This window comes from Sphingomonas sp. CFBP 13603, assembly GCF_014892665.1.
Classification (GTDB): Bacteria; Pseudomonadota; Alphaproteobacteria; order Sphingomonadales; family Sphingomonadaceae; genus Sphingomonas.
Genome location: NZ_JADBIA010000007.1, coordinates 1 through 57671, shown reverse-complemented (window position 1 = coordinate 57671; position 57671 = coordinate 1). Strand labels below are relative to the sequence as shown.

Genomic DNA, 57671 nt, shown 5'->3' with positions numbered 1-57671 from the left:
CCGAAGCTGTTCGGCGCGATCGGGTTGTGGCTCGGGTGGCAGATGTTGCCCGCCGTGCTGCTCATCGCGAGCATGATCGGGCTTGGCGTCGTCCTCGCCGCGCACCTCAAGGGACGCAGCATGGCGGCGGACACCGCGCTTCCGTTCGGCGCGTTGCTGGCGATCGCGGCTTATCCCGCGTGGCTGTTCATGATAGGGCTGACGCCATGATATCGCTCGCTCTTATGCTCGCGCTGCAAGCCGCGGCGCCGTCGGCCGCGGCCAATCCGGGGGCGAATCCGGGTCCGGGTCCCCTCGGTGCGATCGGCACGCAGAAGCTCCCCGCCAAGGGGTGCGCCGCGTATCTCTGGAGCATGGATACCGGCCGGCAGCTCGTCGCGATGGCCACCGCCGACCCCGCGCAAATCCGTCTCGCGATCGACGGCAAGACCAATGACTACGCGATGACGACGCAGTCGCCCACGATAGGTTTCGGCTTTGGCGGCGTGACACAGTACCGCGGCGGCGACGTGACCGCGACGCTCGACATGGCCGTCGCGGTCCGCGCCGACATCTCGGCCGGCGCTACCGTGACGTCCGCGACGCTACGGATCGACCGCCCCGGGCGCGATACGATCGTCATGCCGGTCGGTGGCCTAATCGGCTGTGTCTGAGGTTAATTTTTGTGAAACCAAGCCGTCCTATGTGCGTTACGTGGACGAAGATGGGGGTGAATCGAGCACGATCGCTGCCTGTAAAGGGGATCGTGTGACAGCTTCTAACAGCCGGCATCATTGGCTCGCTCTGGCGTTGGTAGCGTCGACAACGGGATTCGCGGGCGTCGGTTCCGCGCAGTTGGTGAAGCCGGGCACCGCCCCGGCCAAGGGTCCCGATGCGCCCAAGCCAAGCGATCAGCGGCAGTCGAACGATCCGCGTTCCGATGCGCCGATCGTGCCGGACGCCGAGTTCGACAGCGCCTTGCCGCCGTTGAGCGGCGACCTGAACGCGCCATTGGAAGCGATGGCGCCGCTGCCTGCTCCCACGACCCAGGCACCCGCGACACCTGCCACCGCGACGACTCCCGCGACCACGCTGGCCGGCGACGTCCTGCCCCCCACCGGCCCTAGCGATCCGCAACTCGCGCAACCGCTGACGCCGCTGTTGAGCTTCGACACGACCCCGCTCCAGACCGCGGCGGATATCAAGGACAAGGACGCGCCCGACATCCGGTACGAGACCGCGACCAAGGGGCTCGACAAAGCGGGCGACGGGCTCGAAGGCGAATACAAGGCGCTGTCCGCGCTCGCCGAGGGCAAGGGCAAGGCGGCGAACGCCACGCAGGTCGCGGCGCGCGCGCGTGAGGACGAGGCGCTGGCGGTACGGCTGCTGAAGTCGCTCGGCTATTACGATGCGACCGCGATCTCGACGATCGAGACGATCCCCGACGCCGACAAGACCAAGCCCGCGCGGCTGAAGGCGACGGTCAGCGCGCAACCCGGCCGGCTGTATTCGCTGTCGTCGATCACCGTGAAGGCGGACGCGACGACGCCCCCCGATCTCGTCCGCACGCAATTGCCGCTGAAGGTAGGCGATCCGATCGAGGCCGCACGCATTCAGGGCGCGGAGGCGAACGTCAGCCTGACGCTGCCGCAGCAGGGCTATCCGTTCGTCAAGGTCGGCGAGCGCGACATCCTGCTCGACGATCAGACCCCGACCGGCGCGTACACGCTGCCCGTCGATACCGGCCCGCGCTCGTCGTTCGGGCAGCTTCGCACCGAGGGCGATCCGGTCTTCAATCTGGAGCATTTGAACCTGTTCCCGCGATTCAAGTCGGGCGAACTCTACGACAACCGGATGACCGACGACTTGCGCGATGCGCTGGTCGCGACGTCGCTGTTCTCGACGGTGTCGGTCGAGCCGGTCCGCACCGGGACGATCAACCCTGACGGCACCGAGCAGGTCGACCTGCTGGTCCGCCAGAGCGAGGGCAAGCCGCGCTCGCTCGGTGGCAATGTCGGGTTCTCGACCGGGCAGGGCTTCCGCGCGGAAGGCACGTGGCAGCACCGCAACTTGTTCCCGTACGAGGGCGCGCTGATCGGATCGGTGATCGCCGGTACGCAGGAGCAGGGCGTGTCGGGCACGTTCCGCCGCGCCAATGCAGGCCGCCGCGACCGCACGTTCAGCCTGACCGCGGGCGCGAACCATTCGAACTACGATGCCTATGACGCGTTCACGACCAGCGTCGGCGTCCGCTGGAGCTACGACTCGACGCCGATCTGGCAGAAGCCGCTGACCTATTATTACGGCGGCGAACTCGTCGGCACGAACGAGAGCGTCTATGATTTCGGGCAGGGCAGGAACGTCCGGCGCACCTACGGTATCGTCGCGCTGCCGGGCCAGGTGAAGTTCGATCGCTCGGACAGCCTGCTCAACCCGACCAAGGGCTATCGCCTGACGCTGAACCTCAGCCCCGAAACGTCGGTGCAGGGGTCGGTGAAGCCTTACATCCGGACGATGATCGAGGGGACGTTCTACTACCCCGTCTCCAGCAGCATCGTCATCGCCGGGCGTGCCAAGGCCGGCTCGATCCAGGGCGTCTCCCGTGATGACCTTGCGCCATCGCGGCGCTATTACGGCGGCGGCGGCGGATCGGTGCGCGGCTATGGATACCAGCGGCTCGGGCCGTTCGATCCCAACGGCGATCCGGTCGGCGGGCGCTCGCTCAACGAATTCGCGCTCGAGGCCCGCTACCGGTTCGGCGATTTCGGCATCGTGCCGTTCATCGATGCGGGCAACAGCTATGAGAGCAGCACGCCGAACCTGTCGTCGTTGCGCTACGGCGCGGGCATCGGCGGGCGCTTCTATACCAGCTTCGGCCCGATGCGTTTCGATGTCGCGACGCCGCTGAACCCACGCGAGGGCGACGGCAAGATCGCCCTCTACATTTCGATCGGGCAGGCATTCTGATGGCCGAAAACGGCACTCCGCACGTCGAGAAGACGCACGAAATGATCGTCGTGGAGCGGCGCCCGCTGTGGCAGCGCATCCTGAAATGGCTGGCGATCCTCGTCGTCGGCTTGGTCGCGCTCGTGCTGATCGTGCTGTTCGGAATCAACACCGATCCGGGCCGGCGCCTCGTCGCGGATCAGATCGGCGGCTACACCACCGCATCCGGCCTGAACATCAAGGTCGGCCGGATCGACGGCTCGATCTACGGCGCGATGACGCTCAGCGACGTGCGTGTGTCCGATCCCAAGGGCGTGTTCCTGACCAGCCCGAAGCTCGCCGTCGACTGGCGCCCGTTCGCGTTCGCCAAGAACCATGTCGATGTGCGTTCGCTGACCACGCCGCTGGTCACGTTGCAGCGCCGCCCGGTGCTCAACGCGACGCCGACGGATCCGAACGCGCCGCTACTTCCCGATCTCGACATCGACGTAAATCGTCTGGCGATCGATCGTTTCCTGATCGCCAAGCCGGTCACCGGCCAGACGCATATCGTCAAGATCAACGGTGCGGTCCACATCGCCGACAAGCGTGCGCAGCTGACCACCAACGCGACCGCGCTGACCGGCCCCGGCATCGCCGGTGGCGACCGCCTCGTGCTGAAGCTCGACGCGGTACCCGAGCAGAACAAGCTCGACGTCAACGTGAAGCTGACCGCACCGGTCGGCGGCGTCGTCTCGACGATGGGGTCGTTCAAGGCGCCGTTGACCGCGACCGTCGATGGCCGCGGCAGCTGGGCCTCGTGGCAGGGTCGCGCGGTCGCGACGCTCGGCGGCGGGCAACTCGCCAATCTCGGCCTGACCGCCAAGAACGGTCATATCGAAGTCCGCGGTTCGACGCGGCCCGGCCTGTATCTGGAAGGTCCGGTCGAGCGGCTGACGGCGCCGCAGCTCGACGTGGCGATCGATACCACGCTCAACGACCGCAAGGCCGACACGCGGATGACGCTGAAGTCGGACGCGCTCGCGGTCGACGCCGGTGGCTTGATCGATCTCGCGAACAGCCGGTTCGGCAATTTCGCGGTCAACGCGAAGCTGCTGACGCCCGGCGCGATCCTGCCGAACCTGCGCGGTCGTGATGTCACGGCACGCGTCGTGCTCGACGGTGCGTTCGCGACGCCGACGGTCGACTACAAGGTCCGCGCGGCTACGATCGCGTTTGGCGACATGGGCGTCGAGAACCTCTACGCCGAGGGTCTCGCACGCGTTAACTCGGACCGTATCCTCGTGCCGATCAAGGCGCGCGCGCGTCGCGTGACGGGGCTCAATGCCGCCGTCGGCGGTCTCGCTACCAACGTTGCGATCGACGGCGACTTTGCGATCTCGGGCGTCAATGTCCTTTCCGACAACCTCAAGATCCGCTCGGACAAGATCGACGCGACCGCGGTGGTCGTCGCGAACATGGCGACCGGCCGCTACACCGGCGCGCTCAAGGGGCGGATCAACAACTACCGCATCGATGGGATCGGCATCGTCAACCTGACGACCGACGCCAAGCTGGTGCCGGGACCCAAGGGCGGCTTCGGGATCACCGGCCGTGTCGTCGCGCAGACCTCGCAGATCTTCAACGAGGGCGCGCGCAGCTTCCTCGGCGGCAACGCGATCGTCCGCTCGGACATCGGCTACAGCCCTGAAGGCATCGTCACCTTCCGCAATCTCCGGATGAACGCGCCACAGTTCCGCGTGACGCGCGGCGAGGGCCGGTTCGATCCGGCCACCGGCGCGGTGTTGGTGAATGCCGATGCGTATTCGAGCGCCTATGGCCCATTGTCCGCCCGCGTGACGGGCAGCGCGACGGCTCTTGTCGTCGTCCTGCGTGCACCGCGTCCGGGTGTCGGCGTCGGCTTGGTCAACCTCAACGCGCGGATCGTCGGTCGTGGGGGCGCCTATGCCGTCACCGCGAGCGGCGGCACCAACTACGGGCCGTTCACCGCCGACGTGCTGGTCAAGCCGGGCACGCAACTCGCGGTCGACGTGCGCCGAGTGGTGTTCGCCGGGATCGTCGGCAGCGGCCGGATCGTGCAGACCGCGGCCGGCCCGTTCGCGGGCGCGCTCCAGTTCGCCGGGCAAGGCCTGTCGGGCAACGTGCGCCTCGCCAACCAGGGCGGGTATCAACGCGCCGACGTCGCAGCCCGTGCCAACGGCGCCAAGATTCCCGGCATGGTCGATTTCACCATCGGCCGCGCGATAGTCAACGCCACCGCGGTGCTGACGCCGACGCCACAGATCGTCGCCGACGCACAGGTCGCAGACATGCGCTACGGTGCGATCGTCCTCTCGGCGGCACGTGCGAAGGTGAACTATGTCGGCGGCAACGGCAACGCGCAGGCGCTGCTGACCGGCTCGAACGGCGTTCCCTTCCGCCTCGCCGTCAACGCCAAGCTCAGCCCCAACAATTACCTCGTCGCTGCACAGGGCCAGGCCAACGGCATCGACTTCCGCACCGTCAACCCGGCGCGCATCCAGGCGGTGAAGGGTGAATATCGCCTGTCGCCGACTCGGATCGACTTCGGTGGTGCAGGCGGCGGCTCGGCGCGTCTGGCTGGCAGCTACGGCCGCGGCACGAACGCGCAGGTCCGGCTCGATCGCCTTGACCTGTCGACGCTCTCCGCACTGGTCCCCAACCTCGGTATCGGCGGCAAGGCGACCGGCAGCCTCGACTTCTCGCAGGCGAATTCGGCCGCGCTGCCAACCGCCGACGCACGCGTGACCGTCACCAACTTCACCCGCTCGGGTCTCGCTGCCGTCTCCGATCCCGTCGACATCGTGTTCGCCGGGACGCTCGGCGGCGACGGCGCGACCGGTCGTGCGCTGGTGCGTCGCGGGACGTCGGTGATCGGCCGCATGGTCGCGAACCTGCGGCCGCTTCCGGCGGGCAATGGCTCGTGGAGCACGCGCCTGATGGCCGCGCCGCTTTCGGGCGGGATTCGCTATAACGGCCCTTCGGCAGTGCTGTTCAGCTTTGCCGCGATCCCGAACCAACAGCTGTCGGGGCCGATCGCGGTCGCCGCCGACTTCTCAGGACGCCTGTCCGCGCCGCAGCTGAACGGCGTCGTCCGCGCCGATAACCTGACCTACGACAACGAGACCTATGGCACGCGTCTGTCGCAGATGCGGATCGCCGGGCGGTTCTCGAACACCGATCTGCAACTGACGAAGCTGACCGCCAAGGCCGGCGACGGCACAGTGCAGGCACAGGGCACGATCGGGTTCGCGGCGGACAGCGGCTTCCCGATCGACATCCGCGCGACGCTGAACAATGCGCAGCTCGCCAAGAGCGATGCGATCAGCGCGACCACGACGGGCACGGTCCACCTCACCAACGGGCGCAACGGTGGCCTGATCCAGGGCGATCTCCAGATCCCCGAGGCACGCTACCAGATCATTCGCCAGGGCCAGGCCGAGGTTCCGGAACTGACCGGTGTCCGCCGCAAGAGCGACATCCGGACTCCGGTCTCGACCGATCGCTCGGACGTGCCGGCGATCGGCAAGTTCAAGCTCGACCTTCGCGTTCGTGCGCCGAACCAGCTGTTCGTCTCGGGCATGGGCCTCGAATCCGAATGGGAGATGGACATGCACATCGGCGGCACGTCCGCCGCGCCGATCGTCACCGGCGGCATGGACGTGGTCCGCGGCACCTACTCGTTCTCGGGCAAGCGGTTCGAGGTCAACAAGGGCCAAATCCGCTTCCGTGGCGGTGCGCTGACCGATCCGGATATCAACATCCAGGCGACCACCACGACCAGCGACATCACCGTCGTCATCAACGTCACCGGGACCGGCCAGAAGCCGCAGATCGCGTTCACGTCGACGCCGGTCCTGCCGCAGGACGAAGTGCTCAGCCGCCTGTTGTTCGGATCGAGCCCGGCCAATCTGTCCGCGACCGAGGCGATCCAGCTGGCCTCCGCACTGAACTCGCTGCGCGGGTCGGGCGGCGGCGGTCTGAACCCGCTCGGCAAGCTTCGCTCGGCGACCGGATTCGACCGGTTGCGCGTGCTCGGTGCCGATCAGGCGACCGGGCGTGGCACCAGCCTCGCGGCCGGCAAGTACATCACGAAGAACATCTATGTGGAGATCGTGACCGACGCGAAGGGCTTCACCTCGACGCAGCTCGAGATCGCGCTGACCAAGGCGCTCAGCCTGTTGTCGGCCGCGGGATCGAGCGGCGGGCAGAGCGCGAGCGTGAAATATACGAAGGACTATTGAGTAAAGATCACAACAGGATAGGTTCGGTTATGAAACCTACGGCGTAACGCCGGGGCGTGAGGATGCAGCATGACCGAACATGTCGACGTGATCGTAGTGGGCGCCGGCATTTCCGGGATCGGCACCGGCTACCACCTCCAGACGCGCTGCCCCGACCGGACCTACATGATCCTCGAGGGGCGGCAGTCGATGGGCGGGACGTGGGACCTGTTCCGTTATCCCGGCATCCGCTCCGACTCGGACATGCACACGCTGGGATTCGTCTTCCACCCCTGGACGGCGGCCAAATCGATCGCCGACGGCCCCTCGATCCGCGCCTATGTCGAGGAAACGGCGCAGGCTTACGGCATCGACTGCAAGATCCGCTACGGCCACCACGTGAAGTCGGCCGCGTGGTCCACCGAGGATGCCTGCTGGACCGTCGAAGCTACGGGCCCCGATGGTCCGGTGACGCTGACGTGCAACTTCCTCTCGATGTGCGCAGGCTATTACAATTACGCGAAGGCCTATTCGCCCGAGTTCGAGGGAGCGGACAGCTTTGCCGGGCAGATCGTCCACCCGCAATTCTGGCCCGAGGACCTCGACTATAGCGGCAAGCGAGTCGTCGTGATCGGCAGCGGCGCGACGGCGGTGACGCTGGTGCCGTCGATGGCGAAGACCGCGGCGCACGTGACGATGCTCCAGCGTTCGCCGACTTACATCGTCGCGCGGCCCGGCGAGGACGGCGTGGCGAACTGGCTGCGTGGCAAACTGCCGGCGAGGGCCGCATACGGCATTACGCGGTGGAAGAACGTGCTGATGGGGATGTTCTTCTACCGCCTCGCGCGGAAGAAGCCGGACAAGGTGAAGGAGCGGATGATCGGCATGGTCCGCGATCAGCTAGGCCCCGACTACGACGTCGCGACTCATTTCACTCCGCGCTACAACCCGTGGGACCAGCGTGTCTGCCTCGTGCCCGACGGAGACCTTTTCACCGCGATCAACGCCGGCACTGCCTCGATCGTCACCGACACGATCGCGCGGATCACGCCCGAGGGTATTCGGCTCGATTCGGGGAAGGACCTGCCCGCCGACGTGATCGTCACCGCGACGGGGCTCGAACTGCAACTGATGAGCGGCGTCGCGTTCAGCCTCGACGGCAAGCCGATCGAACTCGCCGGGCGACTCCAGTACAAGGGCATGATGTTCGACGGCGTGCCCAACCTGTCCTCGACTTTCGGCTACACCAACGCATCCTGGACGCTGAAGGCCGATTTGACGGCGATCTACATGTGCCGGTTGCTCAACACGATGAAGAAGCGCGGATTGCGTGAGGCTACGCCGCATAACGACGACCCGACGATGAAGAGCGAGTCGTTCCTCGACTTCACCTCCGGCTACGTACAGCGCGCCGCGGCTGCGCTGCCGACTCAAGGTGAGCGCAAGCCCTGGAAGTTGAACCAGAATTACGCGTTGGATATCCTGGCGCTCAAGTTCGGATCGATCGACGACGCCATGCGGTTCTCGAACCCCGTGCGTCTTGAAACTCGACATCCGGTGGGGGCAGGCTGACCTAGCCGCCAGCGTCTCAACATTATCGCGTAAGCGGTTCCGAGTCTGCGTCGACTGAAAATCTATTGTCGGCCGCAGCGCGACGACTTCCATAATCACGAGAGTGACGCGTCATCAAAATATTATGTTAAGACTTTTCATCTAACATAGATCAATAGGGAAGGAGAGGCCTAGTACATCGAGCCGTTTGTCGGGAATGACCGCTCTAAATTTCAGACACTACTGACGATCAGCAATGCCATCATCCCTGAAGTGTCGGCCCGACTACCGAAACCCGCTCTTATTCAGCGGATTAGCGATCTTCGGGCCGACGAAACACATTCACCAGGGGCGAATGCCGTCGTAGATGAACGAGATGATGAGCTTCAGCATTTTTATGCTCCCTTATTGACACCCTATTGGGCGCCTCCACTTCATATCGGTTAACAGGTCATTAAACAATATCGTTTGTAATCCGTTAACCATCTTCGCGCGTGCTCCTGGATTACGCATTTAAGGGTATGTTTATGCGTTGCGGATACCTCGGTACGCATGAGGGAAATATCGCACGCGCAGTTCGAGCATGGCACGGCACGAGGTGGTCGGGGACCGATCGACCCGGGTTCGCTTACGGCATCGTCGCGCGATGCTATTTCCCAATTGTCTCAAACGGGCTGGCGCTTTCTGATTCTCGCGGAGATCGCCAATTTCGGCGTTCTGCGACGTCATCTCGGCCGACCAAGAGTGGATTCGCTAATCGTCGATGTGGCTGCGCGCATCAGCGAAGCGCTGCCTGATGCCAGAGTCGTGATAGCAGGCCGCGATGTTGCCGAAGTCGCTTTCGAATGCGAGGCACGGCTGGCGTTGGACGTGTCGATCGCGGCTTTGGAGGTGGCGTTCGAACGGGCGTTCGATATCGACGGCGAATCGCATACGATTCAGATTCGCCTCGGTGGTGCCGCGGCGGCGGGGCATCGCGACGAAGTTCATCTGATCGAGGAGGCAGAATTCGCGCTGTCCGAGGCGCGGACCGAGCGTTCGCCGATCGCGCGGGACGCGACGGGCAATACTGCCGCGATCGATCGCGCCGAACTTGCGGAAGATCTGACGAAGGCGATCGAGAGAGAGGAACTGTTCCTCCAGTATCAGCCCAAGGTTCACCTTCGGCGCCAGGAGATTACCAGCGTCGAGGCGCTGGTTCGGTGGAACCATCCGACGCGCGGACTGGTGTTGCCCGGCGATTTTATTCCGCTGGCCGAGGAGTCGCGAGATATCGTCGCGCTGACGCTCTGGACCATTCGGCAGTCGATCAAGGATCAGAAGACGCTCGCCGACCATGGCCACGACCTGCGGATATTCATCAACATCGCAGGCGTCCTGCTGGCCGACACGTGCTTCGTCCGCCGCGCCTGCGCGTTGGTCGAGGCCAGCGGCGCGCGTCTTGGGTTCGAGATTACCGAGACATCGGTCATCCGCGATCCGGACAGTGCGATCGCCAATCTGAAGGTCTTCGCCGAGATCGGCATCGTCATCGCTATCGACGATTACGGCGCCGGGTTGTCATCGCTCGCGTATCTCAAGCAACTGCCGGCACGCGAGTTGAAGATCGACAAGCTGTTCGTGACGCAATTGACGAGCTCGAACCGCGACCCGCTGATCGTACGATCGACGATCGATCTCGCGCACGCACTCGAGATGGAAGTGGTCGCCGAGGGGGTGGAAACACAGGCGGCGATGGCGCTGCTGTCCGTGATGGGGTGCGATATGATCCAGGGCTTCCTCATCAGCCGCCCGATCAACCTCGATGCGCTCATCCACTTCATGGAAGACGGAAAGTATCAAGCCATGGCCGCGGATCTGCGGGCACCGTTCAGTCGGTTGGCGACCGTCTGGAAGCGTGGCTGACGATGGTTATCGGCCGGTTGTTCGCCACGCTCGCCATGCTGGCGTTTGCAGCGGGCGGGTATGCTGGCGCCGTCGACGCGCAATCTGCGGCCCAACCGACCGCCACCAGCAAGTATGAATCGGCGGTTGCCGACGCGAAAGCGGCGATGCTCATCGATCCCAATGCCGCGTTGACCAAGAGCATCGTGGCGGAACGCTATAGTGCTACGATCCCAGGAGCGACCAGGCGCGGGATAGCGGTTGCGACGGCCCGCTGGCTGCAAGGGGAAGCACGCCTTCGGACGAATGATTCGGATGGCGCCGACGTGCCAATCAGGCAGGCCGCCGCAACTGTAGGTCGGCTCGAGCCAAGGTCGAAACTTCAAGCCGATGTCCTGTTGTCGCTAGGCTGGCTGGACAGTAATCAGGGCAGGGTTGGCAACTCGCTTCTCGATTATCAACGGGCATTCGAAATCTACCGCGCGCTGCGCGACCCTCGTGGTCAGGCGAGAGCGTTGGTGTTCATAGCGTTGCTCTATACGCAGGCCATGGACCAGGAAACTGCGGTCAAATATTACGAGCAGGCGCTGGATATATACAAATCAGACGTAAACATGTCGGTCTCGATCTATAACAATCGAGGATTGTCGTTCGCTCAGGCGCATCAATATACCCAGGCCGGACAGCAGATGAGAATGGCTTTGGCGTTGGCAAAGCAACTCGACAGCCGGAACCTTCTCCAGCAGATCTACATCAACCTTGCGCGGGTCGAACTCGAAATCGGCAATCTGGAGCAGGCGGATCATGCGATTGCCGAGGCCCGCAAGGTTGCCGATCCCCAAGATGCCAGCCTGACGGTCCGATTGGTTGCGACTGCCGCACAATCCGCTCTGCAGCACCATGACTTGGCGCGTGCGCGATCGCTGCTGGACTCGGTGCTGCCCACCATCAACACGAAAACGACGGGCAGTTCTTTTAGAGATGTCCACCAGACGGCGTATGACGTGTTTCTCGCGACGGGTGACGTCAAGTCAGCGTTGCTCCATCTGCAGGCGCTCAAGCGGCTCGATGATGACGCAACGAAGCTCGCAACGACGACGCAGATTGCGTTGATGGGCGCTCGGTTCGATTTCGCTAACCAGAAGTTGAAGATCAGCCAGCTCAAGGCAACCGAACTTCAGCGCAGCATCGCCTTCGAGCGCGCGCGTGCGCAGACCGAGCGTTATGTCTTCATCGGCGCGGCTCTGGCGGTCGCCGTCGTCATCGGGCTCCTGGCGATCGGCCTTTTCACGATCCGCCGCAGTCGCGATCAGGTTCGCGCCGCAAACGACGATCTGGCGGTGACGAATGGAGCTCTTGGGAAGGCTCTCGCCGCCAAGACGGAGTTTCTCGCGACCACCAGCCACGAAATCCGGACGCCGTTGAACGGGATCCTAGGCATGACCCAAGTGATGCTCGCCGATCCGAAACTTGCGCCGGACATGCGTGACCGGATTGGCGTGGTCTACGGGGCGGGCGTGACGATGCGCGCGCTGGTCAACGACATCCTCGACGTCGCCAAGATGGAGACGGGCAACCTGACGATCGAAGCGGTGCCGTTCGACATCTGCGCGACCGTGACCGACGCGACGCGGATGTGGGAGGAGCAGGCGCGCGCCAAGGGCTTGTCGTTCGTGGTCGATCTCGGGGGCTGTCCGGCGATGATCGTGGGCGATGCCGTCCGGGTGCGCCAGATCGTCTTCAACCTCCTTTCCAATGCGCTCAAGTTCACCAAGTCAGGAAAGGTCGCTCTGAAGATCGACGTCGGCGATGACGACCAGTTGCGGGTTGCCGTGTCCGATTCGGGCATCGGCATCGCGGCGGAGAAGTACGAAGAGATATTCGAATCGTTTCGCCAGGCGGATGCCGGCACGACACGACAGTTCGGGGGAACCGGTCTCGGTCTTTCGATCTGCCGCAATCTCGCACGCGCGATGGGCGGCGACGTGTCCGTGACCAGCGTGATGGGGGAAGGCGCGACGTTTACGCTCGTCCTGCCATTGGTTCGCGCCGAGCCGACGGCCGAGGTCGCGGTGGCGGCCGATACCTGCCCGGCCACGCTCGTCGTCGACCATAATCCGATCACACGAAGCATGTTCAAGGCGTTGCTGGCGCCGCACGGAAGTCCGGTGGTCTTCGCGACATCGGTCGACGAGGCGGTCGCGCGTCTCGCTGCCGGTGGCGTGGCGCGCGTCCTGATCGATGATGCGACGGTGCGGGTCGGGGGATCGCCGCATGCAGGGTTGTCGAGAGTCGCTCAGGCCGCCGATGCTACGGGTGCTGAGACGACATTGCTCTGGCCGGTGGCAGCCGAGCCGGAACGCGACGAGCTGATGGCGACCGGCGTCACGCGTGTCGTCGCCAAGCCGGTCAGCGGCGGTGCGCTGATCGACGCGATGTTCGCAAGGTCAGTTTCAATAAACAACGTAATTCCCGACCTTGTGCCCCGTGCTGCATGACGCGTAGATGCAGCATCATGACGATCATCTTCTCCCTGCTCGTTGATTTGATACGGACGCGGTCGTGAACGTCCTGTTCATCGAGGATGACCGGATGAATCGGCGTGTTGTCAAAGACATGCTCGATGTCGCGGGCGCCACGATGGTCGAAGCGGAAAGCGCGGAGCGCGGCCTGGAGATCATCGACGAGCAGGAGTTCGCGATCATACTCGTCGATCTTCGCATGCCCGGCATGGATGGCATCACGGCAATCGAGCATATTCGCGCACGGGGCGATGCAAAGGGCCGGGTCCCTATCATCGTCGTGACGGCGGATATCGCGCCCGATTTGCGGACGCGCTGTTTGGCGGCGGGCGCGGACGACGTGATCTTCAAGCCCGTCGCGATGGATGCGCTGTTCGAGGCGATGGGTACGGTTCTCGCGCGCGACGTCGAGGGCGAAGGCATGATCGGCTAGGCTGTCGCGCCCGGTTTGCGCCCCAGGGCGTCGCCGAGCGATGCGGTCGCGCTGCCGCGCCGCGCCGGTTTCGGCTGAGACGGATCCGGCGACCAGCCCGTCAGGAAAGCGATCTGGAATTTCTCATGCGTCCGGCCGCGATCGTCCGCGGCCTCCGCAAAGGCGGCGATCGTCCGTGCGACGGTGCCCGGCGCCAAAGGCTGGCGCTGGGCGAGCACGTTGCTGGCCGCCATCCCGCGCAGATCGCCGAACAGCCGGCCAAGATCGCGATAGCCGACGTCGAGCGTCTCGACATCGGCAACGGGCAAGGCGAATCCTGCACGCATCAGAAGGTCGCCCGCCGATCGCACGTCGATCTGGGGATGGAGCCGTGCGGCGGGGCGATCGCTCTCGGCCACTCGCAGCGCGCTCCGGAGTGCGGGCAGGCTGCCTGCGCCGACGAACGCACCGAGGAACAAGCCGTCGGGACGCAGGACCCGGCGGATCAGGGACAGCGCGCCGGGAAGGTCGTTGACCTGATCGAGAACGCCGGCGCTCACCACCAGATCGAACGAGGCGTCCGTAAACGGCAGGCGATCTTCATCGGCCTGTACGCCGGCGGACCGCGCGGCAAATGCGAACCCAGCGTCGCAGCGGGCTATCCGCGCACCCGGCGCGGCGGCGAACGCGCCGTCGAAACAGCCGAGATCGAGGATGTCGGTGAAATCGCGCGTGACCGCATCGAGCCGTTCGGCAATGCCGTCCAACATCGTCGCGCGCAGGAAATCATGCTCGGCATAATGAGGCGCGGCACGATCGCGACGCAGGCGACGCACGGTGCGATCGAAGATTTCGGGAGCGGTTTCGGACACGGTCGCGCTTGTGACGCGGTCTCGCTTCCACGACAAGGTCCGTGTGGCAACCCAAGGGGGGAGAGGCGGCGTGAGGATACTCGAACCGTTTCGTCTCATCGCCGCGATCGCCCTGCCGCCACGGTGTCCGGGATGCGGTGTGCCCGTCGCCGAGGATCACCGGTTCTGCGCGCCATGCTGGACGAGCCTCCGGTTCCTGGGCCCACCCTGGTGCGCCGGGTGCAACAGGCCGTTCGCGTTCGATCGCGGGGAGGAGGCGCTGTGTGCGCTCTGCCTCGTTACCCCGCCGCGTCATGCCGGAGTCCGTGCCGCCGTCGCTTACGGCCCCGTCGCGCGCGATCTGGCGCTACGCCTGAAATACGGCGGCCGGATCGCGTTCGCCGAGACGATGGCGCGGCAGATGCGGCGATTGCTGCCGGCCGGGATCGACCTGCTGATACCCGTGCCGCTGCATCGCTGGCGGCTCTGGTCGCGCGGCTTCAACCAGGCGGCGCTGATTGCGGATGCCGTCGCCGAACTGTCGGGTGTCGCGCATGATCGCGAGGTCCTGGTCCGAAACCGACGCACCGTGCCGTTGCGCGGGCTTGGCGGGAAGCAGCGTAGCAAGGCGGTCGCAGGCGCGTTCGTCGCCTCGGACAAGGCGCGCGTACGCGGCAGGACGATCGCGCTGGTAGACGACGTCTACACCAGTGGCGCGACTGCCGATGCGTGTACGCGCGTGCTGCTCAACGCAGGCGCGCGGTCCGTCGTCATATTGTGCTGGGCACGCGTCCTTTCGTCCGCCGCCGACGATTGACAAGCGCGGACCGAGATCACATTTCCGCCTCATGGCTAAAGTCGAAATCTACACCAAGGCGTTCTGTCCGTATTGCACGCGCGCGCTGAAGCTCCTCGCATCGAAGGGGGTCGAGCCCGAGCAGTTCGACGTCACGATGGGGGGCCCGAAAAAGGCCGAGATGGTCGAGCGGTCGGGCGGCCGCATGACGATGCCGCAGGTCTTCATCGACGGTAAGCATATCGGCGGATCGGACGATCTGGCCGCGCTCGACGCGAAGGGCGGCCTCGACGCACTCCTCGCCTGATGGCGAAGATCGGCGTCCTCCAGATGACGAGCGGGATCGATCCCGCCGTCAACGCTGCGACGCTGGTCGAAGCGATCCGTGACGCGGGAAAGGCCGGCGCGGCGGTCCTGTTCACGCCTGAAATGTCCGGACTGATCGATCGCGATCGGTCTCGCGGAGCATCCTCCATCGTCGCCGAGGATTCGGATCCTGTGCTCGCTGCCGTGCGGGCCGCGGCCGCCGACGCCGGGATCTTGGTTCACCTGGGCTCGCTTGCCGTGCGGCGGCCCGACGGCAAGTTCGCCAATCGCGGGTTCGTGATCGATGCTGCGGGGGCGATCCGCGCGCGCTACGACAAGATCCATCTGTTCGACGTCGACCTCCCGACCGGCGAAAGCTGGCGCGAGTCCGCCGCGTACGCCGGTGGCGACGCGGCGATCGTCGTCGATACGCCGGCGGGACGCCTCGGTCCGTCGATCTGCTACGATGTGCGGTTCGCGGACCTTTATCGTGCGCTCAGCGATGCAGGCGCGACGATCCTCTCGGTTCCGGCTGCGTTCACACGCCCGACCGGGGCGGCGCATTGGCATATCCTGCTGCGCGCGCGGGCGATTGAGGCGGGCGCATACGTCGTCGCAGCCGCGCAGACGGGCATTCATGCGGACGGACGCGAGACCTATGGGCATTCGCTGGTCGTCGATCCGTGGGGCGACGTGATCCTCGACATGGGCGAGACGGCCGGGCTCGCCTTCGCCGAGATCGACCCCGCTCGCGTAGAGCAGGTCCGGTCTCGCATTCCGGTTATCGCCCATCGGCGTGCGATCCCCGCCGTTACGACCCTGTCGTGATCGTCTTCGACCTCAAATGCGGCGGCGGGCACGTGTTCGAGGCATGGTTCGGATCGAGCGACGCGTATGAAAGCCAGCGCAAGGCGGGGCAGGTGCAATGCCCGGTCTGCAACGATGGCGATGTCACCAAAGCGGTCATGGCGCCCGCGATTCCGGCGAAGAGCAACTCCAAGCCCTCTCCGCCGAGCCCGGAGACGTTGAAGGCCGCGATGAAGATGCTTGCGGCGCGACAGGCAAAAGCGCTCGAATCATCGGAATGGGTGGGCACCGCCTTCGCCGACCGCGCCCGCGCGATGCATCTCGGCGAGGAGAAGCAGGCGACGATCCACGGTCAGGCCAGTCTCGCCGAAGCGAAGGCACTGGTCGAAGAGGGCGTGCCGGTCGCGCCGCTGCCGCTACCCGTCGTTCCGCCCGAAAAGACCAACTGAGCCGCGTTAGGGCCCGAGTTCAGTCTGCGTATGGCGGAAGAGGTGGGATTCGAACCCACGGATGAGTTACCCCATCGCTGGTTTTCAAGACCAGTTCCTTAAACCACTCGGACACTCTTCCACGCCGTGACCCGGCGAGCCGGGAGGACGGCGTCTAAGCGGAGAGCGTCGCGATCGCAACCACCGCGATGTGTCGATCTGGCATGGGGGCGCAGGCGCGCGTGCGATTGCGCAGGAGGCGGAGCGTCGGCTAGGCGCGGTCCATGGACCTCGACGCGATCTCGCAGCATTTCTTCGGCACGACCGACATCGATACGCTCAGCCCCGAGGCGCTGGAGGCGGGACGCGAGCGCGTGTCTATCGCGTTCGGCACCGAGCGGGAGGCGGGGCGACGGTTTGCGCTCTGGGCGGTTCTGCGTGCGACCGGTGTCGCGCCCGCGCCGCATGTCGCGTTCAAGGATGCGCGCGAGATCCGTGCCGCCGAAGCCTATGCCGCGGCGATCGGTTTCGCCGAACGATCCGACGACTGAAGCGATGATCAGGCGGCGCGGCGATCCAGCAGCGCGCGGTCGATCCTGCGGATGAGGTCGGCGATCTGCGGCCGATCATAGCTCGCGGTCAGATCGTGATGGCTCGGCGACGCGCACATCCGCTTGCCGACCAGCGCGAAGATATCCTGTTTATGTGCCATCGATCTGCTTCCCTTCCGATTGCGCCGTTATGCCGGGCAAGCGTTAACCAAAGGTTCGGGACGGATTCGGATGCGGTTAACCATTGTCGGCGGTGATTTACGCAACGCTCGTGGCGGTCCGGCGTTCTAGTCGCACAGCGGCCGTATCGCACGGTCCGCAGCGCGCGGGGATCGATCCACTGACCAGACTATCGCCGGCACAATCGCCCGTTCATCCAAAGGGTTGGACCGTCCTGGAAAGCGTTCGCGCGCTCGCGGCGGACTGGGATCGCAGCAACGGCGAAGAATCGTTTCCGGCGGACCGCGTTGCGGCGTTGCACGCTGCGGGTGCGCTTGCCGAATTCATCGACGTATCGACACCGGCACGGACCGATGCGCTGGTCGACGTGTTGCGGGCGATCGGCGGCGCGGACCTGAGTCTTGGCCGCGTATTCGAGGGCCATGTGAATGCGGCCCAACTCGTCTCGGCGTACGGCGACGATGCGCAGCGGGCGGCCTTGGCGGACGATCTCGCAGCCGGTCGCGTGTTCGGCGTCTGGAATACCGAGCCGACCCCCGGCCTGTCGATCCGGCAGTCCGCGCCCGGCCGCTGGGTGCTCGCCGGCCGCAAGAGTTTCGCGACGGGGGCGGGGCATCTCGACCGAATCCTGGTGACCGCGCGTGATGCGACCGGCGGCAAGCAACTCGTGCTCGTGCCGATTGCGGGCGAAACCGCACGCGCCGACAATAGCGGGTGGCAGGTCCGCGGGATGCGCGGGACGTGCAGCGGACTCTTCGATTTCTCCGGCATGCCGATCGGTCCGGAGGGAATGATCGGTGCGTCCGACGTGTACGAGACCGAACCACGGTTCAGTGCCGGTGCGTGGCGGTTCACCGCAGTCCAGCTCGGTGCGATCGAAGCGCTGGTTCGGCATCTGCGCGATCACCTCGTTGCGACCGGCAAGGGCGACGACGCGATCCAGCGCGCGCGGTTCGCCACGTGTCTGACCGAAACGCGCAGTGCAGGTCTATGGGTTCGCCGCGCTGCACATCTCGCGGAGACGCAGGCGGCGGAAGCGATCCCTTTCGTGCTGATGACGCGCGGTATCGTAGAGGAGGCGGGCTTGAAGACGATGGAGGCGGCGGCGCGCTCGGTCGGCACCGCATCGTTCTTCGCGGCCAGCCGGATCGACCGGATCACGCGCGATCTGGGGCTCTACCTGCGCCAGCCGGTCCCGGACCAGGCGCGCGACCGGGCGGCGGCGGCGTGGCTCGAAGATGATTGCTGGGGCGACGATCGGTGGTGGTAGCGCCGGGCGGCAAGGCCTGGAGCAATCTCACGCGGCGCGCACTTCGGATGTCGGCCAGGACTGCGGCGGGGCAGGGGCCCTGGCTTGTGCTGGCGCCGCATCCCGATGACGAGACGCTCGGCTGCGGCGCGTTCATCGCCTCGGTAACTGCGGCCGGCGGCACGGTTCATACTGCGTTCCTGACCGATGGCTCTGGATCGCATCCCGATGCGCCGGGCTGGACTGGAAAACGGATCGCGGGGCTGAGGCGCGGTGAGGCGCAAGCGGCGTTGAGGGCCCTAGGTGGCGAGCAGGACGCGCTCTATCTCGATTGGCCCGACGCGTCGCCGGCGTCGAAGGGCGATCCGCTGTTCGAACGCAGCGTCGATCGACTGGCCGCTTGGTGCAAGGCTCGCGGTGTCCGCCAGATTGCCGTGACATGGTCGGGCGAACCGCATTGCGATCACGAGGCGGCAGCCGCACTCGCCGAGGCGGTGGCGAGCCGCGCGCATTGCCGTCTCTGGCAGTATCTCGTCTGGGGCTGGACCGTCCCCGACCTGACCGAGCGCCTGCGCGGCGCCCGCGTGCTGTCGATCGCCACCGCATTCGGACGTCCCATACAGCGTCGCGCAATGGCGTGCCACCGGAGCCAGCGCGGCGGGCGGATCGTCGGTGCGCGCGAGAACTTCCGGCTGCCCAACGCGATGATGCGGCTGATGGACCGGCCGAACACCCTGTTGCTGGAGACGCGCGATGCGCCGTGAACACTCGATCGAGCCCGAGTATTTCGAGGCGCTCTACAAGGACAAGGGCGACCCCTGGGAGTTCGAGACTAGCCCGTACGAGGCGGCGAAGTATGACGAGACCTTGGCCGCGTTACCGAAGGAGCGGTTCGAGAGCGCGCTGGAAGTCGGCTGCGCGAACGGCGTCCTGACGGCGCGGCTCGGGGCGCGCTGCGGCGCGTTGCTCGCGCTCGACGTGTCGGAAACCGCGGTCGCGGCTGCACGGGCGCGGTGCGCGGACCAGCCGCATATTCGCATCGAGCAGCGCCGACTTCCCGAAGACGCTCCCGCAGGGACGTTTGACCTGATCCTGCTATCGGAGGTGGTCTATTACTGGGACAGCGCCGACATCGTCCGGCTGGCCGCGTATGTCCGCTCGGCGGCGGCGTCAGGCGGGTATGTGATGCTGGTCCACTGGATCGGCGAGACCGACTATCCCAAAAGCGGGGACGACGCCGTTGCCGAACTGCACGCTGCGCTCGGCGACCGGGTTGCGGTGGTTCGCGGCGATCGGCACGAAGCGTATCGGCTCGACCTCTGGCGGCTGGAAGACGCGGGTTAGGCGGATCAGCGTCTGCGCCTCGCGGATCGCCGCGGGCAACGTGGCGAAGCTGAGCTGGTCGCCCGGGTTCGCGGAGGCGGGATTTAGCGCCGCTGTCACTGCATAAGTCTCGTGGAGCGGCGCGTCGACCGGCTGATCGATCCACCGCGCGACCGCGTCCGCCATGCCCCCCGGCGCGCGGCCTGAAATTCTGCAAGACGTGAAGACGCGGACGTCGAGCGGGTGCCGAACCTGTCCGCCATGCGCACGGATCCGATCGAACAGCGCGCGGTCCTCCGCAACGGGTGGGGTAGGGGCGCCACCGATCCGCCGGTACAAAGCGTGCGTCACCGCGATGCTGGCACCACCCTCATAGAAATGGCGTGGCCAGGGATCATGGTCTTCGGTCTCGGCGCGCGCGCGGAGATAATCCAGTGCGGTATAATAGCGCCCGAGCTGATCGAGCCGCCGTCGTGCCGCGGCGCCAAGGCTCGCACGGTCGGACCGAAGCGTCAGCGCGCGACCCGCCACAGCGTCGTTGCCCGCGTCGATATGCGCGACGATCCGCACGATCCAGTCCGCGGAGACGTTCGTGTCCGCATCGGTCGACAGCAGGAGATCGGTGTGATGCGTGAGCAGCGCTGCACCAGCGTCGAGCGCAAGGCGGCGGGCCCAACCGGCGTGACGCGCACCCGGTAAAAGCGAAACGGCCGACCATGCGAGCGTCGCATGCGTCGGCCGCCAGTTCGTCAGGATATCGATCGTGCCATCGGTGCAGTCGTTCGCCATTGCGACGATGACGACCTTGCCGCCGTAGCGCCCCGCCGCACGATCCAAAGCGTCCAGGCAACCAAGCAGATACTGGTCTTCGTTCTTGACCGGAATGGCGATCGCCACCGCACGCTGAGCGTACGGTGGCGACGACCCGGGTTTGAACGAAGCGATCAAGCTGCCTCGGGGTTTTCGAACGCTGGCGCGTCGAGGTCGACGTTCAGTTCGCGGTCCCAGATGCGAAGCTTGCCGAGCGTCTTGAGGAACGCGTCGACATCCCCCTTGTCGCCCAGCGCGATCACGCCGTCGTCCATGTCCTCGTCCTCGATGCCGGCCTTTTCGAGGAACGGCTTCGCCTCGGCGTTGAAGCCAATGAACTTGGCATGCCCGAACGCGTCGCTGACGAAGTCCTTGGCGGTCTTGTCCTTGCCGAGCTTCTTCGCACCGTCCTCCGACACGATGATCGCAACGGCATCGTAGAGCACCGACGGCGCGCCATCGATCTTCTGCTTGCCTTCCGCAAGCGTCCCGTCGTCGAGCGTCGCACCCGCAACCTTCGGCGCGATGATCTCGTACGTGGCCTTCGCCGCGACGATCCCGTCGACCAGAGCCTGTACGATTGCTGCCGGAGCACCGTCCGTGACAAGAATGCCGAGCTTGCGACCTTCGAAGCTGCCGCTGGTGTTCTTCAGGATGCTGAGGGCATCCGAAGCGGGCAGATCGGTACGCGTCTCGACCGCAGCCTTCGCCTTTGGTGGCATCGCCTTGAGCCCGAGACCCGTCGCGACGGTCTTTGCGAGCTTCTCGTCGATGTTGAGCAGATGCCCGACCATCAATTCGCGGATGTCGACGCGCTCGACCTTAGACAGCTCGAACGTCAGCGCATCGCCGATGTGCTTCTGCTCGATCTCGGTCTGGCTGATGAAGAACTGCCGCGCCTGGCTGTAGTGATCGGCAAACGTGGCCGAGCGCACCTGCGCCTTGCGCCCCGTCTCCTGCGACGGGAAGTGCTTGTAGCCCTTCGATGGGCTTTCGCGCGGCGTGCCAGCCCAGCTGTTCGGCTCATAGTTCGCACGACCCTTGCGGGCATGCATCGCCATGTGGCCGTCCTGCTGGTAATTGTTCACCGGGATCTTCGGCGCATTGATCGGGATATGCGTGAAGTTCGGGCTGCCGAGGCGCTTCAGCTGCGTATCGAGATAGGAGAAGTTGCGCCCCTGCAGCAGCGGATCGTTGGTGAAGCCGATCCCCGGCACGACGTTTTGCGTGCAGAACGCGACTTGCTCGGTCTCGGCGAAGAAATTGTCGACCAGGCGATCGAGCTTGAAGCTGCCGATGATGCGGACCGGGATCTGCTCCTCGGGAATAACCTTGGTCGCATCGAGCACGTCGAACTCGAAATTGTCGGCGAACTCGTCGTCGAACAGCTGGACGCCCATGTCCCATTCGGGGAAATTGCCCTGGTCGATCGAATCCCACAGATCGCGACGATGGAAGTCGGGATCGGCGCCGTTGATCTTGACCGCCTCGTTCCACGCGACCGACTGGAGGCCGAGCTTCGGCTTGAAGTGGAACTTGACGTAGGTTCCCTTGCCCTCGGCATTGACGAGGCGGAACGTGTGCACGCCAAAACCCTCCACGAAGCGGAAGCCGCGCGGAATGGTGCGGTCGGACATGATCCACATGACCATGTGCATCGATTCCGGGGTCAGGCTGATAAAGTCCCAGAAATTGTCATGCGCGGTCTGCGCCTGCGGGAAGCCGCGGTCGGGCTCCTGCTTGGCGGCATGGATCAGGTCAGGGAACTTGATCGCGTCCTGGATGAAGAACACCGGTATGTTGTTCCCGACGACATCCCAATTGCCTTCCTTGGTGTAGAACTTCACCGCGAAGCCACGCACGTCGCGCGCCAGATCCGCCGAGCCCTTGTTGCCCGCGACCGTCGAGAAACGCAGGAACATCGGCGTCTGCTCGCCAACTTCGGTCAGGATGCCGGCACTAGTGAATTCCTCCAGGCTCTCAGTGAGCGTGAAAGTGCCGTGCGCGCCGTAGCCGCGGGCGTGGACGACGCGCTCCGGGATACGCTCGTGATCGAAGTGGAAGATCTTCTCGCGGAAGTGGAAATCCTCGAGCAGCGTCGGCCCGCGATCACCGACCTTCAGCGAATTCTGGTCGTCGAATACCGGGATGCCCTGCTGCGTCGTCAGCACGTCGCCGTCACCGCTGGCGACCTGGTGGAGTTCGCCGCCTTCGCCGATCTGCGTCTCAAACTTGGCGCCCTGCGGGGGCGTGCCGGTATCCTTGGCGATGGTCTTGGTCATGTGCCGTCCTCGTAGCTTCTCAGGACCCACAGCGCGCGGGGCGGGCTAAGAGTTGCACCGGAAATGGCGACTTAATGCAGATCAGCAAGATTGCGGGGGGAGGGCGTGAGCAGGGAGAAATGCCGGAGGGCGCGCGTTAAGCCGCGACAATCCCCAGCGAAAGACCAGCCATGCACATCGACCTGACAGGACAGGCCGCGATCGTCACCGGCGCGAGTTCCGGTCTCGGCCGCGCCTCCGCCATCGCCTTCGCCAAGGCCGGCGCGAAGGTTGCGGTCAACTACAACAGCAGCGCGGACAAGGCGCGCGAGGTGGTCGAGGCGATCGAGCAGGCGGGTGGCGAGGCTTTCGCCTGCGAGGCGGATACGTCGGACGAGGCGGCGGTGCTGAAGCTGTTCGACGAGACGGTCGAGCGTTTCGGCGGCGTCGACATCGTCTTCGCCAACGCCGGCATGCAGAAGGACGCGGCCTATGCCGACCTTACGCTGGAGGACTGGAAGCGCGTCATCGACGTCAACCTGACCGGCCAGTTCCTCGTCTCGCGCGAAGCCGTGCGGCGGTTCCGCAAGCAGGGCGACCGCGGTGTCAGCCGATCGATCGGAAAGATCCTGTTCATGAGTTCGGTGCACGAGGTCATCCCTTGGGCGGGCCATGCGAACTACGCCGCGTCTAAGGGCGGCAGCGGGATGCTGATGCGGACGCTCGCGCAGGAGATCGCCGGCGACCGCATCCGCGTGAACGGCATCGCCCCCGGCGCGATCGCTACCGAGATTAACGAGGATGCGACCGCCGACCAGGACAAGATGCTCGAACTGATCCCCTACGGCCGCATCGGCGACCCCGAGGACGTGGCCCGTGCGGCCCTGTTTCTCGTGTCGGACGCCGCGGACTATATCGTCGGATCGACGCTCACCATCGATGGCGGCATGAGCCTGTATCCCGGCTTCCGCGATAATGGATAAGCATGGCATATCGATCGCGGACCACGGCGCGATCGGTAATCTGGAGACGATCGCGCTGGTCGATACGGCGGGCACGATCGACTATCTCTGCTGGCCGTGCCTCGACACCGCGTCGGTGTTCGCGCGGTTGCTTGATGGCGAACAGGGCGGGCATTTCTCGGTCGAGCCCGATCTGCCCGACGCGAACATCGTCCAGATGTACCTGCCCGAGACCAACATCCTGCTGACCCGTTGGATGGCGAACGCGGCGAGCGTCGATCTGGTCGACCTCATGCCGGTCGGGGACACTGCGGACGACACGCCATCGCGACTGATCCGCCGGCTCACCTGCACGCGCGGATCGGCGACGGTTCGCGTCCGCTGTGCGCCGCGGTTCGATTATGGCGTGATGGGACGCTCTGCCTCCGTGACGACCGCCCAGGCGGACGTATCGCGAGGGCGGTTCGATCACGAAAGCGGTCTCGCACTCGCGGTCCACGGCGCAGCGACGCTCGTCGCGGACGGTTGCGACCTGACCGCGGAGATCCATCTGAACGAAGGCGACACCGTCTCGCTGATCCTCAGCAATCCCGACGACGTCTCGCTCGATACCGAAGCGCTCGACGCGATCGTCGAGAAGGACGTCGCCTATTGGCGCGCATGGAGCCGCAAGTCGCGCTACCGCGGCCGCTGGCGCGAGACGGTCGAGCGCTCGGCGATGGCGCTCAAGCTGCTCACGTCGCGCAAGCACGGCTCGATCGCCGCCGCCGCGACGTTTGGCCTGCCCGAAGCGCATGGCGGCGTGCGCAACTGGGATTACCGCGCGACGTGGATCCGCGATTCCTCTTTCACTGTCTATGCGCTGCTCCGGCTGGGGTACCAAGGCGAAGCAGTCGGCTTCCTCCACTGGGCGATGGACCGCGCGCAGGCGTGCTCGAAGGGGCATCTCGGCGTGATGTATGCGCTCGACGGCGGCGAGATCGCCGACGAACGCAAGCTCGACCTCGCCGGGTTCGAGGGCGCGACCCCGATCGTCGTCGGCAACGAGGCGAAGGACCAGACGCAGCACGACATCTACGGCGCGCTGCTCGACGCGACCTATCTCGGCAGCAAATATGGCGAGCCGATCGCGCATGATTCCTGGGTCGCGATCGGCCGGATCGTCGATCAGGTCTGCGAGACGTGGGACACGCCGGACTCGGGGATCTGGGAGGTCCGCGGGCCGAAGAAGCATTATCTCCACTCGCGGCTGATGAGCTGGGTCGCAGTCGATCGCGCGGTGCGGCTCGCGCAGAAGCGTTCGCTGCCCGCGCCGCTGGTCCGTTGGTCGGAGACGCGGACGGCGATCCACGACGATATCTGGGCGAACTTCTGGAACGACGATCTTGGCCGCTTCGTGCGGGCGATCGGCGATGCGCCGGAGGATCTGGCGGTCGACGGCGCGCTACTGATGATGCCGCTGGTCCGCTTCGTCGGCGCGACCGATCCGAAGTGGCTCGCGACGCTGGAGGCGATCGGCGACGACCTGTCCGACGACGGGCAGGTCTATCGCTACCGGATCGACGACGGCCTGCCGGGGCAGGAGGGTACGTTCGTCGCCTGCTCGTTCTGGTACGTCGAATGCCTCGCGCGGGCCGGACGGCTCGACGAGGCGCGGCTGAACTTCGAGAAGCTGCTCGCGCATGGCAACCATCTCGGCCTGTTCGCCGAGGAGATCGCGCAGGACGGCAGCTTCCTCGGCAATTTTCCGCAAGGCTTCAGTCATTTGGCGCTGATCAGCGCGGCCTTCTACCTCGACCGTGCGCTCGACAGCGATGGTCCGCGCGAATGGGCATGACCTTTTCCACTGACGTAAGGACGACAGCATGAACCTCGATATCACAGGCAAGATCGCGCTCATCACCGGCGCGGACAGCGGCATGGGCAAGGAAACCGCCCGGATGCTGCTCCAGGAAGGCGTCCGCGTGGCGATCACCGACCAACCCGGCGGCGACCTCGACGCGAGTGTCGAAGACCTCAAGGCGCACGGCGAGGTGATCGCGGTTGAGGCGGATCTGACCAAGCTCGACGACGTGAAGGCGCTGTTCGACAAGGTTCGCGAGCAGCTCGGCGAACCCGACATCCTGGTCAACTGCGCAGGCGTGACCGGCGCGACCGGCGACTTCCTCGACGTCGACGATGCTGGCTGGCGGTCAACGATCGACATCAACCTGATGGGCGCCGTCCGCGTCTGCCGCGAAGCGATCCCGGCGATGCGCGCCGCCAAATGGGGCCGCATCGTGCTGATGAGCTCGGAGGATGCGGTACAGCCCTATGTCGACGAACTCGCCTATTGCGCGTCGAAGGCGGGCATCTCCAGCCTGTCGAAGGGGCTGTCGAAGGCTTACGGCTGCGACAACGTACTGGTGAACACCGTGTCGCCCGCCTTCATCGCGACGCCGATGACCGACAAGATGATGCAGAAGCGCGCCGACGAGAAGGGGACGAGTTTCGACGAGGCGATCGAGACGTTTCTCGAGGAGGAGCGGCCCGGCATGACGCTCAAGCGTCGCGGGACGGCGGAAGAGGTCGCGTCGGCGATTGTGTTCCTGTGCTCGCAGCGGGCCAGCTTCATCAACGGTGCGGATATCCGGGTGGATTCGGGCTCAGTGATGACGGTGGCGGGGTAAGCCTCACCTTTAACCGTCATCCCCGCGGAGGCGGGGACCCATACTGGCTGGCCGTCGTGATAAATTGCGAAGTCCGAGGGTATGGGTCCCCGCCTCCGCGGGGATGACGGAGTTGGGAGGGGGAGGTTGCCCTTACCCCTCGAACAAGTCCTTAAACTGCCGCGGCTGCGACCGGAGATACTGCTTCGGCGCCTTCACCTTACCCCCAAGATGCGCCGCCGCATGCCAAGGCCAGCGCGGATCGTACAGGATCGTCCGAGCCAGCGCGATCATGTCCGCATCGCCCGTCCCGACGATCGCCTCGGCCTGCTCGAAATCGGTGATCAGCCCGACCGCGACGACCGGGATCGACACCGCCTGCTTCACCGCCCGCGCGAGCGGCACCTGATAGCTCGGCCCGACCGGGATCTGCTGCTCGGGCGTGATCCCACCGCTGGACACGTGGATCGCACTGCACCCGCGCGCCTCCAGAGCCTTCGCAAACGCCACCGTCTGGTCGGAGTCCCAGCCGCCCTCGGCCCAGTCGGTCCCCGACACGCGCATCGTCACCGCACGCTCGGCCGGAAACGCAGCCCGAACCGCGTCATACACCTCGAGCGGGAAGCGCATCCGGTTCTCCAGACTGCCGCCATACTGGTCCTCGCGCCGGTTCGACAGCGGCGACAGGAACTCGTGCAGCAGATACCCATGCGCCGCATGCAACTGCACCGCGTCGATCCCGAGCCGCGCCGCGCGCACCGTCGCCGCCACGAACGCAGCGCGCACCCGCGCCAACCCTTCGGCGTCGAGCGCGACCGGCGCGTTCTCCTCGGGCAGGAACGGTACCGTCGAGGGCCCCTCGGTCTGCCACCCGTTCGGCTCGCCTGGTGCGATCTGGAGTCCGCCCTTCCACGGCACCTCGCACGACGCTTTCCGCCCGGCGTGCGACAACTGGATCGCGATCGGCATGTCCGACCAGCGCCGCACGCTCTCGATCACGCCCGCCATCGCCGCCTCGGTCGCGTCGTCGTACAGCCCGACGTCGCCGTACGTGATCCGCCCCTCGGGCAGCACCGCGCTTGCCTCGATCGTCAGCAGCGCCGCGCCCGACAGCGCGAGCTGCCCCAGATGGATCTGGTGCCAGTCGTTCATGCAGCCGTTGGTCGCCGAATACTGGCACATCGGCGCGATCACGATCCGGTTGGCGAGCGTCAGGTTGCCGACCTGGAGCGGCTCGAACAGTTTCGGCCCGCTCATGCGGCGATCGATCGGATGGTGGAAGGCATGCGCATGTCCCTTGATCTGTGAGAAGGTGCGGCGAAAACTCGCTGCTGCTGGCGGAACATAGGAACGGGCGGGCGGGTTTCACGGCAAGGAATGCTGCACCGCGATAAAGCCGCGCCCGCAGCGACGATTACGATACGAAAAGGGTCCTCGCATTGCATCTACTGCCCGACACGCTCGACGCCGGCTCGGCCTATCCCCTCGGCGCGACCTTCGACGGCCTCGGCGTCAACTTTGCGGTCTATTCCGCCAATGCCGAGAAGATCGAGCTCTGCGTCTATGACGAGACCGGCCGCCGTGAGCTGAAACGCTATCCGCTGCCCGAATGGACCGACGAAGTTTGGCACGGCTACCTCCCCGACGCGCAGCCGGGCCTCGTCTACGGCTATCGCGCGCATGGCCGGTACGCGCCCGAGGAAGGCCACCGCTTCAACCCGAACAAGCTGCTGCTCGACCCTTATGCCAAGCAGATGATCGGCGAACTCCGCTGGACCGACGCGATGTACGGCTACCAGGTCAAGTCACCGCGCGCCGACCTGAGCTTCGACAAGCGCGACAGCGCGCTGACGATGCCCAAGGGCGTCGTGACCGACAGCCATTTCGACTGGTCGCGCGACGTGCGCCCTAACACGCCCTGGTCCGAGACGGTGATCTACGAGGCGCATACCAAGGGCCTGACCAAGCTGTTCGAGGAGGTCCAGCCCTCCGAGCGCGGCACCTTCGCGGCGCTCGGCAACCCCAAGGTCATCGATCACCTCAAGCGCCTCGGCGTCACCGCGATCGAGCTGCTGCCGATCCACACCTATATCCAGGACCGCTTTCTCCAGGAGAAGGGCCTGCGCAATTATTGGGGCTACAACACCCTCAACTTCTTCACGCCCGAGCGCTCGTTCTTCGCGACCGACAGCCACGACGAACTCCGCCGCTCGATCCGCCGTCTGCATGCGGCCGGGATCGAGGTCATCCTCGACGTCGTCTACAACCACACCTGCGAAGGCTCGGAGCAAGGCCCGACGCTCTCCTGGCGCGGCCTCGACAACGCGAGCTATTACCGCCTCGTCAAGGACGACCCGCGCTATTCGATCAACGATACCGGCACCGGCAACACGTTGAACCTCACCAAGGCCCGCGTCATCCAGATGGTCGCGGATTCGCTCCGTTACTGGGCGACCAGCTTCGGCATCGACGGCTTCCGCTTCGATCTCGGCCTGACGCTGGGCCGGACGGATACCGGCTTCGATCCCGGCGCAGGATTCTTCGACGTGCTCCGTCAGGACCCGGTACTCGGCAAGCTGAAGCTCATCACCGAGCCCTGGGACATCGGCCCCGGCGGCTACCAGCTCGGCAACTTCCCCCCCGGTTTCGCCGAGTGGAACGACAAGTACCGCGACACCGTGCGGAAGTTCTGGCGCGGCGATCATGCGCAGCGCGCCGACCTTGCCGCGCGCCTGACCGGCTCCGCCGACCTGTTCGATCGCCGCGCACGCCGGCCTTGGGCGAGCGTCAACCTGCTCGGCGCGCATGACGGCTACACGCTCGCCGACACCGTCGCCTACGAAGAGCGCCACAACGAGGCGAACGGCGAGGACAATAACGACGGCCACTCGAACAATTGCTCGCGCAACTGGGGCGTCGAGGGCCCGACCGAAGACCCCGCGATCCTCGAGACACGGTCGCGCGTGATGCGCTCGATGCTGACGACGTTGTTCGCCTCGCTTGGCACGCCGATGCTGGTCGCGGGCGACGAGTTCGGCCGTACGCAGAACGGCAACAACAACGCATACTGCCAGGACAACGAGATCAGCTGGCTGGACTGGAACAAGGCCAAGTCCCCCGAGGGCGACGCGCTGATCGACTTCACCGCGCGCCTGATCGCCCTCCGCCGCGACTACCCGATGCTCCGCGCCGGCAACTTCCTCTACGGCGAGGACACGCCGGCCGAGGGGCTGAAGGACATCGAATGGTGGGACGAGCGTGGCTTGCAGCTCACGTCTGAGGACTGGGACAACACCAACGGCCGTGCGCTGGTGATGCGCCGCGCGTGCGAGCGGGAGTCGGGCGAAGTTCAGGTCATCTCGCTGCTGCTTAACGCGTCAGAAGGTCCGCTGACGTTCCACATGCCACCCCCGGCTGACGTCGAACGCACCGTGCTGATCGACAGCAGCAAGCCGGAGCAGGGTGCGACTTTAATCAAGGACAGCTACGAACTGCCGCAACAGGGCGCGGCGCTACTCTCCTGGACGATCGCAGCGGCATGACCTGGGGACCGACGCTCGCCGATGACGGGACGGTCTTCCGTCTCTGGGCACCTGACCGCGATGCGGTGACGCTCAAAATCGCCGATGGTGGCACGATTCAGATGACCCCCGAACCGAAGGGATGGTTCAGCGCGAAAGCTCCGGTCGGCGCCGGTGCTCGGTATCGATTCCGGCTGGCGGACGATCTGACCGTTCCTGACCCGGCTTCGCGTGCACAGGACGGCGGCGTCCATGGGTGGAGCGTGGTTGTCGACCAAGCCCACGCCTGGTGCACCCAGGACTGGCGCGGCCGACCATGGGAAGAGATGGTCATCCAGGAGGTCCATGTCGGCACGCTCGGCGGTTTCGCAGGCGTCGCGGACCACCTCCCGGCGATCGCCGAACTCGGCGTCACGGCAATCGAACTCATGCCCGTCAACGCATTCGGCGGCACGCGCAACTGGGGCTATGACGGCGTGCTCCCCTACGCTCCCGCAGAGAGCTACGGCACCCCCGACGACCTGAAAGCACTGGTCGACCGCGCGCACGAACTCGGTTTGGCCGTATTCCTCGACGTGGTCTACAATCACTTCGGCCCCGACGGAAACTACCTCGGCGCCTATGCAAAGGGCTTCTTCCACCCCGAAGTCGACACTCCCTGGGGTGGTGCGGTCGCGGTCGACCAGGCGCCGGTCCACCGCTATTTTGTCGACAACGCGCTGATGTGGCTGAACGAGTACAAGTTCGACGGCCTCCGCTTCGACGCGGTCCACGCGATCGAGAACGACGCCTTTCTCGACGCGATGGCCGCCGAACTGCGCGAGAAGACTAAAGGCCGCCACATCCACCTCGTTCTCGAAAACGAAGGCAACGACGCCGACCGTCTCCACCCCGCCGCGTTCGACGCGCAGTGGAACGACGACTTCCACAACGTCCTCCACGTCCTGCTCACCGGCGAGACCAGCGCCTATTACGCCGACTTCGCCGACCGCCCCGCCGACCGCCTCGCGCGTTGCTTGGGCGAAGGCTTCATCTACCAGGGCGAAGGCTCCACCAACCACGACGGCAAGCCCCGCGGCAAACCCAGCGCGCATTTGTCGCCGACTGCATTCGTCGCGTTCCTCCAGAACCACGACCAGATCGGCAACCGCGCGATGGGCGAACGCCTGACGCTGCTCGCCGACCGCCAGAAGCTCCGCGCCGCCACCGCGTTGCTGCTGCTCGGCCCACAGATCCCGCTGCTGTTCATTGGCGACGACCACGGCAGTGAAAGCCCGTTCCTGTTCTTCACCGACTTCCACGACGACCTCGCCGACGCGGTGCGCGAAGGTCGGCGCAAGGAATTCGCCAAGTTCGCCGCCTTCGCCGACCCCGAAGCACGCGAGGCAATCCCCGACCCAAACGCGCATGAAACCTTCCTGCAATCGCGAGCGCGGCCCGGCGCTGATGCGGCCGAGTGGCAGGACCTGTACCGTACTCTGCTCAAGATCCGACACGAGCAGATCATCCCTCGCCTGCGCGACACGACTGCAATTGGTGCCGAGGCTATCGGCGAGGGGGCGGTCGTTGCGCGCTGGAAAATGGGTGACGGCGCAATCCTGACAATTGCGCTCAACATCGGTGACGATGTCGTTGATTTTCCTGCAATAAAGGCTTCGCCAATCTTCGCCGAGGGCGAACCGGGGGAGGCTGCCAGCGTGGCAGTCTGGCTGGATCGATGAGCAGCCTCCGAACACTCGCGGTCGCGGCCAGCCTGCAACCCGAATGGCAGGACGCAGCCGGTCGTCGCCAGACCGTCGCCGACCACGCGTTACAGGCAATCCTGGATCGTCTCGTCCATCCGTCCGGAAGTGAAAAGCAGATCGCCGAAAGCCTCGCCGCGATCGAAGCGCGAGATGCGCGAGGCGTCCGCTTCTTGTCCGTCGATGTGGGAGACCCGATCCGGCTGACATCGAAAGTATCAGGCAGAGCCGAATTTACGTTCGAAGACGGTACGACGCGCTCCGTCACAGTCGATGATGGCGAGTTTAGTCCGATAAGCAAAAGCGGCTACCACAAGATTGAAATCAATGGCGAAGTCGTCGACATTCTCGTCGCGCCCCGCCGCTGCTACACGATCGCCGACGCGCTACCCGGCCGCAAACTCTGGGCGCCCGCCGTCCAGATCCCGAGCCTCCGCACCGACGCGCCGAAGGCGTTCGGCGACTTCGTTTCGCTAGCCGATGCCGCCCGAGCCTTCGGCCAACGCGGCGCCGATGCCCTCGCGATCAGCCCCACCCACGCGCTGTTCCCCGCCGACGCCAGCCGATACAGCCCCTACGCACCCTCGAGCCGGCAATTCCTCAACGGGCTCTACGGCGACCCGGCGGCATTCGGTGCACAATCCGACAGCCGCGACTTTCCCGAACTGATCGACTGGCACGCCGCGATTCCCGAGAAGCTCGCACGACTACGCAAGAGCTTCGATCAAGCGCTTTCACAGAATGAAGAAACCCTGACGACCTTCAGGCGGCAAGGTGGTGACGACCTCGAACGCCATGCCGAGTTCGACGCCCTCCACGCGCACTTCTTCGCGACCACCCGCGCACGCGGCTGGCAGCAATGGCCCGCCGAGTATCACGATCCCGCCAGCCCTACCGTCCGCCGCTTCGTCGCGCAGCATGCGGACGACGTCACGTTCTACATCTTCCTCCAATGGCTAGCCCGCCACGACCTCGACGCTGCGCAGATGGCTGCCAAGGATTCCGGCATGGCGATCGGCCTCATCGCCGATCTCGCCGTCGGTATGGACCCCGGCGGCAGCCACGGCTGGAGCCGGCGCAGCGACTTGCTGACAGGCCTCTCGATCGGCGCGCCGCCCGATCCGCTCGGGCCGGACGGGCAAACCTGGGGCATCACCGGGTTCGATCCGCAAGCGCTGCGCGATACTGCCTTCGCTCCCTTCATCGCGACGATCCGCGCGGCGCTCGCGCACGCCGGAGGCATCCGCATCGACCACGCGTTCGGCCTCCGCCGCCTCTGGGTCGTTCCCGAAGGCGCGTCGGCCGCTGAGGGCGCCTATCTCGACATGCCGTTCGAAGACCTGATGCGGATCATCGCGATGGAATCGCAGCGTGCCAAGGCCATCGTCATCGGCGAAGACCTCGGCACCGTCCCCGATGGCTTCCGCGAGGCGATGGACGCGCGCGCCATGCTCGGTATGCGGGTGTTGTGGTTCGAGCGCGACGCGGGCGGCTTCGTGCCGCCCGCCAAATGGTCGCCCGACGCGGTAGCGATGACCGGTACGCACGACCTTGCCACCGTCGCTGGCTGGTGGAGCGGCCGCGATATCGACTGGACGTGGGACCTCGGACGTAAGTCGGAAGCCGCCGACAAACCCACGGACCTCGCCACTCGCGCCGAGGACCGCGTCGCGCTCTGGGCTGCATTCGACACCGGCACCGAACAGCCCACCCCCGAAGACACCGATCCGGTCGTGGACGCTGCCGTTGCCCATGTCGCCAGCACGCCCTGCGCGCTCGCCATTATCCCGATCGAAGACCTCGCCGGGTTGGTCGAGCAACCCAACCTCCCCGGCACGATCGACGAGCACCCCAACTGGCGCCGCCGCATGCCCGACACGACCGAGGCGCTGCTCGCCCGCCCCGAAGTCGCCGCTCGCATCGACACGCTCAACGCCACGAGACCCACATGACTCCCTCCACCACGCCGCGCGCAACCTACCGCTTCCAGTTCCACAGGGATTTCACCTTCGCCGATGCCGAAGCGCTGGTGCCGTATCTGGACGAACTCGGGATCAGCCACCTCTACGCCTCGCCGATCACCACCGCCCGCAGCGGGTCGACCCACGGCTACGACGTCGTCGACCCTACCCGGATCAATCCGGAACTTGGCGGCGAACCCGCGTTCCGGAGCTTGGTTGCAGCTTTGCGCGCCCGCGACATGGGCGTCATCATCGACATCGTCCCCAACCACATGGGCGTAGCCGGTGGTGAGAACGGGTGGTGGAATGAAGTCCTAACACACGGTGAAGCCAGCGAATTCGCGCGCTACTTCGATATCGACTGGCGCGAGAAGCTCGTCCTCCCGATCCTCGGCGATCCGCTTGCCGAAACGATCGCGAGCGGCGCGCTCAAGGTCGAGCAGGTCGACGGCCGCTACGTCCTCGAAGCATATGGCGAACACCGCTTGCCCCTCCGCGACGAGGATCAGGCCAGCGCTGCGACGGACGACATCGCCGCGCTGATCGGCCACCAGCATTACCGCCTCGCCTCGTGGCGCGTGGCGAACGACGAACTCAACTGGCGGCGGTTCTTCACGATCAACGACCTCGCCGGCCTCCGCGCCGAAGACCCCATCGTGTTCGACGCCACGCACGCGCTGTATTTCCGCCTCTACGCCGAGGGCCTGATCGACGGCGTCCGCGTCGACCACGTCGACGGCCTGACCGACCCGGCCGGCTATTGCCAGCAACTCCGGGCTCGCCTCGACGCGATCGAGCGCCCCGTTGGCGCACCGGCTGGGCCCGCCTACATCGTCATCGAGAAGATCCTCGCCGACGGTGAACCGCTCAGCACCGACTGGGGCGTCGACGGTACCAGCGGGTACGACTTCATGGAGCAGGTCACCGCCTTGCTCCACGCGCCCGGTGGTGCAGAACCGCTAGCCGAACTCTGGGCCGACATAAGCGGCCGCTCTGCCGGCTTCGCGCCCGAGGAACTGCGCGCGCGGCAGGAATTGCTCGCGTGGCAGTTCGATGCGCAGCACCGCCGATGTGTCGAGGCGTTCGTGGCGCTGGCCCGCTCGACACCCGACTGCGATGGACTGACGAGGGGCATGCTCCACCGCGCGATCGAACGGCTGCTCTGGGTCTTCCCGGTGTATCGGACCTATGGAACGGGCGAAGCGGCGCCGCTCGCAGACGCCAGGATCCGCGACACCGTCCGCCAGCGGGTTGCAGAGTTCGTCCCGCCCGGCGAAGGCGCGGTCGTCGACCGGATACTGGGTTGGTTGGCAGGCGAGGGGCCAGGCGACGTCGCACTCGCCGCCGAAGCGGTTCGCAAATTCCAGCAACTCTCCGCGCCGATCGCGGCGAAGGCGGTCGAGGACACCGCGTTCTACCGCTATGGCCGTCTGCTCTCGCGCAACGACGTCGGGTTCGACGCCGCGCGTATGTCGCTCGATATCGACGCCTTCCACGCCGCGATGATCGAGCGCGCTCGGGACTGGCCGTCCGCCATGCTCGCCACCGCGACGCACGACCACAAGCGCGGCGAGGACGTCCGCGCGCGGCTCGCGGTGCTCAGCGAGATACCCGATCTTTGGCGTTCGCGTGCGGAGCATTGGCTCGAATTGGCTGACCCCTATGCGGAAGGCGTCGATCCCGCCGACACCTATATGCTGCTCCAGACGTTGTTCGGCGCATGGCCGACGAACCTTCGCGCGCCGGACGCCGAGGCCCTTTCGGAGTATGCCGAGCGGATCGTCGCGTGGCAGGAAAAGGCGTTGCGCGAAGCCAAGCTCCGGTCGTCCTGGGAGGCGCCGGACGAAGCGTACGAGACCCGCTGTCACGATCTGGCGCGGGCGCTTCTCGACGTAGAGCGGTCGGCGGCGTTCCTCGGCGACATCACGGCGTTCGTCGATCTCGTCGCGCCGGCAGCGGAGGCCAACAGCCTCGCGCAGGTAGCATTGCGTTACACCGTTCCGGGCGTTCCCGACCTGTATCAAGGCACCGAGACCGACGATTTGAGCCTGGTCGATCCGGATAACCGGCGGCCGGTGGACTATGCGGCGCGCCGGGAAATGCTCGCGACTGGGTCCGATCCGAAGGGAGCGTTAATCGGTCGCCTGCTGGCGCTACGGCGCCAGTATCCAGCGCTGTTCGCGGGCGGCTCGTACGAACCGATCGCCGTAACGGGTACACGAGCCGAGCACGTCATCGCATTTAACCGTGTGCATGACGGCATGGCGGTGCGGTGCGTAACGGCCCTGCGCAGCGCCGGACGTTACGTCGACGAGGTCAATGCCAGCGACTGGTGGGCGGATACCGCGCTGTCGTCCGGCGAAACGATCGCCGACCTGCTTGGCACGTCAGCCGTTTCGGTCGTCGTGTTGGATGCCGTAGCGAGCTGACCAAGTCGTTGCTAAACGGCGATTTCTCAACAGGAGCACGTTCATGAAGATCAGCGCACGCAATCAGATCTCCGGCACCATCGTCTCGATCACGCCGGGTGCGGTGAATGGCTCGATCAAGGTCGATATCGGCGGCGGCAACGTCGTCACTGCCAACATCACCGAGGAGGCAATCGCCGACCTCGCGCTCGCGACGGGCGACACGGTCACGGTGCTGGTCAAGGCCAGCGACGTCCTGATCGGCAAGTGATGCCGCGCCGCCCCGGCTGATTTGGGGGCGGCGTTCCCTCAGCGGCCCGCCAGATAGCGTGCGAGCGGGTCGATCATGTCCTCGGGAATGCGGCGTGCAATGACCGGCATCGTCGACTGCGATTTGCGCGCGTCGACGACCGTCTCGTCACCGCGCCAATTACGCAGGCGTTGCGCGATGTAGCTGGCGCGCTGGCCGGCGAGTACGGGGTAGGGCTTGCCCGGAGCGTGGCAGCTCGCGCAGGCGGGGAGTTGCACCTTCGGCAGCCCCTCGCGGTCGATCCGGGCTGCTGCGGTCGATCCCGACGGCGTGACGCCGCCGATCCCCGGCATCGCCGCGAAGTGATCCGCCAACCGCGTCATGTTCTCTGGCGTCAGCGTCGCCGCGGCGTTCGCCATCACCGCGCTCTGACGCTTTCCGGTCGCATAGGCCTCCAGTGCTGCGCGGAGATACGCGGGGCTCTGGCCGCCAAGAACGGGCATGTCGGGCTGGCCGCGACCACGCCCATCTGCGCCGTGGCAGCCTACGCAGGTGGCAATCCTGGCATCGGTGACGCCCGGCACTTCGGTCAGCGAGCGATAGGTCGCGGGCGACATTTCCGGCAGCAGGCGGACGAAGGCGACCATGCGGCGGACTTCGTCGTCGCGGTCCTTGGCGGCCCAGCCGGGCATGCCGGTGTATTTGACGCCGTGCTTGAGGATCCAGAAGATCTGCTTGTCGGTCCACTCGCGCGCGTTGATCGACAGGTTTGGGGCAGGGGGCGTCGCGGCTTGCATCACTGGGAGCGGGCGGACGCCGGGAGCGCCGTGGCACGAGGCGCAGCTTGCCTTGAACAGGCCGGCGGCGCTGACGAGACCCTCGTTAGCCTTGGGATCGTCGGGCGCGGTGACGGCGGCGTAGGTGCGGACCGAGTTGCGCATCGTCCAGTGGAGGAACCAGTCGGTGATCTTCCAATGGCCTGACGAGGCGGCGATGTTGAACACGCCCGACCACGCGAACAACAGCCCGGCAAGCGCCAGTCCGACGATGGCGGCGGCGGCGCGCGCCCAGGTTATCCGGATCGTCATGCGGTCGCGCTCCGTGTCTTCAACAATCCGCCGAGCATCGCGAGCCCGCCGATGAAATAACTCGCCGCGCCGACCATCAGCATGACGACGCCGCCGAGTTGCTGGTCTTCGAGTGCGTCGAGGCCGTGTGTTGCCGGGTGCATCGCCATCATTGCGTAGAGCGGTCGCGGGGCGAGGCCGATCAACGCGCCGAGCAGCGTCATGTGCATCGAGGTGAGCAGCAGCGCTGCGACGCCGGACGCGCGACGGTCGGTGGCGCCGCCAATGCGGGTGCCAAGTACCGCGCTCCAGAGGAGGACGCCAGCGATGAGGAAGCTCGCTTGCTCGATGAGCAGCGCGAGGGGCTGCATGTCGACGCGGAGCCTCAGCGCGGGGAGGTGCCAGAACCATACGACGACGAGTTCGACGAGCGACATCGCGAGCGGGGTCACGACCGCGGGCCAGCGCTCGGCCGGGTCGAACTTGCTCCCGGCGATCCCGTAGGCGAGGAACGGCGCCGCAACCGCAACCGCGATCATGTGACCCGCCATGTGCCCGACCATCCCGAGCGGGGCGGCGGCGAAGGCCCAGCCGAGCGGGACTAGCGCCGCGCCCAGGACGAGGCTCGCACGTCTCATCGGCAGTCGCCGAACATGATGACCGGCAGAGCGGTGAAGATCACCGCGACGAAGCTCAGCCCCGCCAGCAACCGCGTCGACAGCGCGAGGAAGCGGAGGCGATCGATCGCGGTGCCCTGTTCGTGCGGGGCCGGATCGCCGGGCGTCTCCGACTGAACGCGCGCGATGTAACCCGCCGCGACGATCCCCAGCAGCGCCACGATCGTCGCGATCAGCGTCGCCAGCGGGAAGCCGGTCAACGCCGTCCCCGGTCTCGACGATTTCGCGCAGGTTACTGCCACCCACAGATAGCAGAACAGGAAATGCACGGCCCAGATCGTCGGCGGGACGATCAGCGTCCACAGCGTCACCTTCAGGTCGCGGGCCCAATGTTTCCGCTCGGCTTGGGGCTTGCGCTCGGGCTTGTCCGTCATGCGACCCCCGGGAACAGGCCGATCGTGCAGAACGTCACGATCCCGGTCAGTGCGAGGAAATGGTGGTACACGGTGATGTTGCGCAGGTCCGCATCATAGACCGGCGTCATCTTCCCCGCGAGGCTGCGTGCGAGCGTGTAGGCCTGCATGATGACCCCGATCGCGGCGTGGACCGCGGTCCAGATCGCCAGCGTCCAGACGATCGCGGGATAGACGTGAAGTTCGGGATCAAGCCCCGAATACCACGGTCCGGCGAGTCCGGCGAACAGGCTCGACAGCGTCGCGACGATCCCGACGATCAGTAGCGCGCGACCCGCACCGACGTTACCGCGGCGATGCACTTCGCGCGCGCCAACGGTGGCGGCCCAGCCGGCCAAGGTCAGCGCCAGCGCGACCATCGGCCAGAACACGCCGGGTCCGTTCAGCCCGACCCCGCTCGGCGGGAAATCGTTGTGGATCGTCCAGAAGAAGAAATAGCCGAACACGAGGCCCGAGAACGCGGTCGCGTCCGCCATCATCGTGATGAACATCGCCCACCAGCCCGGCGCCGACGGCCCCGAGGTATAGAGCGGCACCTCGATGCCGTGGCCGATATGCTTGGTCGGCTTTTCGGGGATCTCGGCGGTGCCGGTCCACAGCCACCAAAGCACGCAGGCGAGCGTCGCTACGCCACTGACCGCCGACCAGATATAGAGATGGTAGGTCGTCAGGATGAACACGCCCGCGAGCGCGACCGCGGTCATCATCGGCTTCACGCTCGGCGTGCCGAGGCGGATCACCTGGAGGGGGCGCGCATCGAGCACGGTGGTGATGATCGACTCGCGCCGCATCTCCTCCGCGTCGGGCAGGAAGAAGCGCCCCTCATCGACTTTCTGGACGAAGTTCTTCTGGTCCCAGATCGGATAGCGGCTCTCGATCAGCGGCACCGAGCGGATACCCCAATCCTCGTCGTCGGGCAGCGCGAGCCATTCGAGTGTGCCGGCGTTCCACGGGTTGCGCGGCGCCTTCGGGCGACGCGGCGACAGAGCGAGGTCGATGCAGACGATCAGCACGCCCGCTGCGAACATGTACGAACCCGCGGTCGAGGCGAGGTTTAGCCCGCCGATTCCCAGTTCCTCCGGATAGGTGAACACGCGCCGCGGCATCCCGAGCAGCCCCGACAGATGCATCGGGAAGAACGTCAGGTTCATGCCGACGAACATAATCCAGAACGCGATCCGCCCGAGCCGGTCCGACAGCTTCTTCCCCGTCACCAGCGGCCAGTAATAATACAGCCCGGCGAACAACGGCAGCAGCGTGCCGCCGATCAGCACGTAGTGCAGATGCGCGACGATGAAATAGGTATCGTGCGCCTGCCAGTCGAACGGGGCGACCGCGACCATCACGCCGGTCAGCCCGCCGATCACGAACACAGCCAGGCTGCCCGATGCGTACAGCAAAGGCGTCGATTTCTTGACGTTGCCGGCCCAGAGCGTCGCGATGAATACGAAGATCTGCACGCCGGTCGGGATCGCCACTGCTTCCGATGCTGCCGCGAAGAAGGCGAGGCTGATCTTCGGCAGCCCGGTCGTGAACATGTGGTGGACCCACAGCCCGAAGCTGAGGAAGGCGGTGCCGACCGCAGCCAGAACGATCCACGGATAGCCGAGCAGATGGCGTTGGGCGAACGTCGGGATCAGCATCGCGAACAGCGCGATCGACGGCAGGAAGACGATGTAGACTTCGGGGTGGCCGAAGATCCAGAACAGGTGCTGCCAGAGCAGTGGATCGCCGCCCTTCTCCGCGTTGAAGAACGGCCAGTTCAGCAGCCGCTCCATCTCGAACAGCACGTCGCCCGCGATCAGCGGCGGGAACGCGAACAGGATCATCACCGCAACGACCAGGATGTACCAGGCGTAGAGCGGCATGAGGTTGAGCCGCATGCCCGGCGGGCGGCACTTCAGCACGCCGACGATCAGCTCGACCGCGGCGGCGACCGACGACACCTCGATGAAGCTCAAGCCCAGCATCCAGATGTCCGCGCCGAGCCCGCTGAGGTCGGTCCGCGTCGTCAGCGGCGGATACATGAACCAGCCGCCGTCGGGCGCCGCGTCGAAGAAGATCGAGCCCGACACGAACACGCCGCCGATCAGGAAGCTCCAATAGCCGAACCCCGACAGCCGCGGAAACGGCAGGTCGCGCGCGCCGAGCAGCTGCGGCAGGAGGATGATCGACACCGCCTCGAACATCGGCACCGCGAACAGGAACATCATCATCGAGCCGTGCAGCGTGAACAGCTGGTTGAACGTGTTCGCCGTGACGAGGTCGTTGTTCGGTACCGCCAGCTGCGTGCGCATGATCAGCGCGAGCACGCCTGCGAACAGCATGAACCCGAACGCGGTCAGCGTGTACCACACGCCGATCCGATTGTTGTTGACGTCGGTCCAACGGAAGAACCAGCCGGTGGGCGGCTTCCAGACTTCACGCAAACGATCTTCCTGGCCCTTGCGGACCGCGGGATCATTCTGGTCGGGCGCGATATATTGGGTGCTCTCGGTGGTCATTTGAGCCCCTGAAGGTAGCTTGCAATCTGGTCGGCTTCGGCGGCCGACATCTGCGGGAAGGCGGGCATCCGCACGCCGGGCTTGGTCTTGCCCGGATCGCGGACGAACCCGGCGATGTTGGCGTGCGTCATCGGCAGCACCCCCGCGGCGAGCGTCGGGCGCGAGCCGAAGTGGGTGAGGTCGGGACCAATCTTCGCGACCGGGCCGACGCCGCGGACGCTGTGGCACCCGCTACAGCCATAGCTCGCGAAGGCGCGCGCGCCCGGTGACGCGGTAACGACGGCGGGCTTGCGCTGTTCGGCGAGCCAGCGCTCGAACGCGGCTGGCTCCATCGCGATCACGTCGAACGCCATCAGCGCGTGGCCGAGCCCGCAGAACTCGGCGCAGACGCCACGGTACGTGCCCGCCTTGGTCGCGCGAACGACGAGGCGGTTGGTGCGGCCTGGGATCATGTCCATCTTGCCGGCGAGACCGGGCACCCAGAAGCTGTGGATAACGTCGGGGCTGCGCAGCGACAGTTCGACCGTGCGACCGACGGGGAGGCGCAGTTCGTTCGCGGTCTCGACCACCGAACCGCCCGGCGGCGCATAGCGGACGCGCCACCAGAATTGTTCGCCCTCCACCCGGATGCGCAAGTCGCCGTTGGCCACCTCGCGCGGTCGCATTGCGGGGAGGGCGTAAAGCAACAGACCCAGCAGCAGGATCGAAGGACCGATGCCGCCGAGCCACAGCACCAGCTTCATCCCGCCCTTGTGAGTCAGCCGCCCCTCGGGCGCTCGCATCGCATGGCGCATCAGCAGGGCAAGGCCGCCCGCGAGGATGATGGCGCCGATGACCAGAACGATGGTGATCGAGAGGACCTTGTCCGCCTCCTCGCCAAACGGCGCGAGCGTCGACTGGTGCCGGTTGCACGCCGCCAACATCGGCAGGCACGCGCCCACGGAAAGAAAAATAGCCTTCCGCATCATTACCTTGCCACCATTTTCGAAGGAGGCTCTCTAAACGCGAGGGCAGGGTGGCGTAAACCGGAAAATGACAGTTAGTTCATGTTCCCCCTCCGTCACCCCAGCTTTCGCTGGGGTGACGGAGGAAGGGCGGGGGAGGATTTAACCCAACTTACAGCCCGAAGCGGAGCGTCGCGCGGAAGTCGCGACCCGCAAGCGGCGCGAAATCCTTCAGGAAGCTGGTCGCGCGGCGGGCGTTTACGTCGAACAGATTGTTCGCGCTCAGCAACAACGTCGTCTTCGAATCCTTGCCGAACGGGCTGAGGCCGATGGAGGCGTTGACCATCGTGTACTCGTTGGTCTTCGTCTCGAACGCGGCGATGCGGTTCTGGTCGAACACGTGCTCCACCTCGACGCGGCCGTTGATCCGGTCGCCCTGCGCCTCGATACCGCCCAGCACGCGCATCGGCGGGATCCGTGGGACCGCGCCCTGGTCGACGATGTTCGCGTGGACGTAGTCGCCCAGCACGTCGGCGTTGACCGCATAACCGCCGATCTGCGCGACCTTCACCGATGCATCCGCCTCGAACCCGTAATAGCGCGCGTCGGCCTGCTGATACTGGAAGCAGGGCAGGTCGACGGTCCGGCCCGAGGGATCGGCGGCCGCCTGGCAGACCGTCGACGCGACCTGGTTCTCCGAGATGTAGTTCGAGAACCAGTTGTAATAGGCCGACGCGTCGAAGCTGAAGCCGTCGCCATGCGCGTGCAGCGTGCCTTCGAGGCCCCATGACTTCTCAAGCCGGAAGTTCGGGTTGCCCAGTTCGTAGGCCTGCGTCCCGGCATGCGCGCCGTTCGCGAACAGCTCTTCGGCCGATGGCGCACGCTCGGTCCGCGAACCGTTCAGGCCGACGCGGATGGTGTCGGTCAGAGCATAGGAGGCGCCGAGCGAACCCGAGACCGAATGATAGCTCTGGCTGCCACGGAAGAAGCGCAGATCGTCCTCGGGCGTACGCGCAGCGAGATCGGTGATCTCGTAGCGTACGCCGCCCTCGGCGCGGAACTTGCCGGCCTCATATTGTTGCAGCGTGAAGAGGCCGGTCTGGTTGGTCTCGTTCTTGGGCAGGAAGGCTTCGTCGCCGACCACGTTGAAGATCCGGTTGTAGAACTGCACGCCAGACGCGCCCTGCCAGCCGCCGCGGTTCGCCTGAATGACCTCCAAGCGTCCTTCGAGGCCCTTGTTGTAAAAGGCGGTGCCGACGGAGTTGTCCTCTTCCAGCTCGAAATGGCGATAGCTCGCCTGTCCGGCGCGGATGCGGATCTTGCTGATCACGTCGCCGCCGGTATCGATCTCGCCGCGCAGGTCGACGCGGTTCTGGACGACGTCGAGGCGGGGCGCCTCCTGCTCCTGGCCGGGTTGCGTGGCGTAGCGGACCGGCACGCCGTACAGGCTGTCATAGTGGCTGTACGAAATGCCGAGATTGCCGTTGTCGGTAATGATCGACGCGCCGGCGCCCGCGGTCCACGTCTCGGCCTGCGTGTTGGGCAGCTTGCCCTTCAACCGTGCCGATGCGGCATAGTCGATCGACTCGGCGTCGTTGGGATCAACGGGTGTGGTGGCTGCCGTCGCCAAGGCTTGTGCGCGGGCGTCGCGCGACAGGATGTAGCCGCCGGTGCGCAGGTCGCCCGACTTCAGATACGAGCCGTCGGCGTGGAGGACGAGATGCTGGCCGACTGCGACGTCGCCCGCCATTCCGCCAGACCGCTCGTTGGCGGCCGAACCATAGTTGGCGATGCCGTTCACACGGTAGCCGTTCTCGGGCACCGACCGCGGGATACGCGTATCGATGACGTTGACGACGCCGCCGACCGCCGACGTGCCGTACAGGAGTGCGCTGGGGCCGCGGAGGATCTCGATACGCTCGGCGAGCAGCGGGTCGATGATGACGGCGTGGTCGACCGAGGTGTTCGAGACGTCGATCGAGCCGATCCCGTCGGTCAGCACGCGGATGCGGTCACCCTGGAAGCCGCGCAGGATCGGACGCGAGGCGCTCGGGCCGAACGACGATGCCGACACGCCGGGCTGGCGCGCGAGAGTCTCGCCGATCGACGGGCGCAACTGGCGGGTGAGTTCCTGGCCGGTCAGGACGGTGGTGCCCTGCAAGACGTCGCGCTCGCTGGTCTGGATCGGCGCGGTGACGATGATGTCACGCTGGTTGGTCGATCCGACCGACGTGGAAGCGGGGGCGGGCGCCGCGGAGTCGCTGCCCTGCGTCGAGGTCTGCGCATGAGCTTGCGAGGAGAGGAGCGCAGCCAGGGCGGTGGCGCCGAACAGCATCGTCTTCATGAAATTCCCTTGTGTCGTCCCTGTACGACAATGCGGGTATATTTGATGATACATCATATCAAGTGACAAGGATGCCATGTTCGACGATCCCGCCCGTGCTGTTGCCGTAGGGCAACATGGGTTAGTGCAGCGCGAAACGGTGACACGATCATCCCACCCCGTCTGGCGAAGGCTGGATCGAGGCAGGGTGGGCAACGGTCGTCACGCCCGACCGTGCACGGTGCAGCAGTAACGGATCGGACAAGCGCAACGTCTGCCTCTGCGCCGCCTATGCAGCGACGATCAGTTCCTTGATCCGCCCGGCCAGCGCCTCCATCGCGAACGGCTTGGTCATCACGTGCATGCCGGGATCGAGATGGCCGTTGCCGACCACGGCGTTCTCCGCATAGCCGGTGATGAACAGGATCTTGAGGTCGGGCCGCCCAATCCGGGCTGCGTCCGCCATCTGTCGTCCGTTCATGCCGCCCGGCAAGCCGACATCGGTGACCAGCAGGTCGACACGCAGTTCCGATTGCAGCAGTTTCAAACCCGCCGCGCCATCCGCTGCCTCGATCGCCGCATAGCCGAGTTCCTCCAGAACCTCGACCACCAGCATCCGCACGGTGGGTTCGTCATCGACCACCAACACGGTCTCGCCAGCCTCGGCGCGCGGTGCGTCGGACAGATCGACCTCGGTCGTGCCGTGCTCGGCGACGCCGAAATGGCGGGGTAGGTAGACGCAGACGTTCGTGCCTTCGCCGACCTCGGAATAGATCCGCACCTGACCGCCCGACTGCCGCGCGAACCCGTAGATCATCGACAGGCCCAGCCCGGTGCCGAGCCCGAGCGGCTTGGTGGTGAAGAAGGGATCGAATGCCTTGGCGATCACGTCCGGGGTCATGCCGGTGCCGGTGTCCGATACGCACAGCGACACATACTGGCCGGCATCAAGTTCGCGTTCGCGTGCCGTCCGTGCGTCGATCCAGCGATTGGCGGTCTCGATCGTCAGTCGCCCGCCCTCCGGCATCGCATCGCGCGCGTTAATACACAGGTTGAGCAACGCGTTCTCGAGCTGGTTGGGATCGACCAGGGTCGCCCACAGCCCGACCGCTTCGACGACCTCGACCTCGACTTCGGGGCCGACGGTCCGCCGCACCAGATCTTCCAGCCCGGATACCAACCGGTTGATGTCGGTCGGCTTCGGATCGAGCGTCTGCCGGCGCGAGAACGCGAGCAGGCGGTGGGTGAGCGCGGCGGCACGCTTGGCGGCCCCCTGCGCGGCGAGCGAATAGCGCTCGACATCGTTCAGCCGCCCCTGCGCGATGCGGATCCCCAGCAGTTCCAAGCTGCCGGTAATGCCGGTCAGCAAATTGTTGAAATCATGCGCGATCCCGCCGGTCAGCTGGCCGACCGCCTCCATCTTCTGGCTCTGGCGCAGCGCCTCCTCGACGACCATCAACTCGCGCGTGCGTTCGGCCACCTGCTCCTCGAGTGTCTCGTTCCACCGCGCGAGTTCCGCGGTCTGGCGGCGGCTCTCGTCGATATCCGTATTGGTGCCGACCCAGCGAAGGATCGTGCCGTCGCCGGCACGCACCGGTTCCGCGCGGACCAAGAACCATCGGTATTCCCCGGTGGCGCCGCGCACGCGGAACTCGACCGAATACGGCTCGCCGGTCGCCAGCGAATGGCTCCAGCGGTCCGCTGCGAGCGACAGGTCGTCCGGATGCAGCATGCTGCCCCAGACTTGCGTCCCGTCGAGTCCGCCCGGTTCGAGGCCGTTATAGGCATAGACCTGCTGGTTGAACCAATAGAGGTATCCGTTGGGACGCGCGGCCCAGATCTGATTGGGGACGGCCTCGGCGAATACGCGGAACTGCTCGTCGCTCGCCCGTCGCGCGTCTTCGGCCCGCAGACGCTCGGTGGCCGTACGGACACGTTCGGCGACCTCGCGCATCAACAGCAGATCGTCGTCGCTCCACACCCGCGCGGTCGCGTGGTTCGCGTAGAGCAGCGCGACGAAGTCATCCTGCTCGACCAGCGGCATGTTGACGAACGACCATGCGCTGATCCCCCGCAACGCGTCCGCGGTGTCCCGCGTTCGGTCGTCGCAGTCGACGTCGGCGATCGCGACCGTCACGCCGGCCTTCAGATCCTCGACATAGGATCCATAGGCGCGAAAATCGAGCGTACCCGCAAGCGTTGCGATACCGGGCGAGAACCAGTCGCGCTCGACCGTGATCGTCTCGTTCGCCTTGTCGATGATGCCGTAACCGATGCGGCTGACCTGGAGCGCCTTGCCGAGGATTTCCGAGGCGGCATAGGCGATCTCTTCGGGATGGTGAAGGTCGCGGATCGCATCGCTCAGTTCGAGCAGGGTGCGCTGGCGCAGGTCCGCCTGCTTGCGCTCGGTGATGTCGAAACTGACGCCGGGAAACCGCAGTGCTGTGCCGTCCGGCGCGAGCCGACAACGGCCTTGCGCCGCCACCCACCGGATCGCACCATCCGGCTGGACGAGGCGATATTCCACCGCGAAGTCACCGCCAGCCCCGACCGCATCGGCTACCGCCGCGCGCGTGCCGGGGAGGTCGTCGGCGTGGATCTTGCCGAAGAACAGTTCGAGCGGCGCGCCCTTCCAGCCAAGCTCTGCCGGAACGCCGTGCAGCCGTGAGAAGCGCTCGTCTGCCTTGACCCGGTCGTTGGGAACGTCCCAGTCCCAGGTGCCGATGCCGTTGCCCGCCGCGAGCGCCTGGTTGAGGCGCTCCTCGCTCTCCTGCGTCGCGATCGCCGCGCGGAGACGTCGTTGAACAGGATCGCCACCATTCTCGGCGTGCCGTCGCCAACCGGAAAGGCATGAACGTCGAACCAGCGTCCCATCGGTTCCGAGCCGTGATCGAACCGCGCGGGTTCGCCGGTCAGCGCGACGCGGCCGTATGTATCGAACCAGAATCGCTCGAGATCGGGGACGAGTTCGCTTGCCGTTCGGCCGACGACGTCGACCAGTCCGGTCTGGCTTTCGAACTGCGGGTTGACCTCCACGAAACGGTAATCGACCGCGCGTTCGCCCTCGAACATCATCTCGATGATGCACAGCCCCGCGTCGATTGCCTCGAACAACGCCTGATAACGCTCCTGCGCCGGGATTACGGCATTCGGCGTGGTCTTTGGTCGCTGCATTATATCTCGAACGTCGGAGGGCGCGACCTCACGTTGCAAGGCCGGCGGGCAAACGCATCAACGGGAAAGACGATCCCGCACGGTGGCTCGTATCATGCGCGTTCAGATCCTGCCCGCCCTTTCGAGCGCCAGTGGAAGCAGCCGCGCGAGGCGATCCGCCCAGGCATCGCAATCGGCGGTCGATCCCAGCAGGTCCTGCCGGATTTCGATCTCGGCATAGCCGCGGGCAGTGTAGGCGTGACGCGGGATCGTATAGTCGATCAGGTCCATGCGGTACGGCTCGTTGTCACCGACGGTGAGATCCGGCTCCCTGCGCAGCACGTCGAGCAGGGCGCGTGCGAACACGGTATCGCCGCCGTCATGCAGGATGCCGATCTGCCAGGGACGTGCCTGATCGCGCATCGGGCCGCTCATCATGGGCGTGAAGCTGTGCAGCGCGATCACGAACGTCGGCATGGCCAGTGCATCGCGACGCGCGAGTTCGGCGGCGATCGCGGCGTGATAGGGCGCGTGTATCTCGGCGAAGCGTGCCGCGCGCTCCGCCTCGGTCAGCCCCGCATTGCCCGGAACGAGCGTCCCGTCGCTGACCGTTGCGATGACGTCTGGCTGATCGGGGCTGCGGTTGCAGTCGATTACCAGCCGCGAATAGGTCTGGCGCACGAACACCGCATCGAGCCGCTCGGCTAGCAGCGCGCCGAGCTCGCCGATGCCGATATCCCAGCCGATGTGGCGCGACAGATCCGCGTCGCCAAGCCCCAGCGAGTCCAGCCGTGCCGGAACCGCCTTTCCCGCATGATCGCCGATCAGCAGGAACGATGATGCGCCTGCCGGGTTGATCACCGTGACCGGAGAGGTATCCTCGGTCGTAAGCAGCGATTGGCTGACATTGCTGTTCATGCGACGTGGATCCCGGATGCCATCTCTAACGCTCTCTCATGTAACCAGATACTCGTACCGCAATCCGGTTGCGTTTGGCGAGCACCGGATCATGGTTCGCCCTCGCGAAAGCTACGACCAGCATCTGATCGACGCGCAGCTCACGATCAGCCCCGAGCCCTCCGACGTCCGCTGGTTGCAGGACGTGTTCGGCAATTCGGTCGCGATCGCCACCTTCAAGAAGCGCGCGCGGGAGCTGGTCATCGACAGCACGGTGCGCCTTCTTCATACCCCGGCCGAGCTGCAGGACGTCGATATCGAGGATTACGCGCGGCTGTATCCCTTCACCTATTCGTCGGAGGAGATGCCCGACCTGCTTCGTTCGATCGAGCGCCAGCATCACGATCCGCTGCGCGAGATCGATACCTGGGCCCGGCGGTTCGTCGGGACCGGCGGCCCCACCGATACGCTCGCGATGCTGTCCGAGATGACGGCGACGATCCGGCGCGAATTCACCTACGTCCCGCGCCCCGAAAAGGGCACGCAGTCGCCGATGGAGACGCTGGCCAAGCGCAAGGGCACCTGCCGGGATTATGCGATGTTGATGATCGAGGCGGTTCGCGCGCTCGGCTTCGCGGCGCGGTTCATCTCGGGCTATGTCTACAATCCGACAAGTAGAGAGCAGCGGACCGGCGGCGGCAATACGCACGCCTGGGTTCGCGTGTACCTGCCCGGATCGGGCTGGGTCGAGTTCGATCCGACAAACGGCATCGTCGGCAACCGCGGCCTCGTCCGTGTCGCGGTGGCGCGCGACATCTATCAGGCAGTGCCGGTCTCCGGCACCTGGAGCGGCTTTCCGGGAAGCTTCCTCGACATGAGTGTGTCGGTCGATATCACCGTCGACGACGTTGCCGCAGACTATCAACACTCATCGCTAACGGTTTGATAAGGGGGACTTCGATGCTGATCCGCGCTGGCTATACCATCCGCTTCGAAACCGACGTCGCGACACCGATGCTGACGATGCTGAGCATCCACCCATCGCGTAACAAGGATCTCGTCACCCCGCACCGGATCGTCGACGACCCCGATGTGCCGGCGTATGATTATCTCGACGCGTTCGGCAACGTCTGCACGCGGATCACCGTTCCCAAGGGCGGGCTGACGCTGTCGTGCGATTTCACGATCGAGGACAGCGGCGAGCCTGACCCGGTGACGCCGGATGCGATCCAGCACGCCGTCGAGGATTTGCCCGACGATATCCTCATCTTCCTGCTCGGCAGCCGGTATTGCGAGACCGATCGTCTATCGGAGACGGCATGGTCGCTGTTCGGGCACGTCCCGGCAGGCTGGCAGCGCGTCCAGGCGATCGTCGACTTCGCGCATAATCATGTCGAGTTCGGCTATCACTATGCCCGGCCGACCAAGACGGCGTGGGACGTCTACCAGGAGCGCCAAGGCGTGTGCCGCGATTTCGCGCACCTCGCGATCACGTTGTGCCGCTGCATGAACATCCCAGCTCGCTACTGCACCGGCTACCTTGGCGACATCGGCATCCCCCCGGTCGACGCGCCGATGGACTTTTCGGCGTGGTTCGACGTGTATCTCGGCGGAACGTGGCATACGTTCGATGCACGCCACAATCAGCCGCGGATCGGCCGGATACTGATGGCACGCGGGCGGGACGCGACCGATACGGCGCTCACGACCACCTTCGGTCCTGCGCGTCTGGTCGGCTTCGACGTGCATACCGATGAGGTCGTGTCGGCGGCCTAAAGCTGCCTCGGCGACAAGTTATCCCTTGTCGCGACCGCCGCGTTGGGCCTAACGGCTTCGATCCTTCAACTTATGCTGCGATGCACAACATGACCTCGACCCCCGACGACCAGTCCGCCCCGGCCAATGCGAACGCCCTGCTCCTGCAGGCGATCGCGCTGCGCAAGTGCATCACCGCGACCTATAACCGCATGGTCTGCACGCTGGCGCCGCACATCCTGTACACCAAGCACGACGACGTGTTCGTCGATGCGGTGACGCTGGAGCGCGACGGTCAGCCGCCCAAGGAAATCAAGCTCGGCACGTTCAAGCTTGCCGGCCTGAAGGACATCGCGGTCACCGATCGTTCGTTCGTGCCCGACGCGATCTTCAATCCCGGCGACATCAAGTACGACCGCGTCACACTGTTCGTCGTCGACCGTACCTGATTTCTACGCCGCCGCGGCAGGCAGCCAGGCGGTCTCGATCTCTCCATAGCGATCGGTGAACCCGGTCGCGGCGACGAGGGCTGCTTCATCCATGATCTTCACGCGGCGGCCAGTCCGTTCGATCACGCCGGTCTTTTCCAGCGCGCGAATGGTCCGGTTGACGTGGACCTTGGTCAGACCCAGCGCATCGCCGATATCGGTCTGCGTCAGCGGCAGATCGAACGAGTCGACGATCCCGCCGGCCGTCACCCGCAATCGTGCGATGATATCGAGCAGCAACGTCGACAGCCGCTCGCTCGCGCCCATCCGCCCGATCGTGGTCAGCCGATCGCTCATCGCGACATTCTCGGCAGCGGCGATCGCATAAAGCAACCCGCCGATCCGCGGTTGTGCGCGAAACAGGAGGCCGAGCTCGGTCTTCGGCATCTCGATGACGGTGCAATCCGAGATCGCGGTGAGCGTAGCCGCTGCCTGCGACCATGCCATGCTCGACGTGCCGATCAGGTCGCCCGCATAATGGAACCGCAGGATCTGCCGGCCGCCCGTGACGAGCTTGGTCGAAGAATGCAGCCACCCCTGGCGGACGACGTACAAGGCGTGGCTTTCGCCACCTTCCGCCATCAATACGTCGCCGGCCTTCAGCCGCCGCTCGCCTTTTTCGGCATGGAGGATCGCCTCGCGCTCCGCCTCGGTGAGATCCAGATGTCGCCCCAGCCGTGCGATCAAACCGCTCAATTGCATTCGAGTCCCTTTTTCTGCTCGACGCCTGCTGTTCGCCCGACAGCATAGCCCGTTACCTTCGGCGTGCGATGCACCGTCACCGCCTGGTAGATTTACCAGGCGATGGTGCCGGTGTCGTACCGATCCTAGCTGCCTTGTCCTAACGCCGTTTCGACGAGTGGCGCAACGCGTGCTGCGATGCGATCCACACCGACGGGGTTGGGATGAACCCGGTCCGCCTGCATCAGCTTGGCGTCGCCGATCACCCCGTCGAGAATGAACGGGTAGAGCGATGCATGGTATGTCTTGGCAAGGTCGGGCCATATCCGATTGAATTGCGACGTGTAATCCGGGCCGAGGTTCGGCGGTGCCATCATCCCGGTCAGCATCGTCGGGATCCCACGACGTTTTGCCTCCTCCAGCATCGCGGTCATGTTCGCGCGCGTCTCGGCGGGGGCAATCTGTCGCAGGACGTCGTTTCCGCCAAGCCCGATGAGTATGAGGTCCGGTTTGCGCGGCAGGTTGTCGAGCGCGAAGGCGAACCGCTGCCGCCCCGCCGCGCTGGTGTCGCCCGACACGCCGGCGTTTACGACGGTAGCGTTGATCCCGTCGCGTCGCAGCCTGTTCTGCACGGCATCGGGCAGGCTCTGGCCGCGATCGAGGCCGTATCCGGCGTACAGGCTGTCGCCGAATGCCAGTATCAGGCGAGCCGGTCCGCTTGGCGCCGGCGTCGCGGCCACGGGGGCAGGGGCCGGTACCGCGGCATTCTCGACCCGCGCAGCGGCGGGCGGCGCATCGTGCCTGTCGCAGCCGGTCAGCAACGCCGCTTGGAGAAGCAGCGCGCCGACCCCATAGAGTGTCCAGCGTCTGCCGTTTCGATTTTGCTCCAACGTGAAGATCTCCCACCGCCCATGACTGACATTGCGCCCGCGCTTGCTGCCGACGACCTACAGCCTGCCGCCAAGGACCAAGAGCTTGCTGGTGGGGACATGGTGATCTCGATCCGCGATGTCACCCTGACCCTCGGCGCATCGACCGCGGCGACGACGATATTGAAGGGTATCGACCTCGATATCGCGCGCGATACCAGCACCGCGCTGCTCGGACCGTCGGGATCGGGCAAGTCTTCGCTGATGGCGATCCTGGCGGGGCTCGAACAGGCGAGCGGTGGTCGCGTTCGGGTTGCCGGGCTGGATTTCGGCGCGCTCGACGAGGACGCGTTGTCGCGCGCGCGCCGGGGTCGCATCGGCATCGTCCTGCAGGCGTTCCATCTGCTGCCGACGATGACCGCGTTGGAGAACGTCGCGGTGCCGATGGAACTCGCCGGCATGGCGGACGCGTTCGAGCGGGCGGAGGCCGAACTGCATGCGGTCGGGCTGTCGCATCGTATCGGCCATTATCCGACCCAATTGTCGGGCGGCGAACAGCAGCGCGTGGCGATCGCGCGCGCGCTCGGGCCACGGCCGGACATCGTGTTCGCGGACGAGCCCACCGGCAATTTGGATGCCGCGACCGGCGCATCAATCATGGACCTGCTGTTCGATCGTCGTGCGGCTACCGGCGCGACGCTGATCGTGATTACCCATGACCCGGTCCTCGCGGCGCGCTGCGACAGGATCGTCGAACTTGCCGACGGCCGCATTCTGACGGACCACCAACGGTGAGCGACTGGCGGCTGGCGTGGCGGCTTGCGCGGCGTGAACTCGACCTGCGGTTTCGCGGACTTCGGCTGTTGCTTGCCTGCCTGTTTCTCGGGGTGGGCGCGTTGGCGGCGATCGGCAGCCTGACGCAGGCGATCGACACGGAACTCGCGTCTCGCGGTAGCGCGATCCTGGGCGGCGACGTCGAGTTCGCAGCCTCGCAACGTGCCGCCACGCAAGCCGAGCGCGCCGCGATGGCACGCCTTGGCACCGTCTCCGAAACGGTCCGGATGCAGGCGATGGCGGTGCGCGGCACCAACAGCGTGCCGATCGAACTCAAGGGCGTCGATGCCGTTTATCCCCTGTACGGCACGCTGGCGGTGCGTGGCGAAACGTCCGCGAAATCGCTCGATGCGAACACCGTCCTGATCGGACCGGCGCTGGCGGAGCGGCTTGGGATCGGGCGCGGCGCGCAATTGAGACTGGGAACCGCGGCGTTCACCGTCGGCGGCATCGTTACGAGCGAGCCGGACCGGCTGGGGGAGGGGTTCACGCTTGGCCCGGTCGCGATCGTGTCGCTCGACGGTATCGCCCGGACCGGGCTCGTCCAGCCGGGGAGCCTGTACGAGAGCAAATACCGCATCCGCCTGCCGACGGGAGCATCCCCGGCAGCGGCAACCGATCGCTTCAAGGCGGCGTTCGCGACCGGCGGCTGGGAAACCAAGACTCGCGATCGGGCCGCACCCGGCGCCGAGCGTTTCGTCGACCGGATGGGGCAGTTCCTCCTGCTCGTCGGCCTGTCTGCGCTGGTCATCGCCGGGATCGGCGTCGGCAACGGCGTATCGTCCTACCTGACCGCGCGCCGTGGCAGCATCGCCGCGTTGAAGGTCCTTGGCGCAACGTCGGGCATCGTGGCGCGGATCTACGTGCTGCAGGTCGCGGTCGTCGCGGCGATGGGAATCGCTGCAGGGCTGATCGCGGGTCTCGCGACCGTGCCGTTGATCGTCTGGCTTGCGGGCGACGTCCTGCCGGTCGCACCCCGGTTCACCGTCCAGGCCGCACCGCTCGCGCTTGCCGCCGCCTATGGCATGCTGATCGCGCTGGCCTTCACGGCGCCACCGCTGATCGAGGCCGGACGTATTCCTGCCGCCGGGCTGTTGCGCGGACTGCCGGGCGAACGCCGCGTTCCGCTGCGCCAAACACTGCCCTGGGTCCTGGGTGCGGGCGCGGCCATCGTCGCGCTGGCGCTGTCGACCGCCGAACAGCCATTGCTTAGCGCCGGGTTCCTCGCGGCCGTCGCTGTCGTCCTCGCGATGCTCGCTCTGTTCGGTTGGGGTGTCCGGCGCGGCGCGGCATTGCTGCCCAAGTCCAGGCGTCCTTTGTTACGGCTTGCGGTTGCCGGGCTGCATCGTCCCGGCGCGCGGACCGGCACGCTGGTCGTCGCACTGGGCCTCGGTCTCACCTTGTTCGTCCTGCTCGCAGGCATCCGTACCAGCATTGATGCCAACATCGCGCGCACCGTGCCGAACCGTGCACCGGCCTTGTTCGCGCTCGACGTGCCCCCCGACCGCGAAGCCGAATTCCGTCGCACGATCGAGGGTATCGCGACGCACCCGGTGATTCGGACCGTGCCCGCGATGCGCGGCACCATCACCGGCTATGGTACGACGCGGGTTGCCGACCTCAAGACGCTGCCCGAGGGCGCCTGGGCGTTGCGGGGCGAGCGCGGCCTGACCTTTTCGGCGACCCTCCCAGAGGGAAGCGAACTGACCGCGGGCCGCTGGTGGCCGCGCAATTACCGCGGACCGCCGCTGGTTTCGATCGACGAGCGGTTGGCCAAGGTTCTCGACCTGAAGATCGGTGACCCGCTGAGCTACACGCTGCTCGGGGTCGAGCGGACCGCGCGGATCGCGTCGTTCCGCCGGATCAGCTGGGATACGCTGGGCTTCAATTTCGTGATGGTCTTCTCGCCCAATGCGATCGAGGACGCGCCGCATAATCTTGCCGCGACGATCGATCTCGCGTCCGGGCAGGAGTCGATGGTGATGCGCGCGCTGCTACCCCGCTTCCCATCGGTCTCAGTGATCGAGGTCCGCGGCGTGCTGGGCCAAGTGCGCGCGATCGTGACGCAGATGGCGACGGCGATTACCGCCGCCGCGTCGGTCGCGATCCTCGCCGGTATCGCGGTGCTGATCGGTGCGATCGCGGCGGCGCGGGAGGCGCGTACGTATGACGGCGTGATCCTGCGGACGCTCGGCGCGACACGCTGGCAGGTGCTTGGCGTCCAGGCGCTGGAATATGCGTTTCTCAGCGTCGTCCTGTCGGTACTCGCGCTGCTGCTGGGACTTGGCGGGGCGTGGTATGTCGTGACGCAGCTGTTCACGTTCGAATGGCTGCCCGATTATGCGACCGTCCTTGTCACGTTGCTCGGCGGGGCGGGGCTGACCATGGCTATCGGGCTGATCGGTGCATGGCCGATCCTGGGTGCGCGACCCGCGCAGGCCTTGCGGCAACTCTAGCCGCCGATCCGGCACGTTTATGCGCGCGCCGCGTTAGGTGGGCGGAGGGATTTGCCCGCCGAACCGATCCCGAGGAGCAAGACGCTGGCCGATACCGATCACCCGATGGCGCATACCGCCACCAGCCCCTGGTCGATGTCGGCGAGCGAATGGTGGAAGGTCCTGAAGCGCACCTGGGCCGAGGGTAACGACGACAATATCGGCCTGATCGCGGCCGGCACCGCATTCTATGGGTTCGCCGCGATCGTCCCGCTGCTCGCGTCGGTCGTGTTGATCTACGGCCTGGTCGCGGACACGACGACGGTGGTCGCGAACATCCGCGCGTTGTTCAACGTCCTTCCGGAAGATGCGGCGCGCGTGATCGGCGACCAACTCGCCACGGTCGTCAATACGTCGGAAGGCAAAAAGGGGTTCGGTCTCGTCATCGCGCTTGGGATCGCGTTGTACGGCGGGACGAAGGGGGCATCGTCGATCGTTACCGCGCTGAACATCGCGTACGAAGAGAAGGAGACGCGAGGGTTCATCGCGCTGAACCTGCTCGCCTTTGCGATCACCGGGGGTGCCGTCCTGCTGGCGCTGGTCGCCGCGCTCTCGACAGCGGCGTTTGCGTTGCTCGACAGCCTGATACCCGGCGCGCCTGAAATCCTGCTCACAGCGATCCGCCTCGTGAGTTACGGCGTGCTCACCTCGCTGGGCGTCACGGCGGCGGCATGCCTGTATCGGTTCGGCCCCAATCGGCACAAAGCCAAGTGGGCGTTGCTGACTCCCGGATCGCTGGCGGCAACGATTATCTGGTTGGGTGCGACGATCGGGTTCGGCGTCTACGTCTCGCGCTTCGGAAATTACGGCGCGACCTATGGATCGCTGAGCGCGGTCATCGTGCTGCTGACATGGCTGTGGCTCTCGGCCTACGTCTTCCTGCTTGGCGCAGAGCTGAATTCGGAACTCGAACACCAGACGACGAGCGATACGACGGCCGGCGCCGCCACGCCGATGGGAACGCGGGGTGCGGCCGTCGCGGATACGGTTGCGACCGAAGTCGAGTCGCGACCAATTGCTAGGCCCGTGGAGCCGGACGGGGCAGGGATCTTGGCCGTCGCGCATCTGAGTGGCGTGCAGGCAGGCCTACCCGCATCGCTTCTGGCGCTCGGTGGACTGCGGTCGATCCGACGGGGTTCGCCGGTCGCGGGTCTTGGCATGATCGCCGTCGGCGCAGTGCTCGCGCATCGGAAGCATACGGCGTCCGACAAGGGGACGACGAACCCGCGAGCGAAAGCCTGATGGCTTACGGGCAGTCAACCAAGCTGTTCTTCGACGGCGGGTGCCGGCCAAACCCCGGGCCGATTGAATGCGCAGTCGTCCGCAAGGGCGTTACCCATTACCGCCAAGATCTGGGCAACGGCAGCAACAGCGACGCCGAATGGCTGGCGGCCATTCATGCGCTGGAGGTCGCAGCCATAAACGGCGACCGCGATATCATGCTGATCGGCGATTCGACGCTGGTCGTCACCCAAGCCAAGGGAACGGCGCGGTGCCGTTCGGTAGAGCTCGAGGCACACCGGGTAACGTTCGAGCAACTGGCGATCGGTTTCGACCGGCTTCGCATACGACATATTGGTCGAGCCCAGAACCTTGCCGGCATCGCGCTCGCCAAGCTGCACCCTCGCTGAGGGTCACACGGCGACACTCAGCGCCACTGAGCGGGGCGAGCTTTGATTTTTCCGAAAAGTGACCTGAAACTGTAAAAAAGCGTTTGACGGTATCGGGAGGTGGCCCTAGAGGGGTGTCACCGCAGCGGAGTGCCTCACGGCTTCTGCGACGGTCGCAAAAAACCAGATGCTGCAAGCTTCTTCTACGGGAGGGGTTATGCGAGTGTCGGTATTTTTGTCGGTTCTTTGACATTGTAGGTTAAGATGAAGGGACATGTGGGCGGCGGCTTGCGGTTTCCGGGCTCCTCAAGGGTTCGGGTAATCGTTTAAAGCTAAGTCGTTCTCATATGTCCTTCACATATTCCATATGTA

The 57671-nt window shown here is 65.7% G+C and carries 46 protein-coding genes, 1 tRNA gene and 1 pseudogene (1 of these 48 running past the window's edge); 31 read left to right on the top strand and 17 right to left on the bottom strand.

The window, feature by feature from the left end:
• From IFR23_RS12220 to IFR23_RS12185, 8 genes are all read left to right on the top strand, one after another.
• Positions 1–210: the end of a prepilin peptidase gene (locus IFR23_RS12220; RefSeq protein ID WP_192976160.1), read on the top strand. 546 nt of this gene lie to the left of the window's left edge; only the last 210 of its 756 coding nucleotides appear in the window; the start codon falls outside the window, past its left edge; the stop codon is at positions 208–210.
• Positions 207–653 carry a hypothetical protein gene (locus IFR23_RS12215; protein ID WP_192976159.1) on the top strand — a complete coding sequence of 149 codons (447 nt, stop codon included), beginning with the start codon at positions 207–209 and terminating at the stop codon, positions 651–653. Before IFR23_RS12220 ends, IFR23_RS12215 begins: the two co-directional genes overlap by 4 nt.
• Positions 654–747: 94 nt before the next feature.
• The gene (locus tag IFR23_RS12210) at positions 748–2946 is read left to right on the top strand and encodes an autotransporter assembly complex protein TamA (protein WP_342344950.1); all 2199 of its coding nucleotides are present in this window, start codon (positions 748–750) and stop codon (positions 2944–2946) included.
• The gene (locus tag IFR23_RS12205) at positions 2946–7187 is read left to right on the top strand and encodes a translocation/assembly module TamB domain-containing protein (protein ID WP_192976158.1); all 4242 of its coding nucleotides are present in this window, start codon (positions 2946–2948) and stop codon (positions 7185–7187) included. Before IFR23_RS12210 ends, IFR23_RS12205 begins: the two co-directional genes overlap by 1 nt.
• A 69-nt stretch (positions 7188–7256) precedes the next feature.
• The gene (locus tag IFR23_RS12200) at positions 7257–8738 is read left to right on the top strand and encodes a flavin-containing monooxygenase (RefSeq protein WP_192976157.1); all 1482 of its coding nucleotides are present in this window, start codon (positions 7257–7259) and stop codon (positions 8736–8738) included.
• A 723-nt stretch (positions 8739–9461) separates the two neighbouring features.
• Positions 9462–10622: an EAL domain-containing protein gene (locus IFR23_RS12195; RefSeq protein WP_342344949.1), complete on the top strand. Its 1161-nt coding sequence runs from the start codon at positions 9462–9464 to the stop codon at positions 10620–10622.
• 2 nt (positions 10623–10624) lie between these two features.
• Positions 10625–13099: a sensor histidine kinase gene (locus tag IFR23_RS12190; RefSeq protein WP_192976156.1), complete on the top strand. Its 2475-nt coding sequence runs from the start codon at positions 10625–10627 to the stop codon at positions 13097–13099.
• 64 nt (positions 13100–13163) lie between these two features.
• A complete protein-coding gene (locus IFR23_RS12185; protein WP_107963580.1) occupies positions 13164–13556 on the top strand; it encodes a response regulator in 393 nt (130 codons plus the stop codon).
• On the opposite strand, the gene IFR23_RS12180 is transcribed toward IFR23_RS12185, so the two are convergent.
• Positions 13553–14443 (bottom strand): class I SAM-dependent methyltransferase, encoded by an 891-nt coding sequence (locus IFR23_RS12180; RefSeq protein WP_244655648.1) that lies wholly within the window; start codon positions 14441–14443, stop codon positions 13553–13555. The two genes, IFR23_RS12185 and IFR23_RS12180, sit on opposite strands and share 4 nt — an antisense overlap.
• Positions 14444–14477: 34 nt before the next feature.
• On the opposite strand from IFR23_RS12180, the gene IFR23_RS12175 reads away from it, so the two are divergent.
• The 4 genes from IFR23_RS12175 to IFR23_RS12160 are packed head-to-tail and all read left to right on the top strand — an operon-like array spanning position 14478 to position 16744.
• Complete coding sequence (locus IFR23_RS12175) at positions 14478–15203, top strand: double zinc ribbon domain-containing protein (protein ID WP_192976154.1); 726 nt, start codon at positions 14478–14480, stop codon at positions 15201–15203.
• A gap of 31 nt (positions 15204–15234) precedes the next feature.
• The gene (gene grxC, locus IFR23_RS12170) at positions 15235–15489 is read left to right on the top strand and encodes a glutaredoxin 3 (RefSeq protein ID WP_056063132.1); all 255 of its coding nucleotides are present in this window, start codon (positions 15235–15237) and stop codon (positions 15487–15489) included.
• A complete protein-coding gene (locus tag IFR23_RS12165; protein ID WP_192976153.1) occupies positions 15489–16316 on the top strand; it encodes a carbon-nitrogen hydrolase family protein in 828 nt (275 codons plus the stop codon). The genes grxC and IFR23_RS12165 overlap by 1 nt, the downstream gene beginning before the upstream one ends.
• The gene (locus IFR23_RS12160; protein ID WP_192976152.1) at positions 16313–16744 is read left to right on the top strand and encodes a DUF1178 family protein; all 432 of its coding nucleotides are present in this window, start codon (positions 16313–16315) and stop codon (positions 16742–16744) included. The genes IFR23_RS12165 and IFR23_RS12160 overlap by 4 nt, the downstream gene beginning before the upstream one ends.
• A 31-nt stretch (positions 16745–16775) precedes the next feature.
• Here IFR23_RS12160 and IFR23_RS12155 read toward each other — a convergent pair.
• Positions 16776–16865 (bottom strand) — tRNA-Ser (locus tag IFR23_RS12155).
• Positions 16866–17007: 142 nt separating this feature from the next.
• Between IFR23_RS12155 and IFR23_RS12150 the strand changes: the two genes are divergently transcribed.
• A complete protein-coding gene (locus tag IFR23_RS12150) occupies positions 17008–17274 on the top strand; it encodes a hypothetical protein (RefSeq protein WP_192976151.1) in 267 nt (88 codons plus the stop codon).
• 8 nt (positions 17275–17282) lie between these two features.
• Here the strand turns inward: IFR23_RS12150 and IFR23_RS12145 are convergent, their stop codons facing one another.
• Positions 17283–17435 carry a hypothetical protein gene (locus IFR23_RS12145; RefSeq protein ID WP_156348872.1) on the bottom strand — a complete coding sequence of 51 codons (153 nt, stop codon included), beginning with the start codon at positions 17433–17435 and terminating at the stop codon, positions 17283–17285.
• 92 nt (positions 17436–17527) lie between these two features.
• Between IFR23_RS12145 and IFR23_RS12140 the strand changes: the two genes are divergently transcribed.
• From IFR23_RS12140 to IFR23_RS12130, 3 genes are read left to right on the top strand one after another with little or no spacing between them, the layout of a single operon-like run.
• Positions 17528–18724, top strand: coding sequence for an acyl-CoA dehydrogenase (locus IFR23_RS12140; protein WP_192976150.1), 1197 nt, complete (start codon positions 17528–17530; stop codon positions 18722–18724).
• Positions 18715–19467, top strand: a complete 753-nt coding sequence (locus IFR23_RS12135; protein WP_192976149.1) for a PIG-L family deacetylase — start codon at positions 18715–18717, stop codon at positions 19465–19467. Before IFR23_RS12140 ends, IFR23_RS12135 begins: the two co-directional genes overlap by 10 nt.
• Positions 19457–20047: an SAM-dependent methyltransferase gene (locus IFR23_RS12130; protein WP_192976148.1), complete on the top strand. Its 591-nt coding sequence runs from the start codon at positions 19457–19459 to the stop codon at positions 20045–20047. The genes IFR23_RS12135 and IFR23_RS12130 overlap by 11 nt, the downstream gene beginning before the upstream one ends.
• Positions 20048–20557: 510 nt before the next feature.
• On the opposite strand, the pseudogene IFR23_RS20440 reads toward IFR23_RS12130, so the two are convergent.
• Positions 20558–20923: pseudogene (locus IFR23_RS20440) on the bottom strand (glycosyltransferase); the annotation flags it as partial.
• Between the two features lie 47 nt (positions 20924–20970).
• Positions 20971–23118 (bottom strand): catalase, encoded by a 2148-nt coding sequence (locus IFR23_RS12125; protein WP_192976147.1) that lies wholly within the window; start codon positions 23116–23118, stop codon positions 20971–20973.
• A gap of 170 nt (positions 23119–23288) precedes the next feature.
• On the opposite strand from IFR23_RS12125, the gene IFR23_RS12120 reads away from it, so the two are divergent.
• The 3 genes from IFR23_RS12120 to IFR23_RS12110 are packed head-to-tail and all read left to right on the top strand — an operon-like array spanning position 23289 to position 26728.
• Entirely contained in the window at positions 23289–24080 is a 792-nt protein-coding gene (locus IFR23_RS12120; RefSeq protein WP_192976146.1) for a glucose 1-dehydrogenase, read from the top strand.
• Positions 24073–25896 (top strand): glycoside hydrolase family 15 protein, encoded by a 1824-nt coding sequence (locus IFR23_RS12115; RefSeq protein ID WP_192976145.1) that lies wholly within the window; start codon positions 24073–24075, stop codon positions 25894–25896. The genes IFR23_RS12120 and IFR23_RS12115 overlap by 8 nt, the downstream gene beginning before the upstream one ends.
• Before the next feature lie 28 nt (positions 25897–25924).
• Positions 25925–26728, top strand: coding sequence for an SDR family NAD(P)-dependent oxidoreductase (locus IFR23_RS12110; protein WP_192976144.1), 804 nt, complete (start codon positions 25925–25927; stop codon positions 26726–26728).
• Positions 26729–26860: 132 nt separating this feature from the next.
• Here the strand turns inward: IFR23_RS12110 and IFR23_RS12105 are convergent, their stop codons facing one another.
• Positions 26861–27964: an NADH:flavin oxidoreductase/NADH oxidase gene (locus IFR23_RS12105; protein WP_192976143.1), complete on the bottom strand. Its 1104-nt coding sequence runs from the start codon at positions 27962–27964 to the stop codon at positions 26861–26863.
• 182 nt (positions 27965–28146) lie between these two features.
• Here IFR23_RS12105 and glgX point away from each other — a divergent pair, with 182 nt between their 5' ends.
• Genes glgX through IFR23_RS12080 form a run of 5 tightly spaced genes read left to right on the top strand, consistent with a single transcriptional unit; the run spans position 28147 to position 36610 of the window.
• Positions 28147–30249 (top strand): glycogen debranching protein GlgX, encoded by a 2103-nt coding sequence (glgX, locus tag IFR23_RS12100; RefSeq protein WP_192976142.1) that lies wholly within the window; start codon positions 28147–28149, stop codon positions 30247–30249.
• Entirely contained in the window at positions 30246–31949 is a 1704-nt protein-coding gene (gene treZ, locus IFR23_RS12095) for a malto-oligosyltrehalose trehalohydrolase (protein ID WP_192976141.1), read from the top strand. The genes glgX and treZ overlap by 4 nt, the downstream gene beginning before the upstream one ends.
• Positions 31946–33922 carry a 4-alpha-glucanotransferase gene (gene malQ / locus IFR23_RS12090; protein ID WP_192976140.1) on the top strand — a complete coding sequence of 659 codons (1977 nt, stop codon included), beginning with the start codon at positions 31946–31948 and terminating at the stop codon, positions 33920–33922. Before treZ ends, malQ begins: the two co-directional genes overlap by 4 nt.
• Entirely contained in the window at positions 33919–36360 is a 2442-nt protein-coding gene (gene treY, locus IFR23_RS12085) for a malto-oligosyltrehalose synthase (RefSeq protein ID WP_192976139.1), read from the top strand. Before malQ ends, treY begins: the two co-directional genes overlap by 4 nt.
• A gap of 43 nt (positions 36361–36403) precedes the next feature.
• Positions 36404–36610: a TOBE domain-containing protein gene (locus IFR23_RS12080; protein WP_192976138.1), complete on the top strand. Its 207-nt coding sequence runs from the start codon at positions 36404–36406 to the stop codon at positions 36608–36610.
• Positions 36611–36648: 38 nt separating this feature from the next.
• Here the strand turns inward: IFR23_RS12080 and IFR23_RS12075 are convergent, their stop codons facing one another.
• From IFR23_RS12075 to IFR23_RS12030, 9 genes are all read right to left on the bottom strand, one after another.
• Entirely contained in the window at positions 36649–37677 is a 1029-nt protein-coding gene (locus tag IFR23_RS12075; protein ID WP_192976137.1) for a c-type cytochrome, read from the bottom strand.
• Positions 37674–38294 carry a cytochrome c oxidase assembly protein gene (locus IFR23_RS12070; RefSeq protein WP_192976136.1) on the bottom strand — a complete coding sequence of 207 codons (621 nt, stop codon included), beginning with the start codon at positions 38292–38294 and terminating at the stop codon, positions 37674–37676. Before IFR23_RS12070 ends, IFR23_RS12075 begins: the two co-directional genes overlap by 4 nt.
• The gene (locus tag IFR23_RS12065) at positions 38291–38707 is read right to left on the bottom strand and encodes a hypothetical protein (protein WP_107963560.1); all 417 of its coding nucleotides are present in this window, start codon (positions 38705–38707) and stop codon (positions 38291–38293) included. Before IFR23_RS12065 ends, IFR23_RS12070 begins: the two co-directional genes overlap by 4 nt.
• Entirely contained in the window at positions 38704–41250 is a 2547-nt protein-coding gene (gene ctaD, locus IFR23_RS12060; protein ID WP_192976135.1) for a cytochrome c oxidase subunit I, read from the bottom strand. Before ctaD ends, IFR23_RS12065 begins: the two co-directional genes overlap by 4 nt.
• Positions 41247–42215, bottom strand: coding sequence for a cytochrome c oxidase subunit II (gene coxB / locus IFR23_RS12055; RefSeq protein ID WP_192976275.1), 969 nt, complete (start codon positions 42213–42215; stop codon positions 41247–41249). Before coxB ends, ctaD begins: the two co-directional genes overlap by 4 nt.
• A 151-nt stretch (positions 42216–42366) precedes the next feature.
• Entirely contained in the window at positions 42367–44538 is a 2172-nt protein-coding gene (locus IFR23_RS12050; RefSeq protein ID WP_192976134.1) for a TonB-dependent receptor, read from the bottom strand.
• 268 nt (positions 44539–44806) lie between these two features.
• Positions 44807–47179 carry a PAS domain-containing protein gene (locus tag IFR23_RS20025; RefSeq protein ID WP_244655657.1) on the bottom strand — a complete coding sequence of 791 codons (2373 nt, stop codon included), beginning with the start codon at positions 47177–47179 and terminating at the stop codon, positions 44807–44809.
• Positions 47077–47691, bottom strand: coding sequence for a PAS domain-containing protein (locus IFR23_RS20235; RefSeq protein ID WP_244655647.1), 615 nt, complete (start codon positions 47689–47691; stop codon positions 47077–47079). The genes IFR23_RS20025 and IFR23_RS20235 overlap by 103 nt, the downstream gene beginning before the upstream one ends.
• A gap of 102 nt (positions 47692–47793) precedes the next feature.
• Positions 47794–48588, bottom strand: a complete 795-nt coding sequence (locus tag IFR23_RS12030; RefSeq protein ID WP_192976133.1) for an N-formylglutamate amidohydrolase — start codon at positions 48586–48588, stop codon at positions 47794–47796.
• On the opposite strand from IFR23_RS12030, the gene IFR23_RS12025 reads away from it, so the two are divergent.
• The 3 genes from IFR23_RS12025 to IFR23_RS12015 all read left to right on the top strand — a co-directional run bounded on the left by IFR23_RS12025 (position 48587) and on the right by IFR23_RS12015 (position 50771).
• Positions 48587–49513: a transglutaminase family protein gene (locus tag IFR23_RS12025; RefSeq protein WP_342344947.1), complete on the top strand. Its 927-nt coding sequence runs from the start codon at positions 48587–48589 to the stop codon at positions 49511–49513. The genes IFR23_RS12030 and IFR23_RS12025 overlap by 2 nt on opposite strands.
• 14 nt (positions 49514–49527) lie before the next feature.
• Positions 49528–50343, top strand: coding sequence for a transglutaminase-like domain-containing protein (locus tag IFR23_RS12020; protein WP_192976131.1), 816 nt, complete (start codon positions 49528–49530; stop codon positions 50341–50343).
• A gap of 89 nt (positions 50344–50432) precedes the next feature.
• Positions 50433–50771, top strand: coding sequence for a hypothetical protein (locus IFR23_RS12015; RefSeq protein ID WP_192238700.1), 339 nt, complete (start codon positions 50433–50435; stop codon positions 50769–50771).
• A gap of 3 nt (positions 50772–50774) precedes the next feature.
• On the opposite strand, the gene IFR23_RS12010 is transcribed toward IFR23_RS12015, so the two are convergent.
• Both IFR23_RS12010 and IFR23_RS12005 read right to left on the bottom strand, forming a co-directional pair.
• The gene (locus tag IFR23_RS12010; RefSeq protein ID WP_181321214.1) at positions 50775–51506 is read right to left on the bottom strand and encodes a Crp/Fnr family transcriptional regulator; all 732 of its coding nucleotides are present in this window, start codon (positions 51504–51506) and stop codon (positions 50775–50777) included.
• Between the two features lie 131 nt (positions 51507–51637).
• Entirely contained in the window at positions 51638–52381 is a 744-nt protein-coding gene (locus IFR23_RS12005) for an arylesterase (protein WP_192976130.1), read from the bottom strand.
• Between the two features lie 99 nt (positions 52382–52480).
• Between IFR23_RS12005 and IFR23_RS12000 the strand changes: the two genes are divergently transcribed.
• Genes IFR23_RS12000 through IFR23_RS11985 form a run of 4 tightly spaced genes read left to right on the top strand, consistent with a single transcriptional unit; the run spans position 52481 to position 57320 of the window.
• The gene (locus IFR23_RS12000; protein ID WP_192976274.1) at positions 52481–53155 is read left to right on the top strand and encodes an ABC transporter ATP-binding protein; all 675 of its coding nucleotides are present in this window, start codon (positions 52481–52483) and stop codon (positions 53153–53155) included.
• Positions 53152–55650 (top strand): ABC transporter permease, encoded by a 2499-nt coding sequence (locus IFR23_RS11995; RefSeq protein ID WP_342344946.1) that lies wholly within the window; start codon positions 53152–53154, stop codon positions 55648–55650. Before IFR23_RS12000 ends, IFR23_RS11995 begins: the two co-directional genes overlap by 4 nt.
• 51 nt (positions 55651–55701) lie before the next feature.
• Entirely contained in the window at positions 55702–56931 is a 1230-nt protein-coding gene (locus IFR23_RS11990) for a YihY/virulence factor BrkB family protein (RefSeq protein WP_244655646.1), read from the top strand.
• Positions 56931–57320 carry a reverse transcriptase-like protein gene (locus IFR23_RS11985; RefSeq protein WP_192976129.1) on the top strand — a complete coding sequence of 130 codons (390 nt, stop codon included), beginning with the start codon at positions 56931–56933 and terminating at the stop codon, positions 57318–57320. Before IFR23_RS11990 ends, IFR23_RS11985 begins: the two co-directional genes overlap by 1 nt.
• Positions 57321–57671 lie beyond the last annotated feature (351 nt).

What these genes read in the sequence shown, in the direction of transcription:
- IFR23_RS12075 (WP_192976137.1), bottom strand. Translation starts at nt 37,677, where the DNA reads ATGACGATCCGGATAACCTGGGCGCGCGCCGCCGCCGCCATCGTCGGA.
- IFR23_RS12200 (WP_192976157.1), top strand. Translation starts at nt 7,257, where the DNA reads ATGACCGAACATGTCGACGTGATCGTAGTGGGCGCCGGCATTTCCGGG.
- IFR23_RS12130 (WP_192976148.1), top strand. Translation starts at nt 19,457, where the DNA reads ATGCGCCGTGAACACTCGATCGAGCCCGAGTATTTCGAGGCGCTCTAC.
- IFR23_RS12115 (WP_192976145.1), top strand. Translation starts at nt 24,073, where the DNA reads ATGGATAAGCATGGCATATCGATCGCGGACCACGGCGCGATCGGTAAT.
- IFR23_RS12120 (WP_192976146.1), top strand. Translation starts at nt 23,289, where the DNA reads ATGCACATCGACCTGACAGGACAGGCCGCGATCGTCACCGGCGCGAGT.
- coxB (WP_192976275.1), bottom strand. Translation starts at nt 42,215, where the DNA reads ATGCGGAAGGCTATTTTTCTTTCCGTGGGCGCGTGCCTGCCGATGTTG.
- IFR23_RS12020 (WP_192976131.1), top strand. Translation starts at nt 49,528, where the DNA reads ATGCTGATCCGCGCTGGCTATACCATCCGCTTCGAAACCGACGTCGCG.
- treZ (WP_192976141.1), top strand. Translation starts at nt 30,246, where the DNA reads ATGACCTGGGGACCGACGCTCGCCGATGACGGGACGGTCTTCCGTCTC.
- IFR23_RS11985 (WP_192976129.1), top strand. Translation starts at nt 56,931, where the DNA reads ATGGCTTACGGGCAGTCAACCAAGCTGTTCTTCGACGGCGGGTGCCGG.
- grxC (WP_056063132.1), top strand. Translation starts at nt 15,235, where the DNA reads ATGGCTAAAGTCGAAATCTACACCAAGGCGTTCTGTCCGTATTGCACG.
- IFR23_RS12165 (WP_192976153.1), top strand. Translation starts at nt 15,489, where the DNA reads ATGGCGAAGATCGGCGTCCTCCAGATGACGAGCGGGATCGATCCCGCC.
- IFR23_RS12215 (WP_192976159.1), top strand. Translation starts at nt 207, where the DNA reads ATGATATCGCTCGCTCTTATGCTCGCGCTGCAAGCCGCGGCGCCGTCG.
- treY (WP_192976139.1), top strand. Translation starts at nt 33,919, where the DNA reads ATGACTCCCTCCACCACGCCGCGCGCAACCTACCGCTTCCAGTTCCAC.
- malQ (WP_192976140.1), top strand. Translation starts at nt 31,946, where the DNA reads ATGAGCAGCCTCCGAACACTCGCGGTCGCGGCCAGCCTGCAACCCGAA.
- IFR23_RS12000 (WP_192976274.1), top strand. Translation starts at nt 52,481, where the DNA reads ATGGTGATCTCGATCCGCGATGTCACCCTGACCCTCGGCGCATCGACC.
- IFR23_RS12145 (WP_156348872.1), bottom strand. Translation starts at nt 17,435, where the DNA reads ATGGCACATAAACAGGATATCTTCGCGCTGGTCGGCAAGCGGATGTGC.
- ctaD (WP_192976135.1), bottom strand. Translation starts at nt 41,250, where the DNA reads ATGACCACCGAGAGCACCCAATATATCGCGCCCGACCAGAATGATCCC.
- IFR23_RS12065 (WP_107963560.1), bottom strand. Translation starts at nt 38,707, where the DNA reads ATGACGGACAAGCCCGAGCGCAAGCCCCAAGCCGAGCGGAAACATTGG.
- IFR23_RS12150 (WP_192976151.1), top strand. Translation starts at nt 17,008, where the DNA reads ATGGACCTCGACGCGATCTCGCAGCATTTCTTCGGCACGACCGACATC.
- IFR23_RS20235 (WP_244655647.1), bottom strand. Translation starts at nt 47,691, where the DNA reads ATGCAGCGACCAAAGACCACGCCGAATGCCGTAATCCCGGCGCAGGAG.
- IFR23_RS12190 (WP_192976156.1), top strand. Translation starts at nt 10,625, where the DNA reads ATGGTTATCGGCCGGTTGTTCGCCACGCTCGCCATGCTGGCGTTTGCA.
- IFR23_RS12205 (WP_192976158.1), top strand. Translation starts at nt 2,946, where the DNA reads ATGGCCGAAAACGGCACTCCGCACGTCGAGAAGACGCACGAAATGATC.
- IFR23_RS12030 (WP_192976133.1), bottom strand. Translation starts at nt 48,588, where the DNA reads ATGAACAGCAATGTCAGCCAATCGCTGCTTACGACCGAGGATACCTCT.
- IFR23_RS12025 (WP_342344947.1), top strand. Translation starts at nt 48,587, where the DNA reads ATGCGACGTGGATCCCGGATGCCATCTCTAACGCTCTCTCATGTAACC.
- IFR23_RS12050 (WP_192976134.1), bottom strand. Translation starts at nt 44,538, where the DNA reads ATGAAGACGATGCTGTTCGGCGCCACCGCCCTGGCTGCGCTCCTCTCC.
- IFR23_RS12080 (WP_192976138.1), top strand. Translation starts at nt 36,404, where the DNA reads ATGAAGATCAGCGCACGCAATCAGATCTCCGGCACCATCGTCTCGATC.
- IFR23_RS12070 (WP_192976136.1), bottom strand. Translation starts at nt 38,294, where the DNA reads ATGAGACGTGCGAGCCTCGTCCTGGGCGCGGCGCTAGTCCCGCTCGGC.
- IFR23_RS12105 (WP_192976143.1), bottom strand. Translation starts at nt 27,964, where the DNA reads ATGAGCGGGCCGAAACTGTTCGAGCCGCTCCAGGTCGGCAACCTGACG.
- IFR23_RS12125 (WP_192976147.1), bottom strand. Translation starts at nt 23,118, where the DNA reads ATGACCAAGACCATCGCCAAGGATACCGGCACGCCCCCGCAGGGCGCC.
- IFR23_RS12110 (WP_192976144.1), top strand. Translation starts at nt 25,925, where the DNA reads ATGAACCTCGATATCACAGGCAAGATCGCGCTCATCACCGGCGCGGAC.
- IFR23_RS12015 (WP_192238700.1), top strand. Translation starts at nt 50,433, where the DNA reads ATGACCTCGACCCCCGACGACCAGTCCGCCCCGGCCAATGCGAACGCC.